The following is a 57,031-nucleotide window of genomic DNA, read 5'->3' as shown; positions in this document are numbered from 1 at the left end:
GTCGGTCGTGGTGACAGAGGAACCGTCTGGGGACGAGCTGGCCGCGGTGAAGCGTGACGAGGAGCCTCTCGTCACACAGGACACGGAGGCGCACTCGACGCCGGTGATGCTCGGCCTGGACACGGTCGCTCGGATCTGGGTCCCCCGGTCCGTGCTGCCGCTGCCCGCCATCGACGTCCGCGCGCTCGAGCACGCCGCCACGGTCTGCGCCCTCGAGGTGCTGCGGGCCCGCACGGCACTCGAGGTCGAGTGGCGCCTGTCCGGCGAGGTGGTCACGGACCTGCTCACCGGGAACCCAGCGGGGTTGGTGACGGCCGCCGAGCGGGCGGGCCGGCTCGGTCTCGACCTGACGAACCCGCATGCCGTGATCGTGGTCCACGGCGGCACGCAGCGTGCCGGGTCCGCCCGCGTCCTGTCGGTCGCGAGGTCGCTGGTGGCCACCGCTCAGCCCCGTGCGTTGGTCAGCGCGATCGCGGACGACGTCGTGTTGCTGTTGCCGGCGAAGGACCAGGCCGACGCCTTGGACCGCGCCGGTCAGCTCCAACGGCAGCTGCGCCGTATCGGCGTCGGGGCGGACACCGGGGTGGCAGTCTCGCCGCTCTGCACGACGCTCGCCGACTACCCCGCGGCCTACCGACGTGCCCGCGGTGCGGCGACGATCGCCCAGCTCCGTGGGCAGGCCGACACGGTCGCGAGCTTCGAGTCGCTGGGCGTGCACGGGCTGCTGCTGCAGCTCGAGGACGTCTCGGAGCTACGTCGCTTCGCCGCCGAGACGCTCGCCCCGATCCGCGCCCACGACGCTACGCGCGGGACTGCTCTCGAGCAGACGCTGCGCGCCTACGTCGCCCACGACCTCAACACCGCTGCCACTGCCACCACGCTGTTCGTGCACCCCAACACGGTCGGCCTGCGCATCCGCAAGGCCGAGCAGCTGCTGGGGGTGTCCACCGCGCACGTGCGGTCCCTCGCCGAACTCCAGATCGCGCTGAGTGCCGACGAGGTGGCCGACGCGCTCGGGACCCGTGGTCAGGACGGCGGCACGGCACGTGGCTGAGCACCGCTCGGGAGCACGAGCAACGGCACCAGCCACAGCATGGCGACGACGACCAGTGTCCAGGAGGCGTGCCCGTGGTCGGCTGCCCACCCCATGACCGGGGTCGCCGTGACGACGAGACCGAACGCGGCCGTGTTCATCATCCCGACGGCAGCCGCTGGTCGCTGCGGGTAGCGCGCCTGGGCGGCGCCGACCACGCTCGCGAACGGCAGTCCGCTGAACAGCCCGAGCACCACCACGGCCAGGACCGCGACCACCGGCGCGGTCGGTCGGGACAGCGCCATGGTGGCGGCCGAGCACGCGATCAGTGCGAGGACACAGATCGTCCGGCTGTGGGTGGGCCACATCGCCGCGACGTGGCCGCCGAGAGGCCGGCTCACCACGGAGAGGCCGAGCACGCCCGATCCGATCACGGCGGCCGCCGTGGACTCGAACGACCAGATGTCGACGAGCAACGTGGTGGCCCATGACGAGAGTACGAGGCCCACTCCGAGCGTGACGGCGTGGACGGCGGCGAGGCGGAACAGCTCACCGTCGCGCAACAGCGTCGACGGTGGTGATCCGGCGGTGTGGACGCCATGCGTGGGCGTCGCTCGGCGGGCTCCGTCCGGCGGTTGCCGCGCCGCCAGTACCAGCGCGAGGGCCGTCACAGCAGCTGTCGTGACCCAGGGAGCCCGCCAGTCCAGCACGAGCTCGGCGAACGGCACCACGAGCACGGCCGCTCCCGACGCGGCGAGCGCCACGCCACCGAAGATCCCCATGCCCCACGATCCGCGGCCGCTGCTGCGCGCCAGCTCGGCTCCGGAGACGAAGCAGACGGCGAATCCCGTCCCGGAGGCGATCCTGGCCGCCACCGCCAGCCAGGGCAGGGGAGCCAGCAGGGCCAGCAGGTGCGCGGCGACGACGAGGGACAGCCCGGCGACCGCCGCCGTTCGCACGCCGAGGCGGTCGACCAGGATCCCGCCGGGGAACTGGAGGGCGGCATAGGGCGCGGCCAGCGCGGCGGTGAGCAGGCCGACCCAGAGAAGGTCGGCGCCGTAGGCGGCCGCCATGGTGCTCGCTGCGGCGCCCGCGGCCGTCATCGCCCAGCCGGCCGAACCGCCGAGCAGGCAGGCAAGAAGGAGCGTCGGAGCGGGGGGCGCCGCCGTGGTCGTCACTTCAGGTGTTCTGCGGGAAGCCGAGCTGTACTCCGCCGCTCGGCGCGCCCCACCGCGACGTGACCACCTTGGCGCGGGTGAAGAACCGCACCCCCTCGGCACCGTGGGCGTGCGTGTCGCCGAACAGTGAGTTCTTCCAGCCGCCGAAGGAGTGGTGCGCCACCGGCACCGGCACCGGCACGTTGATCCCGACCATGCCGACCTGCACCTCGTTTTGGAACCGCCGGGCGGCCGGCCCGCTGGAGGTGAACAGGGCGGTGCCGTTGCCATAGGGGTTGGCGTTGATCAGGCGAAGCGCCTCGTCGAAGGATTCCGTTCGTACGACTGCGAGAACCGGGCCGAACACCTCGTCGCGGTAGACCGACATCTCGGGTGTGACATGGTCGACCAGCGTCGGCCCCAGCCAGAAGCCTGACGCCTCGCCATCCACGTCCCAGTCGCGGCCGTCGACGACGAGCTTGCCGCCCTCCGCCTCCGCCGCCTCGACGTACGAGGCAACCCGATCGCGGTGCTCGCGCGTCACGAGTGGCCCCATGTCGACGTCGCGGCGTCCGGACCCGACCGACAGGGCACGTGTCCGGTCGGCGATTCGGGTCACCAGGTCGTCCGCTACCGGTCCCACCGCGACGACAACGCTGATCGCCATGCACCGCTCGCCGGCCGAGCCGTAGCCCGCGCTGACGGCGGCGTCCGCAGCGGCGTCGAGGTCGGCGTCGGGGAGCACGACCATGTGGTTCTTGGCGCCGCCGAGGGCCTGCACGCGTTTGCCCGACACGGCCGCGGTCTCGTAGACGTGCCGCGCGACGTGCGTCGATCCTACGAACGACACCGCCTCGATCGCGGGATGTCTGAGCAGCGCGTCGACCGCTTCGGCGTCGCCCTGCACGACGTTGAACACACCGGCCGGCAGGCCTGCCTCCTCCCACAGCCGCGCCAGCCAGATTGAGGCCGACGGGGTCTTTTCGCTGGGCTTGAGCACGACGGTGTTGCCCGCCGCGATGGCCACCGGCACGAACCACAGGGGCACCATGGCCGGGAAGTTGAACGGGCTGATCACGGCGACCGGTCCCAACGGCTGGCGTACGGTCGACACGTCGACACCGGTGGCGGCGTTCTCACTCACGGCGCCGTGCAGCAGCTGGGCGATCCCGCAGGCGACTTCGACGACCTCCTGGCCGCGGCTGACCTCTGCGACGGCGTCCGCCATCACCTTGCCGTGCTCGTCGGTGATCAGCTCGGCCAGCTCCGTCTTGCGTGTGTTCAGCAGCTCGCGGAAACCGAACAGTGTCTGGGTGCGGCGGGCTAACGACGTGTCGCGCCACGCCGGGAACGCCGCGACGGCGGCGTCGACCACGCGGGCCACGTCGTGCGTGGACGCCAGTGCCACCGCGGCGGTCACCGCTCCGGTCGCTGGGTTGGTGACCGAGGCGGTACGGGTGCTCGCACCCGCGAATTCTCGCCCCATCCAGTGGTTCACACGCGCCACGTCGCCGTTCATGTACTCGCTCCTCATGCGGGGACCCTCAGGATGGGAGGTCCGGCCGTGCGGTGTACTCACGCCGGGCGTCATCCCGGCGTGCCGGGACTGACCGGCGGCGGCAGTGTCGGGCTGTCAGCCCGACTGTTGTTCTCGGTCAGCAGCCGCGCGAGCCTCAGCGCGACCTGGAGCTCGGTCCGTCGCTCCGTCAGCGGGCGGCCCAGCAGCTCTGCGGCCCTCTGCAGCCGGTTGCGTACGGTGTGCTCGTGCAGGTGGAGGTGCGCGGCGGTGGTCACATGGCTGCCCCACCGTTGGGACGCCTCGACGGTCTCGCGCAGCCGCGCGGCCAGGTCGTCGTCGGCACCGAGCTGTCCGAGTTCGGCGTGGACGAACGCACGGGCCTTGACCGGGTCGGCCATCAACAGGATCTCGAGGCTGACGTCGGGGTGGCCCAGCACCCTGGGGCTGCCCGCCGCACCCCACGCCGTGCGTACCCGTTGCACGTCCTGCACCTGGAGCCAGCCGGCCCGCACGCCCTGTACGCCGACGTGCGGGTCGCTGACCGACGCTTCGACGCCGAGGCCGCGGAGGCAGTCGGTCAGGTTGGCGATCCTCGCGGCGCGCCATCCCGGTGGCCGGGGGTGTGCCAGCCACACCACCGTGTTGGTGAGGTCGACCGCATGGACGAGGGTGTCGCGGGTGTGGCACGCCTTGCGCAGCGCGTTGAGGATCTGGCGCGCAGCGCCTTCGGGCATCGCCGGCAGCAGCACGGTGATGTGGCTGGCGTCGAGGGGATAGTCGAGCAGCACCAGGTCCGACGGTGGGAGTGGCGTGGAGTCCTCGCGCAGCAGATGCTGGACGAGGCCGTTGCGTACGTGCTCGCGCGAGCGGCTCAGCGCCTCGTCGGCCCGGGCGAAGCTGTCCGCGACCTGCGATGCCACCTGGTGCTGGTAGCCGAGCAGCAGCGCAGTCATGCTGCGTAGTGCCTCGAGGCTCTCTGCGCGCGGGACGTCGTTGCGGTCGGCCCGCTCGACCAGCCGGTCGCTCCACTCGTGCCACATGGTCAGGAAGCCCACACGGTAGGACCGCTGCAGCGCCGTCTGCGGCAACCTGAGCCGGGCCTGCATGCGGGCCAGGGCGAACGGCTCGGCGAGCGTCACCTCAGTGAGGTGGATCCGCCCGGCGATGACCTGGCGGAGATGGCGGAGGTTCTCGACCACGCTGGCCCGTAGCCGGGTCACGAACTCGTCGTTGTCGCGCAACGTGTCGAACGCCGCCGCGAGGTCCGCCTCGACGACCTGGTCCGCCAGGGCCACCAGATCCACGCCGTCGGAGGCCTCGCGTGCCCACGTCGGCAGGCGCACGTCAGCGTCTGGACGCGGTCGTGGGGCTGGTGTGGGCGTAGTCACCTGGTGGAGCGAGGCGGAGGTCATGAGGCCACGGTGCCGCCGGCCGCGGATCCGTGCCGATGTGTCGCTCACCACACTGTCGCCTCAGAAATGGGTGGCCCCACATGGTGGCGCGTCGCGTGACGCGGCGAGGCTGTGGCGCATGGGTGGTGCCGAACCTACCGCCCCCGCTCGAGGAGGACATGCCATGTCACCAGCGACGGCCGGGCCCTGTGGGCACCGGGTGTCAGCGGGCCACCCGCTGGGTGGTCGACCGCTGCACGAGGCTGGTGGCGAACAGACGCTCGCGCCCGGCGCCGATGTCGCCGCCGTGCTCGATGCGCTCCACGAGCAGTCGGGCGGCCGTCCGTGCCATCTCCGACAGGGGCTGGCGGACCGTGGTCAGCTGGAACACCTCCCAGGCTGCCATCGGAACGTCGTCGAAGCCGAGCACCGAAACGTGGCCCGGCACGTCCAGGCCAAGCGACTTCGCGGCGTCGATGGCGCCGAACGCGATCACGTCGTTGCCGCAGATCAGCGCGGTCGGGGGAGTGGCCAGCCGGAGCAGCTCTCGGGCGTTCTGGTAGCCGCACTGGTGCGAGTACGGTCCTTCGCGGACGAGACGCTCGTCGAGTGCGATCCCGGCGTCGACGATGCCGGCGTGCCTGTCTCTGCTCGTCGAGGTGTTGGCGGGGCCACGGATGACGCCGATGGTGCGGTGGCCGAAGTCCAGCAGATGGCGAGCGGCGGCGCGTCCGCCCTGGTAGTTGTCCGCAATGACGCGGTCGACGTCCATCGCGTCGACGTACCGGTTGAGAAGCACGACCGGCAGGTCCCGCCCGGCGAGGGCCTGGCCGAGCCGCGAGTCGAGGGTGGCCGTCGTGACCAGGACGCCGTCGATCGACCGGTTGAGCAGGTTGACCAGGGCCTCCTGCCCGGTCGGGATGTCGGTGCGCTCGGCGAACAGCACGACCCGGTAGCCCATAATCTGCAGCTCGTCGTGTACCGGCGTGAGCAGCGTCGGGAAGAACGGGTTGGTCAGGTCGGCGACGACAACACCGATGGTGCGTGTGCGCTGTGGCGTCGGGGGAGCCACCCACGATGGGCGGTAACCCAGCCGCTCGGCGGTCTCCTCGATGAGGCGGCGGGTGTCCTCCCGCACCCGGGGGTCGCCCCGCAGGGCGCGCGAGACCGTCGACTGGGAGACGCCGGCGGCCTGCGCCACGGTCGAGCTGTTCGTCGCCGGGCGCGCGCGTCGCCGTCGTCCCGGACCGTCGCCCGTCGTGCCCGGATTCACGCTCACAAGCCGTCTCACTTTCTTCTCGTGTCCAGGCACCGGCCCTCGATGCGGGCAGAAATGCATAATCTATGCACAACGAAGATAGGCGACCATCTCGTTGCTGTCAACTTCCCAGAACCCCGTGTACGTCCGGAAATATCGGCACGCAGGCGTGAACCCGGCGGCCGTTGAGCGCATGGTCGAGAACAGGAGCATGCATAAGTTTCCGAGAAATGCTTGACTTGCAAGATTAGTCACGGCAGTGTCAGGCGCCACATCCCCACCACTTCACCCCCACCCCCCAACCACCACCAGGCCCGTCGTAGCGCGACGCCCCTTGATCGCACCCTCGGACCGGTCGAACGACTCTGAGAGGCACGATATGAGCACTGCACGCATCTTCCGTCCCCACCGCTGGCGCCTGGTAGCCGCCGCCAGCGTCATTGCCCTGCTGGTCTCCGGCTGTGGGTCGCGTCCAGGCGCCGCCAAGGGCGGCGAGGCAAAGGACGCCGGCGGCGTCGTCAACATGGTGATGGCTCCCGACCCGGTCTGGAAGTGGATGGAGAGCCAAGGCATCAAGCAGCAGATGGAGGAGGAGGCGGGGATCCAGGTCCTCACCTCGTCCTCTTGGGACGAGTACGGGGTGTACGCCGGCGGCCACGCGGACGTCGTCTCAGCCGCGTCGTACGAGGTACCCGACCTGGAAAAGCAGACCGGCGAGAAGACAACAATCTTCGGCAAGTTCAATTCCGACAGAAGCATCCTGGCCGTGTCGGCAAAGAGCAACGCCCAGACCATCTGCGACCTCAAGGGCAAGAAGATCGTGACGCACAGCGCCGTCTCGATCACGATCATGTGGGGCGTCTACGCCCGCAAGTTCTGCAACCTCGACCTGCGCGCCGGGGGCGGCGACTTCGAGCTCGTCGTGACCGACCCGCAGAACGCCGCCGGCCTCATCGAGCGTGGTGACGCCGACGCCGGTCTGCTGCTGCCCGACTTCTCGATTCCGCAGCTGTCCAGCGGCGCGATCAAGCCGCTCTACGACTCCAAGTCGGTCTCGCAGATCTACGCCGAGAAGTTCTCCTCCGACCCGCAGAACGTCACCCACCCCCAGAACAATGTCTTCGTCGCTCGTAAGGCCTGGGTCGAGAAGAACCCCGAGGAGGCGGCCTTCCTGGTCAAGATCTGGGACCGCGGCGTGCAGGAGTGGGCCAAGAACCGCGACGCGATCGTCAAGGCCTACCCCGAGGACTTCGCCGCCGAGACGCCCGAGGAGAAGGCGTTCATCCAGGACTGGCTGGCCAACAAGTACGACTGGTTCGTCGACACGACCTACCTCGACCAGGCGTGGGTCGACAGCGAGACCAAGCTGTTCGAACTGATGAAGGAGACCGGCTACGTCGACAAGAACACGCCGGCCCCCGACTTCACCATCCTCCCGAAGTCCTGAACCTCGAGTCCCGACGCATCCAGCAGGCCCGGTGTGGCCGGGTGAGTGGGCCCGGTAGGGCCGAGTGAAGGAGAGATGATGACGGATCAGCTGGTGGGCGCGGCTCCGGCCGCGCCCCCCGCGGACCCCGACGACCGCGAGGCGAGCGCCCGCAGGATCGCCCGGCTGCGGCGCTGGCGGCGCACCGGCCTGCTCGTCATGGGCTGGATCGCGATGTTCCTGCTATGGGAGTTCGGCTCTTGGTGGTACGGATCGCGGCTGCTGCCCCGCCCGCACGAGGTCATCCAAGCGGCGGTCGAGATCGTCGAGAACGGCAACTTCGTCACCGACTTCTCGGCGAGCGTGCTGAAGACCTTCGCCGGTTTCGGGGTCGCCGCCGCCGTCGGGGCGCCGGTCGGCTATCTGATGGGCCGGTACAACTACTGGCGGGCGTTCTTCCACGATGGCGTGACCATCGCCGGCACGATCCCCGCGATCGTCTACGCGGTCATGTCGCTGATCGTGTTCGGCCTGTCGAACTTCGGGCCGATCCTCGCGGTCGCGCTCGTGTCCGCGCCCTACGTCGCGCTCAACGTCGCCGAGGGCATCCGAGGCGTCGACAAGTCCCTGGTCACCATGAGCGAGGCATTCGGGCGGGCCCCGCACCAGATCCGCCGGGAGGTGCTGCTCCCGACGATCGTGCCGTTCGTGTTCGCCGCGATCCGGATGTGCTTCGCGGTGGCCTGGAAGGTCGAGGCGCTGACCGAAGTGTTCGGAGGCCGCAACGGTGTCGGCTTCCAGATCCGCACCGAGTACCAGCTCTACGACATCGCTGCCGTGCTCGCGTGGACGTCCCTGTTCATCGTGTTCATGCTCCTCATTGAGCGCCTGGTCCTGTTCAAGGCCGAGGCACGGCTCCTCGCATGGCGTCCGGAGGAAAGGAGTTCCGCCTTATGAGCACCACGTTCCAGGCCACCGTCAACCGGCGCCGCTCGACCAGCGAGATCGAGCAGAGCACGCCGACCTGGCGCAAGCGGCTCACCTCCGACGGGGCCGCCCGGGTCGCCGCGCTGCTGTCCTTCTTCCTGTTCTGGGTCCTGATGTCGCTGCTCTTCGGCCGCGTCCCGGGCCCGGTCGAGGTGGTGCAGCGGCTCGGCGAGGAGTTCTCCCGCGGCGAGGTCTTCGGCAACTTCGGCTCGACGCTCTACCGCTTCGGCGTCGGGTTGCTGCTCGCGACCGTCGTGGGCATCGCGATCGGTGTGCTGATGGGCCTCTCCTCGCTGTCCCGGGCGTTCTTCGAGAGCCCGGTCCTGGTCGGCCTGTCGATCCCGGCGATCATCTGGTCGTTTCTCACGGTGATGTGGTTCGGCTTCGGCGACATGAGCCCGATCATCACGACGTTTCTGACCTCGGTGCCGTTCGTGGTCGTCAACGTCGCCCAAGGCGTGCGGGGCGTCTCCCGCGACCTGCGCGACATGTCGTCGACGTACAACGTGCCGGTCACCCGCCGCATCCGCGACCTCGTCCTCCCAGCCGTCACCGGGTACATCGCGGCCGGCGTGCGCTTCGCGATCATCATCGGCTGGAACGGCGTCCTGCTCGCCGAATGGTTCGGCGGCGGCGGGGGCGTCGGCTACCGTGCCCGCTTCTGGTACGACGCCAACCGGTTCGGCGGGTTCGCCGCCTGGGTCGTGCTGTTCGTCGGCTTCATCGTGCTGCTCGACCGGCTCGTGCTCGACCGCGCGATCAAGCGCGCCTTCCGCTGGCGGGATGGCTGATGACCCCGTCCGCCCCCATCCTGCACACCCCCAGCCCTAGGGAGCTCTCGTGGCAGTCCTGACCGTCAAGAACCTCGCCAAGACCTTCAACCTGGGCACTCCCCGGGCGAGCCGGGTCCTTGACGACATCTCCTTCGAGGTGAGCGGCCAGACATTCGTTTCGATCGTCGGGCCGTCGGGCTGCGGCAAGAGCACGTTGCTCAACATCATCTCGGGTGTGGAGGAGCACACCTCCGGCGAGATCAGCCTGACCAGTGACGATGGCGGCCCGGCCCGTATGGGCTACGTCTTCCAGGACCCGCGGCTGCTTCCCTGGCGCAGCGTCATGCGAAACATGATGTACGTCCAGAACGACCGGAGCGAGGCCACCGTGGCCAGGGCCAAGCGGTACCTCGAGATGGTGGGCCTGGCGAAGAACGCCAACTTCTATCCCGGTCAGCTGTCCGGCGGCATGCAGCAGCGCGTCGGCATCGCCCGTGCCTTCGCGGTCGAGCCCGACCTGCTGCTGATGGACGAACCGTTCAGCCACCTCGACGCGATCACCGCCCGAGGGCTTCGCGCGCAGCTACAGGACATCTGGGCCCAGTCGAAGAAGACCGTGGTCTTCGTGACCCACGACGTCGTCGAGGCCGTCGAGCTGTCCGACCGGATCATCGTGCTCCAGCCCGGCGGCCGGATCTACGAGGACATCACCATCGATCTGCCCCGCCCGCGCCGGCAGACCGACCCCACGGTGGCCACCCTCCAGGCCGAGGTGCTCGCGCGTCTCGAGGCCATGAAGGAAATGAGCCCCACTGCCGAGCCCGTGGCCTGACCGCACCCGCCCAGTACAGGAGCACCATGAGCACCCACCTGAAGTCCCCCACCGGCGGCGTGCCCGCCGCCCACGGCAACGACGACGTCTCCGTCGTCGTCCGCGAGGTGATCAAGGACGTTCGCGCGAACGGCGACGAGGCCGTACGCCGTTACTCCGAGAAGTTCGACAACTGGTCGCCCGAGTCGTTCAGGCTCGGGCCGGAGCAGATCGAGGAGCTCGTCGCGTCACTGACGTCCGAGGTCGTCGACGACATCCGAACCGTGCAGGCCAACGTCCGCGACTTCGCCCAACGCCAGCGCGACACCCTGCAGGACCTGGAGGTGGAGACCCAGCCGGGCGTGTTCCTGGGCCAGAAGCACCTGCCGATCGTCGCGGCCGGTGCCTACGTGCCCGGGGGCCGCTACCCGCTGACCGCCTCGGCGCACATGACCGTCGTGACGGCGAAGGTCGCCGGGGTCGAGCGAGTCACTGCCTGCACCCCGCCGCTGCGCGGAAAGATCCCAGCGGCGACCGTGGCCGCCCTGCACCTGGCCGGCGCGGACGAGATCTTCCTGCTCGGCGGTGTCCAGGCGGTCGCCGCGATGGCCATCGGCACCGAGTCGATCGGCAAGGTCGACCTGATCGCCGGCCCCGGCAACGCGTACGTCGCCGAGGCGAAGCGGCAGCTGTTCGGTGAGGTTGGCATCGACCTGTTCGCCGGACCGACCGAGATCCTCGTCGTGGCCGACGATGCGGCCGATCCGTTCGTGGTGGCCGTCGACCTGCTCAGCCAGGCCGAGCACGGGCCGGACTCCCCGGCGGTGCTCATCACCACCTCAGAGGCACTCGCCCGAGCGGTCATGGTCCACGTCGACGAGATCCTTCCGGGCATGTCGACCAACGACATGGCCGGCCCCGCGTGGCGCGACCACGGGGAGGTGCACGTCGTCGAAAACCTCGACGCGGCGTACGCGCTCGCCGACACCTACGCCAGCGAGCACGTGCAAATCCTGACCCGCAACCCGCGCGAGGCCCTGGACAAGATGCGGCACTACGGCGCGCTCTTCCTCGGCGAGGGCACCTGCGTGTCATATGGCGACAAGGTGATCGGCACCAACCACGTGCTGCCCACCCGCGGTGCCGCCCGCTACACCGGCGGGCTGTGGGTCGGGAAGTACCTGCGCACGGTGACGTACCAGGAGGTCACCGATCCCGCCGCCAGCGCCCGGCTCGGCGAGCTGTGCGGCCGCGCCGCACGCGTGGAGCTCTTCGAGGGTCACGCCCGCTCCGGCGACGTCCGGGCCGCGAAGTACGCCGGCGCGCAGCTGCCCTGGGCGCCCACGCCCGTCGGCTGAGTCCGCTTTCGCCCCACGTCCCAACGAACAGAAGGTCATCCATGCCCAGCGGATCCCACCGAACCGTCGACATCCACGCCCACGTCATCCTCCCCGACTGCCAGCCGCTCGTGGAGGGGCTGATGGCGCCGGAGATGGAGCCGTTCAGCTACTACGGCGGCGACGAGACCAACGCCTACCAGCTCGAGCACGTCCGCGAGATCATGCCGCAGGCAACCGACCCGCAGACACGGATCGCCGACATGGACCGGATGGGCATCGACGTCCAGGCCATCTCGGTGGCCCCGGCCGGCTACTTCTACTGGGCCGACCCGGAGCTCGCCCGTGAGCTCGCCCGGATGCAGAACGAGAACCTCGCCAAGATCGTCGGCGACCACCCCGATCGGTTCGTCGGGTTGGCCACCGTACCGATGCAGGACGTGCGATCGGCGGTCGAGGAACTCGAGCGGTGCGTCACGGAGTACGACTTCCGGGGCGTCGAGATCAACACCAACGTCATGGGAATGGATCTCGACGACCGCCGGTTCCGGCCGTTCTTCGCCAAGGCGGAGGAGCTCGACGTCGTCGTGATGCTGCACCCCAACGGGTTCACGGGCGGCGAACGGTTCCGGAAGTACTACCTGACCAACGTCATCGGCAACCCGCTCGACACCACGCTCGCGCTGACCCGGATCATCCATGGCGGGGTCCTCGAGGAACACCCCAACCTCAAGCTGGTCGCCGTGCACGGCGGCGGCTACCTGCCGTTCTACTCCTCCCGAATGGACCACGCCTACGAGTTGCGGCCCGAAGGCCGGCACCACATCTCACGACCGCCGAGCACCTACCTCAAGCAGATCTACGTCGACTGCCTGGTGTTCGACGCGCCGCACCTGGAGTTCCTGGTCCAGCAGATGGGGGCCGATCACGTCGTCATCGGCACCGACTATCCGTTCGACATGGGCCACTACGACCCGCTCGGCCAGATTGACGAGACCCGCGGGCTCAGCGACGACGACCGGGAGGCCATCCGCGGTCGGACGGCAGCGCGGCTGCTGAAGCTCAGCGACTGATCCGCCGACCGGGGCGCGCGCCGTCAGACCAAACCGGCGGCCGCGATCCCGGCCAGCACGCACGCCTCGTCCACGTCCGAGACGTCGCCACTTGCGCCGACGGCTCCCAGCAGGGAGCCGTCGGCGTCGCGTACCAGAACACCTCCCGCCGCGGGCGCCAGCCGACCGCCGGTCACTGCGGCGAGCGAGGCGAAGAACGTCGGCTGCCGCTCCGCCCGCTGGGCGATCTCCCGCGACGACATGCCCATACCGAGCGCGCCGAAGGCCTTGGCGGTCGCGATCTCGACGCGCAGGATGCCCGCGCCGTCCTCGCGCTTCACCACGACCACATGGCCGCCCGGGTCGAGCACCGCCACCGCGAGCGGCGCCGCCCTGACCACGCGGGCGTGTCGCAGCGTCCCGGCGGCAACCGCCTCCGCCTGCGCCAAGGTCATCCCGCTCAACCCCGCACCTCCGCCTCGACGACCTCCAGCAGCGCGGCCGCGTCGGCATCGGCCCACCCGGCGTCCACCGCCTTCGTGTACAGCGGCAGTGTCGCGTCGAGCACCGGCGTGGCGACGCCGACCGACGCGGCCAGCTCCTGCACCAATGAAACGTCCTTGACGAACATCGACACCCGCGCGGTCGCCGGCCGGTAGGCACGCTCGACCATGAGCGACCCGCGCTTGTCGAAGATGACCGACCCGCCCGCCCCCTCGCGGACCGTCTCGAAGAGGACCGCCGGGTCGAGGCCCGCGGCCACGCCGAGCGCGAACGCCTCCGCGGTCGACGCGTTGTGGATCGACACCAGCAGGTTGGCGACCAGCTTCATCGTGATGCCGTGGCCGAAGGGCCCGACGAACCGCACTGACCGCGCGAACGCGGTCATCACCGGACGGGCCTTCTCGAACGCCGCCTCGTCGCCGCTGCCGAGCACCACCAGGTCGCGGTCGCGGGCCTGCGCGCCGGTACCGCTGAGCGGGCAGTCGAGCAGCGGTACGCCGACCGCGGCGAGCAGATCGCGGCACTCCTGCTTCACGGCCAGCGACAGCGTCGACGTCTCGACGACGACGAGGTCGGCCGGCTCCGCGGCGGCGAGGCCGCGGCACACCTCCAGCGCCGCCGCGGCGGACGGAAGCGAGGTGACCACGACCGCCGACTCGCGCGCGAGGGCGGCGAGGTCGCGGGCCGGGCGGCCGCCGCGGGCGACCAGTTCGTCGACCGCGGGCCGGGCCAGGTCGGTGCCGGTCACGTCGAAGCCGGCGGTCAGCAGGTGGCCGGACATCGCCGACCCCATGATCCCGAGGCCGACCACGCCGACCGTCGTCACGTCCGTCTGGGCTGTCGTCATCCGGCCACCCTAGGGCGAGCCGGTGTGAACAGGGGTGTCAGCAAACGTCAGTGCCGGGCCGCCGGACTGCTGGGCGACAGGTGTCCCAGGCTCAGGGGCGGCGCAGCACGAGGTCGCAGGCGATGCGGACCTCGGGGCGGTCGAGCCGGAGCCCCGAAATCGCGGCTATCCGGTCGAGCCGGTGCCGGACGGTGGTGACGTGCAAGCCGAGCTCACGGGCCGTCGCCGAGGCGCTGCCGCACGCTGCGAGGAACGCGCGCAGAGTGCGCTCCAGCTCGCCGCCTTCTGGCCCGGTGCCGCGGTCGGCCGCGCGCAGCCGATCGATCCCCGACAGCCGGACACCCGCCGGCAGCGCGGCAACCACGTCCGCGACGAGCACCACGGCGTCGACGTCTGCGTACGCGACGAACGACCCGTCGTCGCCTGCCACGACTGTCGCGGCCGTCGCCTCGGCACGCAGCCGCGGCAGGACGGCGAGGCCGGCGCCGACCGAGCTCGCCGCGACCCTCATGGTGCGCAGCGGGCCGTCGCCGGCGAGCCTCAACACCTCCTGGCCGAGCCGCGCGGCCGTCTTCTCGGACTCTTCGGCGCGCAGGGCCACCAGGGCGAGCCCGCCGTCGCCGCGGGGGGTCACCACCCAGCGGCGGTGGAACGAGTCAAGACAGAGCCGCAGGTGCTCCAGCAGGCGCGTCCTCCCGGCCTCCCCGTCCTCCGTCCGTGCCCGCGCCTGTGCCGGACCGGCGACGGACAGGACCACGAAGCGCCCGTCCCGGTCGAAGCCGAGCCGGTCGGCAGCTGCAGGTGCCCCGGGCAGTCCGTCGAGCAGCGCGGAGGCGAGCCGCGACCGGTGCGCCTCCTCGGCGTCGAGCCGCTCAAGGTGCCGCAGCAGGGCGGGCGTCTCCTCGTCGACGGCGCGGCGGAAGATGCGGGCCGCCCCGTCGCCGAGCGGCTGCTCGCCCTCCGCGACCCAGGCGAACCCCAGCAGGCGGTCTCCGGCCCGGAACGCCGTGATCAGCCGGCGGTGCGCCTTCCGCGGGCCGTCGGACAGGTCGACGACGTCCGCGGTGCCGCGGAGCCGGTCGAGGCTTCCGGTCCGGGTCAGATGCTCGAGCCACACACCCGGGATCCTGCGGCCGAGGATCGCCTCGGCGCGGCCACGGTCCATCGGGCCGACGAAAGCGGAGTAACCGAGCACTCGGAACGACGGGTCCTCCAGGATGACCGGCCCGCCCACCACCTCGGCGATCCGGTCCGCGATGTCGAACGGCGACGCGGTGGTCCCGGGCCGGGGCGGTGTCGGGGCTGCCGAACCGGGGCGCCGGAGCGCTTCATCGATCGGTGCGTTCATGACCGTAAATCTACTCCGATTGGAGCGTCCGTGCCGCGCGCGGCCGCCCTAGAGTTCCGACACCCAGCCACCCCGGTCAGCGGGGCCGGCCCGACGGAAGGGAGCGTCGACGTGCAGCTCGTCGACCTGTCACAGGACATCTACCAGGGCATGCAGGTCTATCCCGGCCACCTCAAGACCGTGGTGTTCGACCACGCGTTGCACGAAGAGACGGCGCTGCGCTTCGTGGGCGGCTTCTCGTTCCAGACCAAGGGCATCATCTTCAACGACAACGGCCCGACCCACGTCGACTCGTTCTCCCACCTCGACCCCGACCCGTCGGCCCAGACCATCGACCAGATGTCGCTCGACCTGTTCTACGGCGCGGCGGTCTGCCTCGACGTCTCGCACGTCGGCGCCGGCCAGGACATCACCGCCGAGCACCTCGACGCGGCGCAGGACGCCGTCGACGTGACCGTCGAGCGCGGCGACATCCTGCTGCTGCACACCGGGACGCACGGCCGGTACGCCGGGCAGCCGCAGTACCTCACCGAATTCCCCGGTCTCGGGGAGACCGGCAGCGAATGGATTGTCGAGCACGGGGTGAAGACGTTCGGCGTGGACAGCCCGACACCCGACAACCCGACCAGCAAGTCCTACCCGTGCCACATGATGTGCCGCCGCCACCACATCACCCACTACGAGAACCTCACCAACCTCGACCAGCTGATCGGCAAGCGGTTCACGTTCATCGGCTTCCCGCTCAAGGTGCTCGGCGCCCACGGCGGCCCGACCCGCGCGGTCGCCCTGCTCGACGGTCCGGCGTGACCACCGTCGACGGGCCCGCCTTCCCGGGTGACCGGGTGGCGGGCCGTACCGCCGTCGTGACCGGTGCCGGCAGCGGGCTTGGCCGTGCGATCACGCTCGCTCTCGCGGCCCGCGGCGCCCGCGTGGTCGCGGTCGGGCGCAACCGGGAGCGGCTCGATGCAGTGGCGGCCGAGGCCAAGGCGATGTCCGGGAGCGTCCGGGTCACGGCGGCCGACGTGTCCGACCCGGCGAGCGTTGCCGCGCTCGCCGAGGAGGTGGCCGACGAGACGGTGGAGATCCTGGTCAACAACGCCGGCGTCCCTGGCCCCGTCGCGCCGCTGGTCGACATCGAGCCCGACGAGTGGGACGACGTCTTCGCGACCAACGTCCGCGGCATCTACCTGATGTGCCGGGCGTTCCTTCCGGCGATGGTCGAGCGGGGCGTCGGCGATGTGATCAACCTCGCGTCGGTGAGCGGCAAGCGCCCGCTGACCCGCCGCACGCCGTACACCGCTTCCAAAATGGCGGTGATCGGGCTGACCGCGACACTCGCGTACGAAGTGGGCCCGGCAGGCGTCTCGGTGAACTGCCTGTCGCCGGGTCCGGTCCAGGGGCCGCGGATGACCCGCAACTTCAACCTGGAGGCCGAGCGCACCGGGACGACGTACGAGGAGGCCGAGGAGGCGTTCGTGTCGCGGGCAGCGCTGCACCGGATGCTCACCGAGGACGAGGTGGCCGCGGCCGTCGTCGCGATGCTGCACATGCCCGGCCTCTGCGCGGCCGACATCGACCTGTCCGCGGGGATGGTGGCGCGCTAAGCCCCGTCCCGCTCCTGGGTGAGCAGGTAGTCGAGCACGACGGCGTGTGACGACGCGAGGTGGGCGCGGGTGAGCTCGGCGGCAGCCCGCGCTTCCTGCGCCTTCACCGCGTCGAGGATCTGCCGGTGCTCCTCCTGCAGGTGCCCGGCCTGGCCGACCACGTCGAGGTGGAAATAGATGTAGCGGTCGGTGAGCCGCCGCAGCTGCTCGACCATCGCGATCATGCGCGGCCGTCCGGCCAGCGTGTAGACCTCCGCGTGGAAAGCCGCGTTGGTCTCCACCCAGGTGCCCGGCCAGATGGCCGGGTCATCCATCACCGCGAGCAGATGGGTCATCCGCGTGATGCCGGCCCGGCCCACCCGCGGGACGGCGAGCCGGGTGGCGACGGGTTCGACCGCCTCACGTAGCTCGTAGAGTTCCTGCAGGTCGTCGATGGACAGCGGGGTCACCACCGCGGTGGCGCCGCGTAGCTCGACGAGCCCTTCGCTGGCGAGCTGCTGGAGGGCGTCGCGGACCGGGATGCGGCTAACGCCGTACTCCTCGGCCAGGCCGGCCTGCGACAGCGCGGTCCCCGGCCGGAGCTGTCCGCTGGACACACGCTCGCGCAGGCTACCCGCCACTCGCGCGGCGGCCGACTCGGTGGACACCCGAGCAGTCTGCCGTACGTCGGTTGAACCCGTCATGCCGCCACGTCAGCGCTCGCCACGGCGTAGCGACCCGACCACGAGCCGGTCGATGCTCACGTCGAGAGCGCGCTCGTCGCCAACATCGCCGAACACCCTGAGCATGTCCTTGATGTCGCCGTGCACCCGCGGGCTGCGGGCGCGCAGCTGCGCAACCATGTCGTCGACCCGCTTGGTCAGGGCGTCACGCGTGTCGACCACCTCGTTGAGCAGGCCGAGCTCCGCCGCCTGTTCGGCGGCCAGTGGCTCTCCCGTCGCGGTGAGCCAGAACGCCTTCCGGCGGCCGACCACGCGAGGCAGCCAGGCGAGGACCAGGGCCGGCGCGAGGCCGATGCCGACTTCGGGGAACCGGAAGGCCGCGTCCCGCACCGCCACCGACACGTCGAAGGCCGCCACCAGGCCGACACCGAACCCGGCCGCGTCGCCCTGCACCTCGGCGACGGTCACCAGCCTCGTCCGCTGCGCCGAGCGGGTGAGCCCGGCGAGCGCCTCGGCCTCCGCCCGCACCTCGGCCGGGGTCGAGCCGCCACGGTCGCGGCCAAGGCAGAACACGTCACCGGTTGCCCGTAGGCGCAGCACGTGCGCGCCCTCCGGCGGGTCGTCGAGTACGGCCGCCAGCTGTCCGCACAGCTCGATGCTGAACAGGTTCTTCGGGGGCCGGGACAGCTCGGCCAGGATCACGCCGTTCTCGACCGGGTGGATGGTCAGGTCGCTCATCAGTTCAGCCTTCCGGTCGCTTTGCCGCCGTACCAGTCAACGTCGTCGGGTGCCGTCCGGACGGTGACCGCACGCACCTGCGTGAAGTCGTGGAACGACTCCCAGCCGCCCTCGCGGCCAATTCCGCTCTCCTTGAGACCACCCCACGGGGAGGACGGGTCCAGGCGGTGGTGGTCGTTGATCCAGACCATCCCGGCCTCGAGCCGGGACGCCACGCGGTGGGCGCGGGCGATGTCACGGGTCCATATCGCGGAGCCGAGGGCGTACGGCGAGTCGTTGGCGATCGCGACGGCCTCGTCCTCCTCGTCGAAGGGGATCGCCACGACGACGGGCCCGAAGATCTCCTCGCGGGCCACGGTCATGTCGTTGGTGACATTGGCCAGCACGGTCGGCTGCACGAAGAAGCCGTCCTCCAGCCCGGGCACGGTCGCGGCGGCGCCACCCGTGACGACGCGGGCGCCGGACCGCACGCCCTCGGCGATGCGGCCGAGGATCCGGTCCCTGGCTCGGGCGGAGATCACCGGGCCGAGCTGTGTGGACTCGTCGCTGGGGTTGCCGATGCGAATTCCCTCGGCGACCGCGGTCAGCGCGTCGAGGAACCCGTCGTGGATGCTGCGGTGCACCAGCAGCCGGCTACCCGCGATGCAGGTCTGGCCGGCCCCGATGAAGCCGCCGAACGCGGCGCCGCGCGCGGCCACGTCGACGGGTGTGTCACCGAAGATGATGACCGGCGACTTACCGCCGAGCTCTAGTGTGGTCTTGGCGAAGCGCCTCGCGGCCGCGAGCGCGATCGACCGGCCAGGCTCGGTGCCGCCGGTGAACACCACCTTCTTTACCAACGGGTGCTCGGTGAGAGCGGCGCCCACGACCGGGCCGAGGCCGTTGACGACGTTGAGTACGCCGTCGGGAATGCCGGCCTCGTGGGCGATGTCGGCCAGCAGCATCGCGGTCAGGGGGGTCTGCTCGGACGGCTTCAGCACCACCGAGTTGCCGGTCGTCAGCGCGGGCGCGAGGGACTTCGACGCGATCATCATCGGGTGGTTGAACGACGCCAGGATCGTGACCACGCCGAGGGGCAGCCGGCTGGTGTACGAGTGGTAGGGCCCGGGCATCGGGACCACCGCGTCGCGGTCCGCGAGCAGCAGCGAGGCGTTGTAGCGGTACCACTCCGGCAGCCGGGTGATCTGCGCCTTCGTCTCGGTCAGTGGCCGGCCGTTGTTGGCGGTCTCCAGCTGGTAGAGGTCGCTCATCCGCGCCGCGATCCCGTCGGCGAACCGGTGCAGGATCCGCGACCGCTCGTGGATTGGCATCCGGCTCCACACGCCGGAGTCGAAGGCCTCCTGGGCGACCCGGACGGCCTCCTCGACGTCGGCCTGGTCGGCACTGTCGGCGACCGCGAGCACGCCGCCCGTCGCGGGATTGACGACATCGAGCCGAGGGCCCCGCCCCTCGACGACCCGGCCGCCGATGCGTAGACCGGTCGCCAGTGGTCCAGAGGGGAGCGCCACCGTCGGCTGGATGTGGGCCGTGGTCACGGTGCCGTCCGCTTGGTATACATCATGGCGTGAAGGTATACACGAGTTCCGGTCAGGTCAACGGTCCCCGCGTCTCCGTGCTCGGCACCGGGGTGATGGGCGCCAGGATGGCGCGCAACCTCGCCGCGGCCGGGCTGCCGCTCAACGTCTGGAACCGCACGCCCGAGCGGGCGGCCCCGCTGGCCAAGGCCGGCGCCCGAGTGGCCCCGACGGTCGCCGACGCTGTCCGCGACGCCGACGTCGTCCTGACGATGCTGTGGGACGCCGACACCGTCGAGGAGGTGCTCCGCGACGCGGACGGAGCGTTCGCGCAGGGCGCGGTGCTGCTGCAGACCAGCACCGTCGGCGTCGACGGCGCCGCGCGCCTGGCCGACGTGGCGGCCGAGCTCGGGTTGCGGTACGTCGACGCGCCGGTCCTCGGTACCAAACATCCCGCTGAGCAGGGAACCCTCGTCGTGCTGGCGTCCGGGCCCGCCGACACGCGGGCCGTGCTCACTCCAGTGCTCGACGCCATCGGCTCCCGGACCGTCTGGCTCGGCGAGGCCGGCACGGCCTCGCGGCTCAAGCTCGCGGCCAACGCGTTCGTGCTCAACGTGACGGCGGCCATCGCCGAGTCGATGGCGGTGGCGGGCGCGCTCGGCCTCGCCCCGACAGCGTTCCTGGACGCGATCCACGGCGGCCCGATGGAGTCGCCGTTCGTCGCGGCCAAGGGCACCCTGATGGCGGCAGGCGACTACCCGCTCTCCTTCGCAGTCGACAGCGGGATCAAGGACGCCCGATTCATCCTCGCCGCGGCCGGCGACGCCGCGCCCCTCACCGCCGTCACGCTCGAGCTGCTCGCGACCGCCTCCGCGGCAGGCCACGGCGGCGACGACATCGCGGCGCTCGCCCACGCCGTATCCCAGCCGCGGGGGGCGCGGTGAGCCGCCCAGTTGCCGTCGTCACGGGCGGCACGCGTGGCATCGGGGCTGCCACGGCCGAACTCCTCGCCGACCGCGGCCACGACCTGGTGCTGGGCTACCGGTCGCGCGACGCCGAGGCGGCCGAGCTGGCCGAACAGCTGGGCGAGCGGGGCGTAGAGGTGCGCACCGTGCGCTGCGACGTCGCAGACGAGGCTGATGTCGAGCGACTGTTCGCCGTCGCCGACGCGCTGGGTCCGCTGGCCGCGCTGGTCAACAACGCCGGGGTCCTCGAACAGCAACGGTCGATGGTCGAAATCGACATGGCTCGCTGGCGCCGGGTCTTCTCCGTCAACGTCTTCGGCGCGGCCGCGTGTTGCCGTGCCGCGGTCCGCCGCATGTCCACCCAGACCGGCGGCAAGGGCGGCGCGATCGTCAACCTGTCGTCGCGCGCCGCGCAGCTCGGCTCGCCTCAGGAGTACGTCGACTACGCCGCCAGCAAGGCCGCTGTCGACACGATGACCCGGGGACTCGCGCTGGAGGTGGCCCGGCACGGCGTGCGGGTGAACGCCGTGCGCCCCGGCATCATCGACACCGAGATTCACGCGGGGGGTGGGGATCCGGGGCGCGTGCCGCGGCTCGGCCCCGCGCAGCCGATGGGACGGCCGGGCACGGCCGTCGAGGTCGCAGAGTCCGTCGTGTGGCTGCTCTCACCAGCAGCGTCGTACATCACCGGCACCATGCTCGACGTTTCGGGCGGCCGCTGAACCGACGACGCCTGCCGGCTCCCTCGGTGCGCGGGCTGATCATCGAAGCCGGCCGCCTGCACGTCATCGCCAGCCGCATGACAGCGATGGTTCAGCGCTGGCTACCGCGGCGGCACCGTCACTGACGACTTGCGTCATTCACCGCCTGCGGATTCACAGGCCACGCCACTGCCCAGACACAGATCACGAACGAGACTGCGGATACGCGGAACAGACCGCGGGGCGACGCACAGGAAGCGAGAGCACGCCGTGAGACTGGGTTACTTCTCGATGCCGCTGCACCCACTCGGCCGGACGTGGGCCGAAACCCTCCAGGAGGACCGCGAGGCGGTCATCCTGGCGGACTCGCTGGGCTTCCACGACGCGTTCATCGGAGAACACCTCACCGACCAGCACGAGAACATCACCAACAGCCTGCTGTTCCTCGCAACGCTGATCTCCGACACGCAGCACATTCGGCTGGCGACCGGCACCACGAACCTGTCACAGCAGCACCCGGCGCTGGTAGCGGCGAACTCAGCGATGTTTGACCACCTCAGCAACGGCCGGTTCATCCTCGGCATCAGCCCGGGCGCGCTGACCTCCGACGCGGAGGCGCTCGGCATCCTGCACGAGGACCGCAATCGGATCTTCGCCGAGGCGATCGACGTGATCACGAAAATCTGGGAGCTGGACCCGCCGTACTCAATCGATCTGCCCGACAACCGGTTCAAGGTCACCACCGAGACCACCATCGACCTCGACTTCGGCGTCGGCATCATGCCGAAGCCGCTCCAGCAGCCCCGGCCCGAGATTGTCGGCACCGTCGTGGCGCCGTTCTCCAAAGGCGTCATCGCGATGGGCCAACGGGACTTCCACCCGCTGTCGGCCAACTTCCTGCTCCCGCAGTGGGTGGCCACCCATTGGCCCAACTATGTTCAGGGCAAGCAAGCCGCCGGCGAGGTGGCAGCCCCGGCCGACTGGCGCGTGGCTCGTACCGTGTTCATCGCCGACGACCCTAGCGTGGCGCAGGCCTACGGCCGCGACAACGAGGACAGCCCGTACCGGTTCTACTACTCGCAGATGCTGAAGAAGATGCGGAAACTCGGCCGCCTCGAGCTGTTCAAGACGCACCGGGACCAGCCGGACGAGGAGATCACGCTCGACTACGTTCTCGACAAGCTGGTCATCGCCGGCACGCCGGAGTCGGTTACCGAGCAGATCCTCGCCTTCCGCCAGGAGATCGGCGAGTTCGGCGAACTCGTGTACGCCGGACTGGACTGGGTCGACCCGCGGCTGGCCCGCCGCTCGATGGAGTTGATGGCGCAGAAGGTCATGCCCGACGTCAACTCGGCCCTGGGCTCCGCGGCGTGAGCGACCGCCTGCCACTGCTCTCCGACGCCGAGCTCACCCACGAGCAGCGCTCGGCCGCCGCACGGATCGCCGCCGGTCCGCGCGGCGCGGTCTTCGGGCCGTTCGTGCCACTGCTGCGCAGCCCCGAACTGATGACCCGGCTCCAACTGGTCGGCGAGTACCTGCGGTTCGACAGCGCACTCGACGACGACCTGGTGGAGCTGGTGATCCTCTACGTCGCGCGGGCTTGGGACCAGGAGTTCGAGTTCGGCTACCACCAGCCGCTGGCGTTGCAGGCAGGCCTCCCCGAGGACGTCGTCGACGCCGTCGCGCGGGGCGTGCGGCCGGCGGGTGGCCGGCCGGAGGTCGGTTATGTGTACGACCTGCTCGACGAACTGCACATCACGCGCCAGGTCTCCGACGCGACGTACGCCTCCGCTGTCGAGGCACTGGGCGAGGCGCGGGTCGTCGAGGTGGTCGGCACAGCCGGCTACTACACCACTCTGGCAATGACGATGAACACCGCCCGGACCCCCCCGCCCGCCCGGGCGCCACGACTTCCGGCCCGGGAGCGCGCATGAAGGCCCCGCTGGTCCTACTGCACCCGCTGGGTGTCGACCACCGGTTCTGGAACCCAGTGGTCGAAGCGCTGCCCGACGACGTGGGCGACGTCGTTGTGCCCGACCTGCTGGGTCACGGGTCCGCCCCGCTGCCGCCGCAGGGCGCGACAATTGATGACTTCGCCGATGCGATCGAGGCTGACATCGCCAGGCATAGCGAGGTCCATCTCGTAGGGGTGTCGCTCGGCGGCCTGGTCGCCCAGGTGCTCGCCGCTCGACGGCCCGACCTTGTGAAGCGACTCGTCGTCGCCGACGCCGTCGCGGTCTACCCCGACGCCATGCGAGCGATGTGGCGCAACCGGGCGGCCACGGTGCGGCGTGAGGGCCTCGAGGCCGCCGTCGAGCCGATGGAGGCGCTGTGGTTCTCCGAGGCGTTCCGCCGGGACGCGACCGATGCGGTCGAGCGCGTGCGCCGGATCCTGCTGGCCAGCGACCCAGAGGGGTACGCCCGCACATGTGAGGCGTTGGCGATCGCGGACACCACCGCCGTGGTGGGGTCGGTTGCGGCGTCGGTGCTCGTGGCATGCGGCAAGGACGACGCTCTGCCGTTCCGGCAAGCGACCCAATGGTTCGCCGCGACGCTTCCAGCGGTGACGGTGGCGTGGCTCCCGGGCGGGCACGCCGCGGCATACGAGCACCCGAAGCCTTTTGCGGACGTGGTGGCGGGCTTTCTCTCCTGACCGTCGGTGCGGATAAGCCGTCGCCTCGCGTTCGGCCTGGGCGAGGGAGACGTAGGAGCAGCCGTACCAGCCGGACGGCGACCTCAGGCAGGGTTCGCCGCCGCTGAAGGGAGTGGCCGAGCAGCGCCGTCTTGTGCAGCCGGTTTCGCACCGTGCGCTCGTTGCAGTCGCAGCTGCTCTGCCGCCGCTACGTAACTGCTTACCCCACCCCCATGCCCACTCGTCGTCCAGACCGTAGAGCTGGCCGAGGGGGAGGGAGACAACGCTGTTGGCGTATCCGGAACTGGCGAGGATTTGGTCGACTTTGTCGACGATCCACCGCTCGCCTGCCTTGCCGTCAGCGTAGAGCTGAGCCAGGTGGGTGAAGGCTTCCATCGCGGCGGCGCCATCTGTTCCTGGCGCGGCAACACCACATTATGCAAGCGCGGCCGGGAGCAGGGCCCGGACCCGTGCGGGTCGTCGTCGCCGTGAAGCCTGGCGAGCTCAGCGAGGGCTGGCCCGTCTTATCCCCCTGCGAGCCAGAACGCGGCCCACCGAGAAATCCACTCGGTGGGCAACATGCCCAGCGTCAGCCACGCGACAGGAGTTGGTGCGGGATCCTCGCTGCCGGAGTGTCTGGGCAAATCGTGCATTCGGTCACCGTGTCGACTCGGTGGTGATCGCGAGACGTTTCTTCGCTGGAGTGGTTAGGCGCGGACCGCTAGGGAAGCCGGCTGCTGTCGAACCACGATGCGCCTGGGGTCGTCACGACGAACCACCCACCCGTTCAACGAGCCCGCTGTGCGCCGAGCGGGTGATCGCCTCGAACGCGTCGACGTTGTACAGCATCTCCTCGTACAACACCGGGTACGGCGCTTCGCCGGCGGCGGCACGGGCGAACGCTTCGATGTTCTCGCGGACGCTCGGGTACGGCGGCAAGAACACCGTCTTCGGCTCCGCTCCCCGGTGCACGGTGGTGACATCCCAGCCGCGCGGGAGCTCGGGGTGGTTGCGATCACGGATCTCCACCCACGCCTTGGACCCGAGCACCGTCACCCGGCCGACGAACGGCGTGGTGAGGATGGCCGTGATCATCGCAGTTCGGCCGTTCTCGAAGCCCATGGTGATTGTGAGAGTGTCACCGTTTTCGAACGTCGTCGCGTGGATGGCGAGGCGGGCCCACACCTCCACCGGTCGACCGAACACCGCGATCGCCAGGTCGACCATGTGGATGCCGGTGGCCGACAGCGGGCCGACCGGCGCGGCCGCGGTGGACAGCCGCCAGTTGTCGCCCGGCAGGTCCAGGAACTTGTCCTGGCTAAAGTTGCCCTCGAACACCAGCGGGGTACCTAGCTCGCCGCTGCGGCACATCTCGCGCAGTTGCTGGACGGCCGGCTCGAAGCGGCGCTCGTGGCCGATGCCGAGCTGCACGCCCGCCGCCTGCACCGCCGCGATGGCGGCACGGGCCTCGCGGCCGTTGGTGGTCAGCGGCTTCTCGCAGAACACGTGCTTGCCAGCCCTGGCCGCGGCCACAATCTGTTCCGCGTGCAAGCGGTGCGGCGTGCAAAGGATCACCGCCTCGACGGCCTCGTCCGCGAGGGCCTCGTCCAGCGAGGTCGCCACGCGGATGCCGTGCTCGGCTCCGCGCTCACGGGCGGATTTGGCGACGTCCACGCCCAGTACGACTCGAACGTGCTCGCTGTTGGCCAGGTCGGTGACGATCTTCTGGCCCCACCATCCGAGGCCCACGACGGCTGCGTTGATCATCCGAGAAGTCAAGCCTCGGGACCGGGGAAAGCGGACTGTCCCCCGACGTGAAATTCACCCGCCGCGATGACGGAATCCGTCAGTCCCACCGGATACCTCGCCGGGTACGACGCGGAGCAGCAGCCTTCTTACGGTCCCCGGCACCCCGGCACCCGCAATCACACGGCTTGCGTGAGTGCCCACCTTCCCCCCGCTTTGTTCAATGAGCAGCACCGGGAAGAAGGACGTGACACTGTCCGCAGCCAATCCCGGCAGCGACGACGGAGGTAGTGGAATGAAGCCCGCCAGCACCAGCACGGACCGGTCGGTGGATGCGGCCAACTTCCGGCACGTCGTCGGTCACCTCGCCAGCGGGGTCACCGTCGTCACGACCGAGGCGGACGGCAAGCGTCACGGCATGACCGCGAGTTCCGTGACGTCGCTGTCGCTCGAACCGCCGATGATGCTCGCTTGCATCAACAACGCCGTCCCAACCGCACAGGCGGTGTCGATGTCCAGGCGGTACGTCGTCAACGTGCTCGGCGAGGACCAGGGCGAGCTCGCCAAGCAGTTCGCCATCGCGAGCAGTGACAAATTTCGCGGTGTCGCCCTCCGCATTGGGGCGTTCGGGCTGCCGCTGCTCAGCGACGCCCTCGCGCATATCGAGTGCGAGGTCGTCGAGTCGGTCGTCGGCGGTACCCACACGATCTTTCTGGGGCGGGTGGTGTCCGCGACCGCCGGCCAGGGGCAGCCGCTGACGTACTTCCGCGGCGGGTTCGGCCGGTTCGAGTTCGCTCGCGACGATGAGGTCTACGGACGCGCGCGCGAGCTCGTTCTGAGCCGGGTGTACCCCGCCGACCACGCGTTGCCGCTCGACGAACTGGCGACGCAACTCGACGTCGACCCGGCAGCTGCGTTCTACGCGCTGACCCGGCTGTCGTCGGATGGGCTGGTCCGCCGTGACCCGGACCGCGGCTACGTGGTCGCGCCGCTCGACGTGCGCACCTCCGACGAGACCTTCGACGCCCGGCTCGCGATCGAACTCGGCGTTATCGCGCTATCGATGCATCGGGTGACCGATGACGAGGTGGCCGAGCTGCGTCGCCGTTTCGACACGATGGCCGCGCTGCTCGTCGACGACCGGTTCGTGGACTTTCACGGCTATCTCGCCGCCAACTACGCGTTTCACGAGCACCTCGTGTCCCTCGCCTGCAATCCGCTGCTCACGTCGACGTTCGGTCGTCTCAGCATCAAGAGCGTGATGACCCGCTCATTCGGGTCGACGCCGGAAACGTCACAGAAGTTCGTGAAGGTTCAAGGGCGCCTGGTGGAAGCGTTCGAGCGGCGTGACGCACGTGCCGCGAAGCAGGCCGCCGTCGACTACTGCGAGCTCGCAAAGAAGCGGGTCCGCGAGATCCTGGCGTTCACCGGCGGACGGCTCTAGATGCGCCTGCTTACAGTCGGCTGATCGGGGATCCGCCGGGCGCGCTGTGCGGTTCGGCTCAGTTCCGCGTGAGCTTCCTCGATCGCCGCAAGGGTGGCCTGCAGGTGCTGGAGGGTCAGGCGCACGGCGGCCTGTTCGTCCCGCCGCTGGTAGATGTTAAGAAGCTCCTTGTGCTCGGCGTTCGCCTCGGGCGACGGAACATTTGGAGCATAACGGTTGCAATTGCAGGGCCCGGATGTCCGCCCATCGTGGTGACCCCTTCCTGACTTTCGGTCAAGGACCTGAACGGCCCTTAAAGAAAGGCCGAGGTAAGGTCCGATCACGGTTTACCAAGTCAGGCGCGAGGGGTAGCCTCCTGGAAAACTCTCAGTCCATGAGTCGACGAACGACATGCCACGAGACAGGCCTCCGGTATAACCCATTCCGATTAATCGTGTTGGTCCACGCTCATTGGCCTCTGTCGAGGCCGTCCGATTCGGAGGTGTTTGATGAGGCCGGACGAAGGTGTTCCAATCCGATGGATCACTTGGCCAGCTGGCGTAATCGCCGCGCTCGCCTGGGGGGCTGGTCGCCTTACGTCGATCGCGTTTCTTGACCTCATCTTCGTCGCCGCTGTCGCTTGGTTAGGCGGTTGGTTATTGAGCGACTTTACTTGCCGCTACCTCACCCGGCGTGGGGAGCTCGCACCGCGGGAGGGCGAAGTCGAGTGGGCGGTCGACGAGCCGAGACCGCGCCCACAGTGACGGAGCCGCCATTTCCTCGAAATGCTCGCCGACATGCGGCCGGTCGCTGTCGATCGTGCTCACCCTGGTGGGGGAGACGTGACCGGGCGGAGGGACGCCCAGATCGCCCCCGGGATCGAAAACCCCACTGCGTCGGACTCGCCCTGCAGAGGCCGCCAGGACGCGCTCGATGCCTTCGTTGCCGGCCTGTGCGGGCAGGATCGCGCGTCATTCGACCGGGTGGCCCTCACCGTGGTCGCCATCGAGAGCTCGACCGCCGACGGCGAACGGGCAGGGCGGGCGGGAGGGCGAGAACCAGCCTGGTCAAGCTGCTCGCCATGTACGCGCCGCACACTCTGAGGTTCTTCGACGGCGAGTTCATCTCGGAAAGTTTCCGGGCGCCTGCTTCTCGGCCCTCTCCGCCGGGTTCGACCCAAAGATCAAGAGCGCCACCCCTTGCGAAGATCAAGGCGCAGCACGGTGCCGACGAACGAAGATCGCGGCCGCCTATCAGACGGTGCTGAAACCGGTCCTGGATGCGGCCGGACGCCCCACCGGCGTCGACTTCGCGCCGGGATAACCGCGGCTCGGCAACCCTGAATCCGAGGGTGAGTTACTCCTGTCAACTCGTACGCCGATTGCGGTATCTGGCAGCTGCGGCCACCAGAGCGAGCACGACCGGAACGACGATGGCAACCGGCAGCGAGCCCGCTGCGGTCAGGGTCCGCTTTCCGGCCACTGTCACGTGTACCGGCTGGCTCACCACCAGCGGGCCCGTACCCGCCGTGGAGTCGCCTGCGGGCATGAGCACGACGTAGACGTCGAAACTGCCGGTGTTGACGGCCTGACTCTGCCAGGACAGTGACGTGCTGCTGCCTGGCGCCACCGGCGGAACTTCCCGGGTCACGTCCGCCGACCAGTCCTCGAGGTCGACGTAGACGCCGTCCAGGCTCGCGACGTTGAGGTGGGCCACCAGCCGGTCGGTCGGCACGGAACCCGAGTTGACCACGCGGGACTCAAGCGTCAACCGCTCACCAACGACCGTGTTGAGTCGGCTCTGCTCTAGTACGACCTCGACGACGCCCGGCAGTGGCGGCGGAGCGGCTGCCGCCGAAGCGGTCAGGCCGACGGGAGCCGTCAGCGCCACCAACAGCCCTGCGAGGGCCAGCCCTGTCTTCATGCTCCGCTCACCCCTCCATGCAGCCTGACGATCCGGGTGCCGGCGGCAACCAGGACGCCGCCGGCCAGTACCGCGGTGAGTAGCGGAGACATCAGGTAGGACAGGTCCCGCGTCCAGCCGTGCCCGTTGACGAGCGCAGCCGTCAGGTAGTGCAGCGCCGCGCCGACCGGATTGAGCCGGACGAGAAGATCACCGAACCAGCCCTTCGGCGCGCCGCCGGGCAACTGGGTCGGTGCGAAGAGCGCCACCAGCAGGAACAGGCTCACCGCGAGGCTGACTTTGTTGGAGCTCGACACGGCGCTGATCAGCAGACCGAGCGCGGCGAGCGCGACCGCCAGCAGCGTGCCGACGAGCAGGCCCAGCAGCAACGCCTGCCCGACGATGGACACTCCGCGTCCGAGTACCCACAGATACGGCACGCTCACGACGAAGGCCGCGAGCCAAAGTGACATGGCAGCTGCCATCTTCCCCAGCACGATCGCCCGGCGGGAGACGGGTGCGAGCAGCAGGCTCTCCAACGTGCCCCGTTCCCGCTCCCCGCTGATCGCGTCGGCGCTGACCACCAGCGTGACGAGGACGCCGACCGCCACCGCAACCTGCAGGGTGAGGTTCACCGCTTCCCGCTGCTCGAGGAAGTTGAGCACCTGACTGGTACCGGCAAGGTAGGTCATGACGCTCAGGACGACGCTGAACGCGAAGACCAACACCGGGCCGCGCCCGCTCACCCACAGATCGCGGCACTCCTGTTCGGCGACGACCCGCCAACCCGGGCCATCGCCGCGAACCCCGCCCGCGCTGGATTCGCCGAACCGGACCCGCCCCCGCAGACCCGTCGTCATCGGACACCCTCCCCGGTCATAGCAAGGAACGCGTCGCTGAGCCGCGCGCGTTCGGCCTCGAAGGACAGGACCGGCACGTCGGCGCTCAGCACGGCCCGCAGTGCTGCGTTCATCCCGGTACCCGTGCCGCTCTTGTCTGCGCCCGGCGATCCGTTCAGGGAGATCCTGAGGATGTCGGGACGTTCGTCGGCGGGCTCTGTCATCAGGCCGGCGACGCCCGCGAGCGCTTGCCGGGCCCGACCGACCAACTCGATCGGTACGCGCATCTGCGCGTACTGCTGGGTGGGGACAGCGCGGGTGACCTCGCCGAAGGTGCCGGAGACGAGGACCTTTCCCTTGTGAAGGATCAGCACGCTCGTGCAGATCTCCTCGACGTCCGGAAGGGTGTGGGTGCTGAGGATGACCGTCGCTCCTCTGACCACCGCGATCTCGCGGACGATCGCCAGCATCTGACGTTGCCCGGCCGGGTCGAGCCCGAGCGTCGGCTCGTCGAGGAACACGACAGCGGGATCGTTGACCAGCGCCCGTGCGATGCCCAGGCGCTGCCGCATGCCGCGGCTGTACGTGGAGATCCGCGACGAGCCACGCTCGGCCAGGCCTACCTCCGCCAGTAGCCGCTCGGCGACCCGCGCGGCGTCCGGACGGGCGTTGCCGAACAGCCGCGCGTGGTAGCGCAGGTACTCCTCGCCCGTCTGGTGTCCGGGATAGCCGCTGCTTTCCGGCAACACGCCGATCCGCCGTCGAATCTCGCCCGGCCGGGTGCAGGGAACACCAGCCACCGAGAACTCCCCGCTCGTCGGTGCGAGCACCGTGGTGAGCAATCGGATGGTGGTCGTCTTGCCCGACCCGTTCGGCCCGAGCAGTCCCACGACCTCGCCTTGTCGTGCAGTGAAGCTCAAGCCGTCAACCGCCGTACGGTCCCCGAACCGCTTGGTGAGCCGCACCGCCTCGAGCTGCACGCTGGCCATGAGCGTCCCCCTCTCGCCGTGCGAGGTGGCGGCGCGCCACCCGCGGTCCGTTCGACCAGGACGTCATGGCGACTGTACGGCGGGTTGGCTGAAGACCGGCTGAACGCGGACGAAGCCGGAGGTCTGCGTCGGCGGCTTCAGCGGGCAGTAAGCCGGCGAGTGGCACACTTGGGGAGTGCGCATCCTCGTGGTCGAGGACGACAAGCATCTCGCCCGGTCAATCAAGCGTGGACTGGAGGCCGAGGGGTTCGCTGCTGAGGTCGCACTCGACGGCATCGACGGCCTCTGGCGGGCCACGGACGGCGACTTCGACGTCATCGTTCTCGACATCATGCTTCCCGGCAAGAACGGCTTCCAGGTGTGCGCCGAGTTGCGTGAGGCCGGCAACTGGACCCCGATTCTCATGCTCACGGCCAAGGACGGCGAGCTCGACGAGGCGGAAGCTCTCGATACCGGAGCCGATGACTACCTGTCCAAGCCGTTCTCCTATGTCGTCCTGGTCGCCAGAATTCGGGCGCTGCTGCGCCGGGGTTCGCGGGAGCGCCCGGCCACGCTGAATGTCGGCGACCTGCGGCTCGACCCCGCCGCCCACAGGGTCTGGCGTGGGGAAACGGAGGTCTCACTCACTCCGCGCCAGTTCGCCCTCCTCGAGTTCCTCATGCGGCGTCCGGGCGAAGTGCTTTCCAAGGGCACCATCCTCGACCACGTCTGGGACTTCGCGTTCGACGGCGACCCCAACATCGTCGAGGTCTACGTCCGGCACCTACGCAGGAAGATCGACGAGCCGTTCGGTCGATCCGCGATCCAGACCGTCCGTCTCGTCGGCTACCGACTGGACCCCGATGGTGGCTGAAAACCCCCGGCCTCGGGCACGCCTCACGACGGTGCGCGCCCGCACCACCGTGGCCGCCACGATCGTCGTTGGTGTCGCCCTCGTGGTCACCGCCGTGGGCCTGGTGGTGTTTCTGCGTCGTTCGCTGGTCGAACGCGTCGACGACATGGCGAGGGTACGTGCGCACGACGTCGCCACTCTGGCTCGCCAGGGCACGCTCCCCACGGAGCTGGCCGTCGAGGGTGACGACGGAAGCATCGCCCAGGTCGTGGACGGCGCCGGCCGGGTGGTGGCCGCCACCGCCGGACTTCGGCGCGATCAGTCTCTCGCCCGGTTCGGCTCCCCCGGGGCGGGGTCCGAGGTGCGCTCAGTGGACGGCCTTCCTTTCGGCGAGGCCGGCAGCTACCGGGTCATCGCGCTGTCCACGGCTACGCCCGAGGGACCGGTGACCGTCTACGTTGCGGCGAGTCTTTCCCCGGTCGATGACGTCGTCGACGTTCTCCAGGGCGCCCTTGCCACCGGTGCTCCACTGCTGCTGGCACTCGTCGCCGTCACGACCTGGACGGTCGCGGGTCGCACCCTGCGGCCGGTGGACGCTATCCGGGCCGAGGTCGCCGACATCTCCGAACGCTCCCTCGACCGGCGCGTGTCCGTGCCGACCACGGACGACGAGATCAGTCGGCTCGCGGGCACGATGAACATGATGCTCGACCGGTTGGATGCCGCCGCCGAGCGTCAACGTCGCTTCGTGGCGGACGCCTCGCACGAGTTGCAGACCCCACTCGCCGCGGCGCGCACCGACCTGGAGGTCGCACTCGCTCACCCCGACGGCACCAATTGGAACGACACGGCAGCCGACCTGCTCGCGGCGAACCGTCGTATGGAGCGCCTGGTCCGGGACCTGCTGTTCCTCGCCCGGGCGGACGCCGGCACCCCTCGCGCGGCGACCCGTCCGGTGGACCTTGACGACATCGTCCTGGCCGAGGCGGCCCGGATCCGTGGTGGCGGCCACCTGCGGGTCGACACCGGCGCGGTCTCGGCGGCTGCCGTCGACGGCCGTCGCGACGACCTGACCAGGGCCGTACGCAACCTGTTCGACAATGCCGAGCACTATGCCTCGTCATCGGTCAGCGTCGAGCTCGGCAGCGACGACCGCCGGGTCACGTTGATCGTCCACGACGACGGGCCGGGGATTCCGTGCGCGGACCGGAAGCGCGTCTTCGAGCGGTTTACGCGCCTCGACGATGACCGGAGCCGTCGCACGGGCGGCACCGGTCTCGGTCTGGCCATCGCGAGAGAGATCATCGACGCACACGGAGGGTCGATAGACGTCGAGGACGCACCTCGGGGTGCACGGTTCGTCATCTGCCTACCTGCGCGCTGACCGAGGGCCTCGCTCGGGAAGATCCGACGATTTCTCACCAAATTGCAAAGGCCGTGCGGAGCGCGTTCAGTCATTTGCGGAAATCCCCAGCGATCCAGCGAACCTCTTGACCAGCCAATCAGCTGAGTTGCAACATAGTATTACAAAGTAGAATTAAACTTGACGGTCCCGCGTAGATCGTATTACAGCCGAGTTTACACCCGTTCAGGCGCGTTGACTCCGCTAACCACGTGCGGCTCGTGCCGGCGGAATACGGGAAGTGACAATCGGCCGATCAGCCTGATCATCACGAGCGTCCATGGCGCGGTTCCGTGACCCTGCGCAGCGAGGCGGAGGAGGTGCAGACGCATCAGGGGGGTGTGGGGTTGTGGAGTTCCGGCTCTTGGGAGCAGTGGAGGCATGGGCGGGGGATCGACAAGTCGATCTCGGGCCACGCCAACAGCGGCTTATGCTGGCGATCCTCGCGCTGAACGTGAATCAGATTGTGCCGCTCGACCGCCTCGTTGACCTGACATGGCCTGAATCGCCGCCACAGACCGCACGTCATGCCATCCACGTCCGCGTCTCGCAACTGCGCCTTGTCCTGACCATGGCCGGTGCGGACCGTGAAGGCGTGGAGATCACCACGCGCGGCCCGACGTATCTCCTGCGGGCTGACCCGATGAGCGTGGACGCCCACCGCTTCCGCGCCCTCCTCGCCGCGGCTCGCCGTGAGACGGACGACCTGAAGAAGGCGGCGATGCTGCGGCGCGCGCTCGATCTGTGGCACGGACCCGCGCTGGCCGACGTGGCGACCCGGCGAGTCGAACATCTGTGCCGGGGACTGGAGGAAGCGCGGTTGACCGCTGTGGAGGAGTGGCTGGACGCGCAGTTGCGGCTCGGCCGGCACGAGGCCGTGTTGGATGACCTCGCCGAGTACGCCGGGCAGTATCCGTACCGCCAACGATTGCTCGCGCAGCTCATGTTGGCCCTGTACCGCGCCGGCCGTGCCGCCGATGCGCTGGTCGCCTACCGGCTTGCGCGGAGCCGGCTCGTCGACGAACTCGGACTCGATCCAGCGCCGCAGCTGCAGCAGCTGGAGAGAGCGATACTTCGCGGCGATCCTGGGCTTGACCTGCCGTGACCCAGCGGCCCAGCGGACCCGTCGGCAACCACGGCGACTCGTTCTGGCTGGGATGAGGGTCCGCCGGTCAGGCATGGGCCGCTCCACGCCGCCGGGCTGCTGGCCACACGCGCGTTCCGAGCCGAGATCTGTGAGGCGTGGACGAATGCTCGTGTCGTCCGAAGCGCAGATAGAGGGACGGGAGGACGAACAGGTTCAGCAGCGTCGATGTGACCAGGCCACCCAGAATCACGACCGCCATCGGGTGTTCTATCTCGTGACCGGGAAGGCTGCCGGCGATGACCAGGGGAACGAGGGCGAGCCCGGTCGCCAATGAGGTCATGAGGATCGGCGAAAGTCGCTCCTTCGCACCGCGGAGGACGAGACCTCGGCCGAACTGTTCAGATTCCTCCCTTTCCAGGTGCTGGAAATGATTGATCATCAGGATGCCGTTGCGGGCGGCGATGCCCAGCACGGTGAAGAATCCCACGAGCGAGCCGAGCGAGAGGATGCCGCCACCGAGGTATGCCGCGAGGACCCCGCCCACCAGAGCCATGGGCAGCGTGAGGAGGACGAGGAACGCCAGCCGCCAGCTGTTGAAGGCGGTGGTCAGCAGGAAGAGAATCCCGATCACCGCGACGCCGGCGAAGAGCAGCAGCCGATCCTGGGCGCTCGTGGCCTCCTTGTACTCACCGAGCAGCTGGGGATGGTACCCCGGCGGGAAGTCCACCGTCGCCAGGCGGCGCTCGACCTCGGCCGCGACGTCACCCAGGGCCTTCCCCGCGGCCACGTTGGCCCCCACATTGATGTACCTCGACCCGTTTTCCCGCAGAATCTGGTTGGGCGTGGGCACCATCGTGACCTCGGCCAGTTCACCAACGGGGACCTTGCGCCCGTCCGCTGCGTCCATCAGCAGGTTGCGGACGCTCTCGATGCTGTACCGCGCACTCGGCACGCTCCACACGTGCACCTCGGTGTTCTTTCCGTTCCGCCAGATGTCGCCCGCCTCCTCGCTGGCGATGAACGTGGCGGCCGTCCGGCGTACGTCGCCCGGCTTGATCCCGTACCGTGCCGCCTTGGCCAGGTCGACCTGGACATCCACCTGAGGAACGTTGGTCTGCAGCGTCACGTGTTCGTCGATGATGCCGTCGACACCGGCGATGAGCTCCTTGACCTCGTTGGCCTTGTCTCGGAGGACGTCGAGGTCGTCACCGACGATCCGGATGGTGATGGCCTCGCTGGATCCCGTGAGCACCTCCTTGGTGCGTTCCTTCAGGTAGGTTTGCACATCGCGCTGCAGTCCGGGGTAGCCGTCGACCACCTGCTGCACGGCGGCGAGAGTCTTGTCGTAGTCGACTTTCGGGTCGATGCTGATCCAGTTCTCGGTGAAATTCATGCCGACGACCTCGTCGGCCAACGTGCCCTGCCCGATGTGCGCGCCGAAGTTCCGGACCCCGGGGATCGCCCTCAGCTCCTTGCTGACCTGTTCCGTGATGCGGACGCTCTCCTCACGCGAGGTGCCGGGCTGGGCCACCCAGTGCATCAGGAAATCCCGCTCCTTGAACGCGGGGAACAGGTTCTGCCCCAGCATCGGTACCACCATGACACCGCCCGCCAGGACGAGCCCTACGGTCGCGTAGGCGACGGCGGGACGCGGGATGATGCGTGCCAGCATCGCGGTGTAGCCGCGCTGGAGCCAGCGCACCAGCGGCGATTCTCGCCGCTCGATCGGCGACCTGGCCAGCAGCAGCAGGGCGAGCGCCGGGATGACCGTCAAGGCCACCAGCAGCGATGCCAGGACCGCCAGCCCGTAGGCGAACGCCATGGGCCGGAAGAACGAGCCGGTGAGCCCGGTGAGCAGGAAGATCGGGACCGTGCTGACCAGGATGATCATCGTGGCCTGGACGATCGGACCCCGCACCTCCACCGACGCGTCGAGGATGATCGCCGCGGTCGACTTCGTGCTGCCCGCTCGTCGATGCTCGCGGATGCGGCGCACGATGTTCTCGACATCGATGATGGCGTCGTCGACGAGCACGCCGAGGGCAATCACGAGCCCCGCCAGGATCATGGTGTTTATCGTGGCGCCGGACCAGTAGAGCACCAGTCCCGCCGCGACGAGGGAGAGCGGGATCGAGATCGCGCTGATCAGCGCCACGCGCCACTCGAAGAGGAAGAAGACGAGGATCAGGACCACGAGTCCGAAGCCGATGACCAGCGCCCGGCCGAGGTTCTCGACTGAGGTCTCGATGAAGGTCGCCGGCCGGAAGATCTCCGTATCCACGTTCAAGCCCTGCATGCCCGGCGCGAAGTCCTTCAGCGCCGCCTCGACCCCGCGCGTCACCTCGAGCGTGTTGCCCCACGGCAGCTTCTCGACGATGAGCATGAGGCCGGGGCCGTCGTTGATGACCGCGTCCCCCGTGAGCAGTGACGGCGGCATGATGTCGTCGGTGATGTAGGCGACGTCCTTGAGGTAGACCGGCTTGGCGCCCTTCGGCACCTCGATGGGAATCTCGGCCAGTTGCTGCCCGGTCAGGGCGGGCAGTTGGTGCTGCACCTGGAGACGCTGGTTGGCGGTGTCGACCCACCCGCCGGTGCCGATCTCGAACCCGCCGTTGAACTTCAGCTGACCCACGTCCACCGCGTCTCCGGCGGCCTCCATGACCTGGGCCAGCGTGACGTTGTGCCGCTTCATGAGCTCGGGATCGACGAGGGCCTGCTTGACGTGCCACCGATCGCCCCAGATGGCCACATTCGCCACCCCGGGTACGCGCATCAGGCGGGGCCGGACCGTCCAATAGGCCTGCAGCGCCATCTCGACGTGAGCCGCATCCGACTTGTCCGCCTGGGATATTCCGATCTTCATCACCCGGCTGGTTGACGAGAGCGGTTGGATCATGAAGGGCGCGTTGGCCCAGCGGGGCAGTCTCGGTGTGATGGCGGTGAGGCGCTCCTGGATCAACAGGCGGGCCGCCATGAGGTCGGTCCCGGGCTTGAAGATCAGGATGATCGAGGAAAGCTGGGAGACCGACTTGGAGCGCATCACGTCCAGGCCCTCGATCCCGGTGAGCCCCTGCTCAAGCGGGACGGAGACAAGCTCCTCGACATCCTGCGCGGACAGCCCGATGCAGATCGTCTGTATCTCCACCCGGGGCGGCGCGAACTCGGGGAAAGCGTCGACGGGCATGTCGCGAATCTGCACGACGCCGAAGAACATCATCATCGAGGCCCCGACAACCACCAGGAACCGGAGCTTCAGACTGGTTCCAATGATCCAACGCATCATGGTCTGGGGTCCCTACCCTCGTACCGACTGGATGGACTACTTACCGACCCCGAGCTCGGCGCCCCAAAGCTCGATGACGCCGATCGTCACGATCGCCGTCCCCGCCGGCGGTGCCTGGGCAAGAAACGCGTCGGTCCCGCCTGCCCCGCCCACGGTCGCGACCACGACCTTCTCGCGGACGTACGTCAAGGGCTGGGGAACCGTGTAGACCCAGGCCAGGCCGGTCGGGTCGTAGAGCACCGCCGAGTACGGCACCACGGTCGCCGGCGGGCCCGGCGACGGGGTCGGCCCGCCCGGCGGTGCGGTCTGCGCCGCGCCGATCGTGACCGTCCTGATGTCCACCCGGCGCGCCGCCTGCTCGGTCAACGTCACCTTCTTCACGTCTTTTCCCGGGATTGCCTCGACCATGGCCGGACTCTCCTTGTGGCCACCCGAGGTGTTCGAGGCGGGCGTCGTGCAGGCCGCTAAGCCCAGCGTCATCAGGATCGCTGCCGTCCACCGACCGCTGTGTCGCATGTGGTCGCCTCCTTGTCTGTGCATGGGACTCTCCTGGTTCCGATCAGGCTGGAGCTGGGCTTGATGTGGGTTCCTTGCCCGCCGCACCGGGTTCTGGCCTGGGCGGAGGTATCGATCCGGCCCGAGGCTCCGACCGAGCCACCGATGGAGACCGGACGGCGAACCGCAGATACAGCACGGGCAGGACGAGCAGGTTCAGCAGCGCGGTCGTGATCAGACCACCAAGGATGATCAGGGCGAGCGGACTCACGATCTCGAGGCCGGAGACGCTGCCGTAGATCACCATGGGAAGCAGAGCCAGCCCCGCCGCCAGGATGCCCGTCACGGCGGGGATGAACTGCTGCCGTGACCCGAGCTCGACCAGTTCGGCACCCTGCGCGTGGCCTTCGTCCGCCAGCCGCTGGTACCGCCTGATCTGCAGTGTGCCGCCCCGAACGGCCATGGCCAGCACGGTGAGCAGCCCTAGCAGCGCGACCACCGAGACGGCCGGCCGGTCGATGGCCGCCAGCAGTAGCCCGCCTGACAGCGCCGTCGGCAGGAGCAGGAAGTACAGCGACGCCACCCGCCAGCTACCGAAGCCGGCCTGCAGCAGGAAGAAGATCAGGATCACGGCACCGACCACGAAGGTCCACACCCGGAGATCCGAGCTCGCCTGTGCCTGTCCCTCTCCGAGCACCTCGAGGTGGTGCTCACGGGGGAAGGTCACCTGCTGCAGGCGGTCCTTGGCCTCGCTGGTGACGGCGCCCAGACCCCGCCCGCGCACGTTCGCGACGACGTCCATGCTGCGGGAGACCTGGTCGTGCGTGATGACCTCCGGCTTCGCCACGACTCTGACCTCGGCGACGTCGGCCAGGCGCACCTGGGCCGGGCCGCCGCCCGGGCGGCCGACCGGTGCGTCGATCAGCAGGTTCTGGATGGTGGACAGGTTCTGGCGCACCTCGGGGACGCCCCACACCACGACCTCGAACACCTTCTGGTCGTCGAAGAGGTTGCCCGCGACGGTGGACGAGATGAGGGTGGCGGCCGCCCGGCGCACGTCGCCCGGCTTGAGGCCGTACTTCGCGGCCTTCGCGACGGACACCTCGATTTCTACCGTCGGCGCGAACTCCGCGGTCCGAACCCGTGGTTCGGTGACGCCGTCGATGGCGGAGATGATGCCGAGGACCTCCTGGGCCTTCTCGTTGAGCACCCCGTAGTCGTTGCCGTAGATGCGCACGATGAGGTCTTCCGCCGCCCCACGGGTCACCACTTCCCGGATCCGCTTGTCCGAGTAGGTGATCACATCGCTCTGCACACCGGGATAGCCATCCACCACCTGCTGCACGGCGGCCAGGGTCCGGCCGTAGTCGGCCCCCGGGTCGACACTGAGCCACACCTCGCCCGAGTTCATGTTGACGACCTGGTCCGACGCCAGTGCCCGCCCGGTGTGGGCGCCGACGTTGCGTACTCCCTGGACGGCCCGCAGTTCGGCACTGAGCGCACCCGTGATCCGGTTCATCTCCGGTCGGGACGTGCCGGGCGGCGCCTCCCAGGTGATCATCAGGTCGCGCTCCTGAAGCGTCGGGGACAGCGGCCGCGAGCCGAGGAACGGCAGGGCGGCCAGGCCCGCTACGACGAGGAATCCGACCAGGGCATAGGACCAGACGGGCCGGTGGAGCAGCCGGGGCAGCAGCGCGCCGTACGCCCGTCCCAGAGCTCGGGCGAGCGGCGACTGGCCGTGCTGCAGCGACGACCGGGTGAGCAGGAGCGTGGCCAGCACGGGGGCCAGCGTCAGCGCGACCACCAGTGAGACCACCGTGGCGGCCAGGAAGCCCTGGGCGACCGGGGTGAGGAACGCCCCGCGCACCCCGTCGAGGATGAAGAGGGGCACCACCGAGACCGCGGCGATGAGGGCCGCGACGAAGAGCGGGCCGCGTACGTCGAGGATGGCTCCCCGGATGGTGTCGGAGACGGGCTCGTCGGAGCCGTCCTCGCGGCGCTGCCGCAGCCGTTGCCTGACGTTGTCGACGGCGACCACCGCGTCGTCCACGACGATGGCGAGGGCCATCACTAGCCCCGCCAGGGACATCATGTTGAGAGGTACGCCGAACCAGGACAGCACGAGCACCGTCACCGCCACGGAGGCCCCGATGGTCAGCAGGCTGACCAGCGCGGTGCGCCAGCTGAACAGGAAGGCGCCAAGCACCAGCAGCAGGAGGATGGCGCCGAGGATCAGCGTCGTGGTGAGGTGGTCGACCATCTTTTCGACGAAGGTGGCCGGCCGGTACACCGTCGTGTCGATCTCGACGTTCGGCATGGCCGGTCGAAGCTCGTCGAGCGCGGCCTCCACGTCCCGGGTCACGTCCGCGACCTTGGTGCCCGGGAACCTCTCCACCACGAGCATGAGGCTCGGGGTGTCCTTGACGACCGCGTCGCCGATGAGGAGTTGGTGATCCTCGACGATCTTGGTGACATCGCCCAGCAGCACTCCGCGGTCCTCGGCGCCCTGAACGGTGACCTTGCCGAGATCCGCCGCGGTCTTGATCGGCTGGTTGTGCTGAATCTCGATCCGTTGGTTGGCGGTGTCGATGAAACCGCCGAGTCCGGGGGTCGAAGCCTCCACGAAGGTCAGTGGCGAGACCCACAGCGCGTTCGCCGACGTGCGCAGCACCTGGTCCAGCGTGACGCCGTGCTGCACCAGCTTGGCGGGATCGACCTGCACCTGCAGTTGACGGTCACGGAACCCCCAGATGGCCACATTGGCGACGCCAGGGACGCTCAGCAGGCGGGGCACTATCGTCCAGCGCGACAGCAGCGACATATCGATCAGTGACTGATTCTGGGACGAGAGACCGATGTTCATGAGCCGACCGGTCGACGAGAGGGGCTGCACCACCAGCGGTGGCCTCGACGAGGCGGCCGGCAGCATGGCGACCATGGTCAGCCGCTCCTGCACGACCTGCCTGGCCCGGATCGGGTCCGTGCCGGGCTCGAACGTCATCTCCATCGACGACAGTCCCGGGAGGGTGCGGGATTCGAGCTTCATCAGCCACGGGATCCCGTTGAAGAACTCGTTCTCCATCGGGTTGGTGATCAGATTCTCCACCTCTTCGGCGGAGAGCCCGAGCGCCTCGACCTGCACGTCCACCCGTACCGGCCCGAACTCTGGCAGGGCCTCGACCGACGAGTTGCGAAGCTGTACGAAGCCGACGGCCATCAGGGCGACGGCGATGGCGAGCACCAGCCGTTGGTATTTGACGCTTGACCCGACGATCCACCGCATCATGGCCCGAGACCTCTCAGTTGGAGTTCATCGGTCTACCGACCAGGGTCAAGATGACGCCGACCGCTCACGCTTTGCTCACAGTGGGCTCACAGTGGGCTCACAGCGGACGCACGCAGGTCCTCTCGGATGGACAAACTGGGAACCGGACTGCTTCGCTGTCGAGCCCGAGGCGGGCATCTCCGGCAGGTGCTGCACCGCGCCGCCGGGACCGGGCTGCCGCTGTACGTCACGGAGAACGGCATCGCCCTGCGGACCCACCTCGCCGCCGTCGCGGCGGCTCTGACCGAGGGCGTCGACGTCCGCGGCTGCCTGCACTAGTCGGCGTTCGACAACTTCGAGTGGAGCGAGGGCTACCGCCCAAAGTTCGGCCTCGTCGTCGTCGACCACGACGACGGCTTCGCCCGGGTCCCGAAGCCGAGCGCGTACGCGTTCGCCAAGGTGGCGCAGAGGGGCCGTCTGCCGTAGGGCTGGTCAGCGCCGGGGCTGCTCACTGGAGCGGCGGACGACCAGTTCCGGCTGGAAGACGACGTGCCGGTGCCGGTGTCCCTCACCGGCCTCGGCCTCTTCGAGCAGCAGTTGGGCCGCCGTTCGCCCAGTTGCTCCCGCGTTGGCGGACCGACGACAGCGGGACAGCGGCTGCCCCGGCGAACTCGATGTCGCCGTAGCCGACGATCGCCACGTCGTCCGGCACCCGCAGCCCGCGTCCGGTCAGCTCCTGCAGCACATCGAGTGCGATCAGGTCGTTGGTGCAGCGGCGGGCCTGACAGCTTAGGTTCAAGGAGTCGTTGCAACACCAGCTCGTTGCGGCGATCTTAGGTGTTCTTCCAGGGCTTCTGCTGGCGTTCGCCAACCCAGTGACTTACGGGGCCGGGTGTTGAGCGTGGCGGCGATGGCGTTTAGGTCGGTGACGCTGTGTCGTGATAGGTCAGTGCCTTTCGGGAAATACCCGCGCCTGTACCGTGCCAGAAATAGACGGATGGGCTGTGAGCTGGGGTTTCGCTTGACTGCTGCACGATCGGTTCGTGACGGTTCGGTTGCTGTATCTGATCATGGTTCGGGTGTTCGGCTGGATCGCGCTCCTCGCCAGAACTGACGCCGAGAAGACGGCGGAGTTGCTGGTGCTTCGGCACGAAGTCGCCGTGTTGCGCCGGCAGGTCGGGCGGGTTCGGCCGTCCTGGCCGGACCGGGCCGTGTTATCCGCGCTGACAAGAGTGCTGCCCCGTCGGCTGCGTGCGCACCGGATTGTCACCCCGGCCACGCTGCTGGCCTGGCATCGGCGTTTGGTCAAGCGGCATTGGACGTATCCGAACCGGGCAGGTCGTCCGCCGGTCAGCGACGAAATTCGGGATCTCGTCGTGCGGTTGGCCCGAGACAATCCGGGCTGGGGACACCGCCGAATTCAAGGTGAGCTGGTGGGACTCGGCCACAAGGTCGGTGCCGGCACGATCCGCCGGATCCTCGCCGCCACCAGGATCGGTCCGGCGCCACGCGGGGTCGACACCTCCTGGCGGACTTTCCTGCGCGCTCAAGCATCCGGGCTACTGGCCATCGACTTCTTCCACCTCGACACCGTCACCCTCCGGCGGCTATACGCGCTGGTCGTGGTGGAGGTCGCCACCCGCCGGCTGCACATCCTCGGGGTCACCGCGCACCCTACCGCTGCCTGGACCACCCAGCAGGCCCGCAATCTGGTGACGGACCTCGGCGACCGGATCACATCATTCCGGTTCCTCATCCGTGACCGGGACACCAAGTTCGCCGCGTCCTTCGACGCGGTGTTCGCCGCCGAAGGGCGTCGAGGTGGTCAAGACTCCGCCACGGACGCCTCGGGCGAACTGTTACGCGGAGCGGTTCGTCCGCAGCGTCCGTTCCGAGTGCACGGACCAGATCCTGATCTACAACGAACGCCACGCCCGCGCTGTGCTCGACGAGTACGCCGCCCACTTCAACCGGCACCGTCCACACCAGAGCCTCGCCCAACGGCCACCGAACCACGATCCCAGCGTCGTCATCCCGATCAACGCGCCGATACGGCGACGACGGATCCTCGGCGGCGTGATCAACGAGTATCACCGAGCGGCCTGACCGGATCAACCAAGCCGCAGGTCAGCCCCGCGCAGCGAGTTTTGGCACGGTACAGGTTCCAAAATCCCCTTGCGAGGGCTGAGCTGGCCTTTTACGCCGCTCGCTTGTACTCGTTGATCAAGCCACCGAGGTCTTCGGCGGCTCGCGCCCGCCGGCTCACCCCCGGGCACCGAGATACGGCGGACAGGCCGGGCGGGCCGCACCGGAGCCCGCCCTGTCTGGGAGTCAGCCCCCTGTCGTGATCTGGGACCGACGCTCCGGCGCCATGACCTGGAGCACGCGCTTGCCGCGCACGTGCCGTGTGGCCAAGTCGTGGTACGCCTCGCGCACCCGCTCCAGCGGATAGGCCTGCATGATTGGCAGCACCAGCTTGCCGTCCGCGGCCAGCCGTGCCAGTTCCGACCAAATCGCCGGGCTGTTGGCCTGCTCCTGTGCCTCGTGCTGCACCTGGTACCGCTGCACCGCGCGGCCGTCGGCGATCGTGTTGATCCGCGACGGGTGCACGCCCAGGAGGATCGCGACGTCCATATTGCTTGCGCCGTACGTGTCCACGTAGGCGTCCACGCCCTCGGGCGCGGCGGCCCGAATCCGCTCATGCAGACCGGGCCCATAGCGCACGGGTGTTACGCCGAGCGAGGAGAGGAACTCGTGGTTGCCTTCGCCCGCGGTGCGGATGACCCGGGCCCCGCGCAGCAACGCCAGCTGCGCCGCGACCACCCCGACACCGCGGACACCACCACGGTGTCGCCGGCCCGCGGGGTGACGGCCTCCACCGACGCCCAGGCGGTGGCCCCGGCCCCGGGGGTGGTCGCAGCCTCGTCCCAGCCCAGGCCGTCGGGCTTGGCCGCGACCACCGACACGTCTGCGGCGACGAACTCGGCTTGCGCCGCGCGTGGCGTGAAGCCGATGACGGCCTGTCCGGGGGCGAAACCGGCGACCTTCGGTCCCACCTCGGCGACCACCCCCGAAAAGTCGTTACCCTGCCCCTCCGGGAAGGTCGCCGGCCTGATGTCGGCGAAGATGCCCTCCCGGATACCGATCTCCCCAGGGTTGAGCGCCGCGGTGACGACCTCGACAACCACCTGCCTCGGTCCCGCCGACGGCCGCGGCACTTCCAGGACCTCCAGCACCTCCGGACCGCCGTACCGTCGGAATCGCACCGCTCGCATTCCATCCTCCTTCTCGGCCGCTCGTCTGCGTATCGGGCCTCGGTCGCGCACGTGGCATGCCGAGCGCCGCGGCCGTCGTCCGAAGGTCGCGACGTACCAGGGTCAGCAGGGAGGGCATCGCCACGCTCGGTGTTGCCCTGCGCCGACTTGCCTGAACCGTTGACGCGGACTTCCCGGTCAGCTCGGGTAGCCCGTCCCCCGCGCCGGGGACTGCCAGCGCGTCGCGTCTGACTGCCAGGGCTCGTTCGTGGAATGGCTGCGCGGCGAATCGGTCCAGCGTGAACCGCCGGCCATCGCCGGCGCCGGTTCGTCGGACTTGCCCGGCTTCGTCGGATCCTCACCCTGCTTCGTCGAGCCGAGCCCGTCCGCGCCGAGCGGGCGGTCCTGTTCCGATACCGGCGGAATGATCGTGTCCGGGACAACGATCGTCGGCTCATCGGCGTCCGACTGCGGCCAGCGCCGCCACCGCTGGACACTGGCGACCCCGACCAGGAGCAGCGAGCCCAGCAGCAGCGTCGTCCCGGTCCGTACGGGGGTGAGCACGTCAATCTGGTAACCCGCCACGCTCAGCTTGTGACTGAGTAGGTCCAGCAACCGTGCCGGGCTGAACAACAGGCCTGCGTAGCTGACCGTGTACGCAAGTCCGGTCAGCACCGAGCCGATCGGGGAGATCCGGACGGTGGCGATGAGCCCGAGGAGAAGGCCAGCAGCCGCCAGTACCAGCAACGGCTTCAGCAGAGCGTTAGGGTCGAGCGCATCACCACTGTCCTGCGCATCCGCGAACACCCGCAGGGACCGGCCTTGTCCAGCGGCGAGCAGGACCCAGGCCAGCGGACCCACGATGAGCGCGGCGATTACGGTCTTGATGTGTCGCATTCGAGCAAGGTACCGAGCTTTCCTCGTTGATCGACAACCCGATAAGCAAAACTTAAGTTGCCGTCAGGCAACGTCGTCCGGCTAGCTGACTGCGTCGAAGGTGGGCTGTCAGCGTGCGTAGCGCTCGGTGAGTTCCGCGCCGATCCGGGCGAGTTCCCGGCGACTGCTGGCGGGTAGCCGCTGGGCGTGCGCGACGAGTGCCACCACGATCCCCTCCACGCCCAGGGTCCGCGGCCGGGTTACCAGCGCGTCCAGGAATTCGCCGAGTGCCGCGCGGTCCTCGATCTGGCAGGGAACCTCCTGCAGTACGGGGAGGTGCCTGAGGCCCTGGAGTACCGGCAGAGCATCTGCGGCGAGCGCTGACCGACCAGCTTCCGTCCGGCCCGCCTGGCGCGGGCCGGTGCGGTGGTTGATCGACCGGCAACCACGACCGGAAAGGAGCCGGCCGGACCAGCCGGGGCTGGGGCGAGGTCCCGCCGGAGCGGCACGGCCTGCTCGGTGTCGACGGTGACCTGCGGCCGTCCCAGGATGGTCTTCACCTGCGGTGCTCAGCGCGAGTTCGCTGAGCAGCTCGTTCACGTCGCCCACGAGTGGCTGAAGCCGATGACCGGACCGCTGCAGACCCTCGACCCCCTGGCCGCGCGGCTGGACGGTTTCGTCGGCAGCATGTTCGTTCAGATGAGGGGCGACGGCGGCCTCGACTGGCATCAGGTTTGAACAGGGTGGTCGACCTGCTCGGCCAGCTCGCCGACTCCGGCGGGGCGTCGGCTGACCTGCGGTCCACCGGCCGGCAGGCGATCGACGCGTTCAACCGGAGGGTGCTGGCCGACCACGCGGCCGCCTGATTCATCATTCGGGCAGGTGGCGACGGTGAATAGACGCATTGGACAGTCGCCACGACGGCACTGAATGCCCGAAGGTGCCGTTGCGCCTCGTGAGACGCCCCCGGATCATGGCCGTGGCACATCGTTACGCACGGGCCATTCTTCGGGGGAAACCGCCGTGGCGGAGATCAATCACTTTGAGTACGGGTGGATCACGCCCGCGTTGAGCTACGCGCTATCGGTGCTCGGCTCGTTCCTGGGCCTGATCTGTGCCACCCGCATCCGCATCGCGAGCAGCGCAGGCCAGCGGGTCTGGTGGGGCGGGTTGGCCGCCCTGGCGATCGGCGGCACCGCCATCTGGACCATGCACTTCATGGCGATGCTCGGCTTCGCCGTCGAAGGTACCCGGATCCGGTACGACCTGCCGATCACCGCGGCCAGCGCGGTCTTCGCCGTGGTGGCGGTCGGCATCGGACTGGCCATTGCCGGCACCGGGCGGGTGTCCGTACTGCGCATCGTCGGCGGCGGCCTCTTCACCGGCGCCGGGGTCGCGGCAATGCACTACACCGGCATGGCGGCGATGCGGCTCGACGGACGGCTCAGCTACGACCGGACCCGGGTGGTGCTCTCGATTGTCATCGCGGTGGTCGCCGCCACGGTGGCGCTCTGGCTGGCGGTGACCGTCCGCCGAGGCCTGGCGATTTTCGGCTCCGCGCTGGTGATGGGCGTTGCGGTCAACGGCATGCATTTCACCGGGATGAGTGCCCTCTCTGCGCACCTGCATCCGGGCGGGGGCGAGGTCACCGGTGCGGACGTGAGTACCCTGCTGGTGCCGATCATCCTGGCGGTGATCTTCGTGGTGGTCGGCCTGGTCTACGCGCTGCTTGCGGCCCCCACGGACGAGGACCGGGCCGCAGCGGCGTACCTGAACGGCCGGCTCACCGCCGAGCCCGCCGACCGATCGGGCGAAGTGACTGCGGACCCGGTAGGGCTCCGCGCCCGGCCGACCCTGGGGCGGCCGGGCACGCCGTTCCCGTCCCGTCCGGACCGCGCCCCCCTCTGACGGGCTCTGTTGCGTTGAGGGTTGGCATGATCGAGGCAGGCTTGAGCAGTGAAGTCATCGACCCGCTCTCGCCCCTGGCTGCCTGCGAAGTCGGCGTTCGCCGGGTTCCGGTTCCCGCCGGAGGTGATCGTGGTCGCGGTCCGCTGGTACCTGCGGTTCAACCTCTCGTATCGGGACGTCGAGGAGTTTCTGGTCGAACGCGGAGTCGAGGTCGATCACGTCACCGTCTACCGGTGGGTGCAGCGGTTCACGCCGCTGTTGGCTGACGCCGCTCGGTTCTGTCGCCATTCACCTGGCGATAGGTGGCATGTTGATGAGACGTACGTGAAGGTCAACGGGGTGTGGCGGTACGTGTACCGGGCGGTCGACCAGGACGGGCAGGTCATCGACGTGCTGGTCTCGGCCCGCCGGGATGCCGACGCGGCCCGGCGGTTCTTCCGCCGGGCGCTGTCGACGTTGAAGGTGACGCCCAGCGAGGTCGTCACCGACGCCGCGCCGGTCTACCCCGGCGTGCTGGATGAGCTGATCCCGCAGGCGTGGCACCACGTCGAACGGCACGCGAACAATCCGATCGAGGCTGATCACAGCCAGCTGAAACACCGGTTGCGACCGATGCGCGGACTACGAACCGACAAGACAGCACAGGTGGTCATCGCCGGGCACGCGTTCATGCAGAACCTTCGACGTGGATACTACGAACTCGCGGTCGACGCCCCGCCGGCCACGCGGGTCGCCGCCGGGTTTACCGACCTCGCCCAAGCGATCTGACCGCGGACCCGACACGCGTTCAACGCGTCCGTCGGTCCCACAACGCAACAGCGCCCTCCGGGCCGAGGCGCTGGCGTGAACACCGCGCTGCGCGACGCCGCCCTGCTCTGCCGTCAACTCAAGCTGGCCGCAGCCGGCGGCGGAACGGTGGTCCAGGCGATGGCCGATTGCGAGGCCGCCATACTGCCCTGCGCGTTCGCCCGGGTCGCCGACTCGCTTCGGGACGGCACCAGCGGCGACGATCGCCTCTACCGGCCGGTGATCGGGCGACTCTCGCTGACGGCGGCGCGCGGCTACTTCGCCCTGACCGGCCGGGTCCCCCGGCTGCGCAAAGTTCGTCGATGGCCTCAGCTACCGGGGCGCCGAGGGCTGACGTATGCGCCACGCTTCGGCGCGTAGCCGCCAGACGCCCCGGATGATCACGGCAACTCGTCGGGGCGGTTTCAGAGGTTATGCCACATTCCTGCTGATCGCGTGGCTAGCGTCGCTTGTGACGTCCATTTCAGCAAGGAGAGGCGGGGTCTCATGACGGGGGTACGGCACTTCAGCGCGTCGGCGATCGTTCTTGACGATGACGACAGGGTGTAGCTCGTGCACGACGGCGAGTGTGGACGGTGGTCGCTGCCCGGTGGCCATATTCGGGCGGACGAGGATCCGGCGCAGGCCGTGTTGCGCCTGGTCGAGACTCAGACCGGTGTGACCGTTCAGATCGTGGAGAGCGAGACGTTCACGCTCCCGGCGGCCCGGATGCTTGCCGCGCCGTTCGCCGTTATCGAGACGGAAGCGGACGATACCGAGGTCGGCGCGCATCGTCACATAGACATGCCCTATGTCTGCCGGCCGGTGGACACAGCCGAGGTAGCCGCTTCGCGGTCGCATGACTACCGGTGGGCTCCCATCGCGAGCCTCGATGCCATCACCACGAGCAGTGGCCTGTCCGCACTCGTGGCGGTGGCGGCGCGCCGGGCGTCGCTCGACCCGCAGCCTGTCGCCGGCGCGGTGGTCGCCTAGTGTCCTGCGCCGGAATCGATGGCACCAAGATCCCTGCGAACGCGTCGATCGACGCGAACCGGGGACAGGACTGGTTCGACCAGCAGGCTACGCAGATCGTCACGAGCATCGTCGCAGAAGCAGCGGGCGTCGATGCCTGCGAGAACGCGCAAGCGCCTCGCGACGGCGGCGAGTCCAACGGTGACCGTGTCCCCAGAGCGTTGGCTGACCGGTCGGGCCGGGCGGAGCGTATTCGGCGCGCGGGCGGCGGAACTGGCTGAGCAGCAGCAGCGTCTGGAGGCCGACAATGACGCGAGGAACATGGCAGCCCAGGCTCGACTGCAGGCATCACGAGCTGGTCAGCCGGTGCGCGGCCGGATCCCGGATGGGCCATTGCGGCTTGCTGAGGCGAGGGCGCATCTGGAGCGCGAACTGCGCGACCATCAAGCGAAGCTCGACCGCAGGGCCGCGTTGATCGCTGCGGGGAAGAAGCCGATGGGTGCGCCGCCTGTCCCGACCGAAGAACACACCCGGATCGTGAGAGCCCGCCGGGTCGTCGCTGCAGCCGAAACCGCGGCGACCGCGGCTGGCAATCACCAGGCTCCCGCAAAATCTCTGCCGAAGACCGTTGCGAACATCACCGATCCGGACTCGCGGGTGATGCCTACCCGTCGCGGGTTCCTCCAGGGTTACAACGCGCAGGTCGCGGTCACCAGCGACCACGTCATCGCTGCTGTCGATGTGAACCGCAACCCCAACGACATGGGATCGTTCGTGCCGATGATGACCGCCGCGGTCGCCGCTGCCGCTGCGGTGCACCAGGCAACCGGGTTGCCCGATCATCAGATCGGAGTCGTACTGGCCGACGCCGGCTACTGCAGCAACAGCAACCTCAATGCGCCCGGACCAGACCGGCTCATCGCCCTGGGCAAGAGCCGCGAGCAGGCCACGGCGGCGTCGCGTTCACCTACCGATGGTCCGCCGCCTGTTGGCGCGACTACACGAGAGGCGATGGCTCACCGACTCAGGACCCCTGGAGGCGCCAAGGCTTACAAGAGACGCGGCGCGACCGTCGAACCCAGCATCGGAACCCTCAAGACCATCCTGGACAGATTCTCCCGACGAGGAATCGCGGCCGCCCGAAGCGAACTGAACCTCGCAGCCGCCGCTTACAACATCCGCAAAATCCACACCGCAGCAGCCTGACGCGCCAGCCCCGGGGGCCAGCCCAGCCGACGGCGCGATCAAGCCAGCCTGCTCCGCCCAGCCATCGCCATTCTGCGACAGGCTCTTCGACGCCGAGATCCGCACCGTCGTGTGCTCCACCAACGCCATCGAGTCCGTCAACGCCCGGATCCGCCGAGCCGTGCGGGCCCGCGGACACTTCCCCAACGAGGCCGCCGCCCTCAAGTGCGTCTACCTCGCCGTGATGAGCCTGGACCCGACCGGGCAGGGCCGCCGGCGGTGGACCATGCGCTGGAAACCCGCCCTGAACGCCTTCGAGATGGCCTTCGAAGGACGCCTGTCCGCAGGTCGAAAGTAACCCTCAACAAGCCGGGTTACACCGTTCGTTTGACAGACCCGGGGCGGTTCCGGCGTCGGCGGTAATTCACTATGTCGTCGGTGTCAGGAGGGGCCAGACGGCTCGCAGAGTGAGGACGGTGCCGACGACAAGGACGAGGGTGGCGGTGACGATGGGTGTGAGGGTGGCGAGTCGGCCGGTCCAGCTTCCGATCCGCGGGGAGATGTTGCGATGCAGTCGTTGGTGTAGTCCGACTAGTAGGAGCCCGGCGAGGGTCAGGGTAGCGGCCATACCCAGGCCGTAGGCGAGGACCAGGACGACACCGAACCAGGTTCGGCCCAGTGCGACCGCGCCGAGCAGGACGATGAGCGCGGAGGGGCTGGGCACGATGCCGCCGGCAATGCCCACGCCGAGTAGGCCCGCCCTGCCACCGGCACGGTGATGGTGGTGGAGTCCATGGTGATGTTCGGGTCCATGGTGGTGGTCGTGACCGTGGCTGACACCGTGATAGTGATGGGACGCCGCGACGTCGGACTTGGCGGTGACCAGGGCATCGGGTGCAGGCCCCGCGAGGACGAGTGTTTGCCGCTGTGCGAGCTGGTGCTTCCTCCGCGCGGGGATCGCTGAGCGGAGCAGGCTCACGCCGATGCCGGTAATGAGTAGGCCGCTGAGGACGCCCAGCCAGCCGAGGAGGGATTCACCGGCCAGGGTCGACGCGGTGGTGAGCAGTAGACCTGCGGTCAGGACGCCGGCGGTGTGGGTGGCGGTGACAGTGGCGCCGACGGTGAAGGCGTCGCGGTAGGTGCCGCGCCGGCCAGCGATGTAGGCGGCCATGACCGTCTTGCCGTGCCCGGGCAACATCGCGTGGGCGCCGCCGAGCAGCAGCGCCAGGAGGGTCGCCAGTACGCCGGCCAGCGGCGTGAGCCGGTCCCTCCCGCTGATCCTGTTGAGTCGGTCGCCCAGGGCGGTCATCGACCGGGTGATCGGGCCGGCGCCGGGAATCACGACCTGGCGCTCTCCGCTGGATGCCGTGCCCGCGCCCAGAGTCTGGATCCGCGCCGAGCGGTGGCTGAGCGGTGACGACAGCGGGTCGTTGGGGTAGGTGCGTAGCTCGTCGGTGACGCTCGTTCTCGGCAGCGGTGAGTCGCGCAGTCCGATGCCGTGGCCGACGGCGGTGGCCTCGTGCCAGCCGACGCGGTCGGTTCGGAAGGTGTCATCGAAGCTGATCGTGGTAGCCCGCCGCAGGTCGGCTGCGGCGGTAAGGTGACATTCGGTGCGCCCGGTAACCAGGTTCGCCGCCCCGGGGCGGTAGGTGAGGTTGCTGGCTCGAACTGTCCACGTCAGGGCCCGCCCGGCTGCCTCGGTGTGTAGGGCGCCTGCCATCGCCGCGCAGGTGGTGGCAGCGTGGGCTGCCGCCTCGGCCGCTTCGATGCTGCCGTTAGCGTCCTGGTCGACCGCGGGTTTTTGCTGCGCGGTGGGTATCTCCGCCTCGTCGAGGACGGCCAGGTCCTCGATCCGGTCGGGATGCAACTGCAGACCGTGATAGTGATTGACGGAAAAGTTTCCCAGCGGGTGGGCGGCGGCCGGAATCGCCGGTGCCAGGGCAAACGCGACCACGATGAAGGTCACAATCGCCGCGCCGCTGGCCTTTCGGCGCCTCATCCGCCGCCACCGAGACTGACGAGCAGGCGACGCGCGATCGGCGCTTGCACGACGTCGAAGTGCGGGTTGATCCTCATCGCGAGGCTGAGGTCGTCGCGAGCCTGCTCCCGGTCGCCGAGGGCGTGCCGGATCACCGCGCGGTGGTAGTAGAAGGTGGCGTTTCGCCAGCCGAGGCGGGTGGCCTGCAGGGAGTAGTCCAACGCCTCGGCGTCACGTCCGTTGCGGTGCAGCGCCCACGCCAGGGCGTCAGCGGTCAGGACGGTGCGGCGGGTGGACCATTCCGCTTGTGCCTCGGTCAGCGCTTCGGCGGGTTGGCCGTGGTCGGCGAGGTAGGTCGCCTGGGTGAGGTGATCGGAGATGCCGTTGACGGCGGACAGTTGCCGGGCCGCGGCGACCAGGTCGTACTGCTGGCGTGCCTGGGCGGGTTTGCCGGCGGCGGTGAGGAGGTCACCGTACTCGATCAACAGTTCGGGCAACGGGAGCGCCTGCACGGCACGGGCGTAGTCGGCAAGGGCTTCGGCGCTCTGGCCGAGCGCGGCGCGCGCCTTACCGCGCCCCGCGTAGAGGTGCTGGTAGGTCGGATCGGCGGTAAGGCCGGCGTCGTATTCCCGCAGGGCTAACTGTGGGTCGCCGTTGTGGAACGCCAACTCGCCGAGATAGTAGCGGCAGAAGGCCCGGTCAGCGGGGCTGCTCGCCTGAGCCAGGGCACGGTTCAGCGCATCGCGGGCGGCCGCGACCAGCCCGCGCTGTTCGAAGTCGTACGAGGCGCGGGTGAACGCCGCGACCCCTGGTTCGACGTCCAGCATGCGCTGCAACTGGATGCGCGCGCCGTCGTAGTCGCCGAGTTCGGTGAGCGCGTCGACCAGCACGCCGTGGACGCTGCCGGAGTGGGGGTTGAGGGCCTCTGCGCGGCGTCCCCAGTCCCGGCCGGCGGTGAAGTCGTGGCGAGCGTTTGCCAACGCCGCCGTGCCGACCATCGCCTTCCAGTTCGTGGTGCTCTGCAACTCCAGCGAGCGCCGCAACGCGCCGTCGGCCTTCGAGTAGTACGACGGGTCACCGGTGATCCGACCCTGTTGCACATAGGCAGAGCCAAGTTCGGCCCACGTCGACCAGTCCTTCGGCACATCAACGAGCCGCCGCTGGGCCCTGGCGATGGCGGATTCCAGGGCGGCCGCACCCGCCTGCGGTCCGGTCCGTTCGGGCGGGGCCACGGTCGGGTTACGGCGCTGACCCGGCAGCTGATTCGTGACGATCGGGGTGCCGATCAACAGCACGACGCCGGCCAGCAGCAGCACCACGGGCAGGCGGGTGAGACCCCGGGACACGACGGACAGCCGACGCCGCAGACCGCTCATGAGCCACCGCCGACAAGGGCGGCGTAGGCGACGAGGTTGTCCCGGTAGCTGCCCGCCCGCCGGTCGAACACCCCGGTGCAGGTGATCAACCGCAGCTCCGCCCGGTCGCTGGGGGCGTAGACCGCACCAGCGGGAAACGTGTCCTTCGGATACTCGTCGAGCCGATACACCCGGAAGCTCAGGACCGACCCGGCGATGTCACGGACCTGAACCTCACTGCCCACCGCCAGGTCCCGCAGCCGGTAGAAGACTGCCGGCCCGGTGTGGGAGTCCACGTGACCGACAATCACCGCCGGTGGGCCTCCTTGCTCCCCCGGCATCGGTCCGCCCGCATACCAGCCGGCCATCTGATAGTCGTCGGGTGCGGGCAGCGCGCCGTCCGGTTGACGGGCCAGATCGACCAGGGGGGAACGCACCCCGATCGACGGAATCGACAGGTCCGCCGGCTGCGCGGGCGAGTCCGAGCCGCTATGGCCCGGACGCGGATCCAGCGGTGCAGCCGGCGCGCCCAGCGGCGCTGCGGCCGTCGCCCCGGGCGCTTCCGTCAACGGTCGCTCGAACGCCGACAGCGCGACGGTCATCAGCACGATGAGCCCTCCAACGATCACGAGCAGGGCGCTCGGGGATAGCCGCGGCGGCAGTGCGGCCAGCCGGACACCGCTGAGCAGACGTGTGGGATTCATGGAACGTTCTCCCGCCTCAGGTCGGCTGATGACGGTCCGGCCCCAAACGGGGTCGCCGACGGCTTCCGCCCGACCGGTCTTCGACGCCAGGGAGTGGCGCGGCCGACTGGCCGCGCCACACCCCTGGATCAACTGCTGACCGGGCGCGAGACGGTCAGCCGGTGACGGCGGCGGCTGACCAGCAGACCAGCGCCGAAGCAGGCCGCCGCGGCGATGCCGCCGGCGACCCTGACCCAGACGACGCCCGTCGAGGCGGTGCCGCCGGCGCCGCTGGGCACGCCGCCGGAGGGCATCCCGTCGGCGTCGATCTGGTTCACCGCCACGTTGCTGGGCAGCGCCAGATAGGGGAACGTGTTCCCGAACGGCACGTTGTTCGTGTTGACCTTGTCCCCGGCGGCGAGCGCGGGCACCAGCTGCCCGGTCTGCGCCGCGCCCTCGAAGGCCTGCAACTCGATGTCCAGCACGTCGTCGGTGAGCCGGCGTCCGTTCGGGAAGCCCTGCAGGTCACCGCCGAGCACACCCAGCCGGTTCGGGTTGGCCGTCACCGGCACGCTCATGTTCAGCCGCAACTCCTCCGCCGGCACGAACGCCTTGGCGTCCACGTCCGCGTTGAGGATCTGCGAGTTCAGATCCGCCTGGATCGGCGGCGTCGACCCGTCCAGAGTCGGCGCGTTCTTCGCGATGCCGGTCAGGAAGATCTCCGCGAGGTCGTTGCGCGGTGTGGCCGGCGCCGGAATGTTGTAGATCTGCTCAATCACCCGCGGCAGCTCCGGGTCGAGGACTCGGTCGATCAGTTTCTGGTTCTTGCTGTCGTCCGCCGGCGTGCTGGCGTTGAAGCCATCCTTCTGGTTAGCCGCCGGCACCAGCTCGTTGACCAGCGGGTTACCCAGCCGCGACACCTGCACTTGATCCCCGCCGGCCTGGGGATCCTTGACCTGCATCCCGGGCTGCGAGGTGGCGCTCCACACGCCGATCACCGGGGTTGCGGGTGTCGTCAGCGTTGAGCGCCAGCGCCGACTTGGGCACCTGCAACGCGACGGTCTGCACGTTGTAGCCGGCCAGGGTGTCCTGTCTCCGCTCGGACAGATTCGCGCCGTAGATCAGGTCGAACACCCGCAAGTCAAGGAAGAACGGATCCTCGGCCTGGCCCGCGTACGTCTGACCGCCGCCCTCGACCGACGTCACCGCCTGCTGCCGCAGCCGTCCGTAGTCCGGCATCGACGCCGGCCCCACATTCGACGGCGCGACGATCCCGTCGCGCACCAGCACCCGCGACTGACCACCCTTGACCTCGCTGAGGGTGTAGGTCTGCTTGAACAGCAACGTCGGATCGTTCAGGTTGTTGACCACACCGTTGTTGTAGAGAAACGTGGTGCCATCGCGCTTGTCATCGTTGGCGAACACCCACCGATAAGTGACGTCCGCCCGGGCGTCACCGTTGTTGTCGATGTTGATGTCATACTGGGCGCCCGGCTTGAAAAAGTAGAAGTTCGGCCCCCCGTTGGGCTCCTGAAACGGCAGCCAGTTCGCGATCAGCGTGACCGTGTCATGCTTGTCGGGACTCACGAACGCATACACATCCGTGTTGTCCACCTGCGGATCACCCGCGATCAACGGCGCCTCCCGGTGACTCGACGCATCGGCCACCTCCGACACCAGCCCCGCGCCACCAGTACCGGCGACCAACGCCAGCGCCGCGGCGCCGGCATACCACGCCAAGGCACGCCGCCCCGGACTTGTGAATACCGCACCACGCACGTCCCCGCCCCCATCCCCCTGTGTGATCAAAAGGAACTTGACCAGCGCTTATCCCATCCTCGATTCAACAGGGGCCGACGGTGGACGGGAGGCGAAACCTAAAACCCCGGCAAGCACACGCACGTCGCTCGTCGCGGAACGGTTCGTCGCGGCGACGCCTCAGCCGCTGGGGAAGCGCACGGCCAGCACGCCATCACTGCGATGCCGGAGCTGGCGACGTCGATGACGACGATCCCAGTCGTGGTGCTCACCCAGACGCGAGAGTTCCCGCCGACACGTGTACGTGGCCACCACGCAACACGGCATGTGACGCGTTTGCCTCGGTACGCGTCACCACCGGCCAGGGGCGACGGTGTGGATCGGACCCACCGGCAAGGCAGGCGAGCTGCGCCAGCGGCGTCAACAGACGCCAGCGGCCCGACGGCAGGCCGAGATCGACCACGGCGACCCGGCGGGAGTGTGGATCTAACGGCACCTCTCTGTGTCAAGGCGTAGGGAGCAGAGAGGTCTCTGTCAAGCCCCGGGTTTGATGGAGAGTTGGTTAGCTGGTTTTCAGGGGTGCGGTGACCGGGTGGGTCATCGCGTGTAGTGCTTCGTGTTCGGCGGGTGGTACGTGCCCGAGTTCGCCGTGTAGGCGTCGGTTGTTGTACCAGTCGATGTACTCGACGGTGGCCATCTCGAGGTCGTCGAGTCCGCGCCAGGGTCCCTTGTTGCGGACGAGTTCGGCCTTGTA

53 protein-coding genes and 4 pseudogenes (1 of these 57 cut by a window edge) are annotated in these 57,031 nt (G+C 69.1%); 29 read left to right on the top strand and 28 right to left on the bottom strand.

Annotated features, from left to right (window positions below):
• A protein-coding gene (locus ACWD6N_RS19890) for a helix-turn-helix domain-containing protein (protein WP_387328938.1) crosses the window boundary here: on the top strand, nt 1-1,054 show its 3' portion. 713 nt of this gene lie to the left of the window's left edge; 1,054 of the gene's 1,767 nt are visible here — the last part of the coding sequence; its start codon lies off the left edge, out of view; it ends in the stop codon at nt 1,052-1,054.
• Here ACWD6N_RS19890 and ACWD6N_RS19885 read toward each other — a convergent pair.
• From ACWD6N_RS19885 to ACWD6N_RS19870, 4 genes are all read right to left on the bottom strand, one after another.
• Entirely contained in the window at nt 1,027-2,211 is a 1,185-nt protein-coding gene (locus tag ACWD6N_RS19885; protein ID WP_354968021.1) for an MFS transporter, read from the bottom strand. The two genes, ACWD6N_RS19890 and ACWD6N_RS19885, sit on opposite strands and share 28 nt — an antisense overlap.
• 1 nt (nt 2,212) lies before the next feature.
• A complete protein-coding gene (locus ACWD6N_RS19880; RefSeq protein WP_387328996.1) occupies nt 2,213-3,676 on the bottom strand; it encodes a CoA-acylating methylmalonate-semialdehyde dehydrogenase in 1,464 nt (487 codons plus the stop codon).
• Nucleotides 3,677-3,777: 101 nt separating this feature from the next.
• Nucleotides 3,778-5,052, bottom strand: a complete 1,275-nt coding sequence (locus ACWD6N_RS19875; protein ID WP_387328934.1) for a PucR family transcriptional regulator — start codon at nt 5,050-5,052, stop codon at nt 3,778-3,780.
• A gap of 271 nt (nt 5,053-5,323) precedes the next feature.
• Nucleotides 5,324-6,301: a LacI family DNA-binding transcriptional regulator gene (locus ACWD6N_RS19870; RefSeq protein WP_450005027.1), complete on the bottom strand. Its 978-nt coding sequence runs from the start codon at nt 6,299-6,301 to the stop codon at nt 5,324-5,326.
• Between the two features lie 436 nt (nt 6,302-6,737).
• Here ACWD6N_RS19870 and ACWD6N_RS19865 point away from each other — a divergent pair, with 436 nt between their 5' ends.
• The 6 genes from ACWD6N_RS19865 to ACWD6N_RS19840 all read left to right on the top strand — a co-directional run bounded on the left by ACWD6N_RS19865 (nt 6,738) and on the right by ACWD6N_RS19840 (nt 12,765).
• Nucleotides 6,738-7,805 carry an ABC transporter substrate-binding protein gene (locus tag ACWD6N_RS19865; protein WP_354968024.1) on the top strand — a complete coding sequence of 356 codons (1,068 nt, stop codon included), beginning with the start codon at nt 6,738-6,740 and terminating at the stop codon, nt 7,803-7,805.
• A 78-nt stretch (nt 7,806-7,883) separates the two neighbouring features.
• Nucleotides 7,884-8,741 (top strand): ABC transporter permease, encoded by an 858-nt coding sequence (locus ACWD6N_RS19860; RefSeq protein ID WP_354968025.1) that lies wholly within the window; start codon nt 7,884-7,886, stop codon nt 8,739-8,741.
• Entirely contained in the window at nt 8,738-9,562 is an 825-nt protein-coding gene (locus tag ACWD6N_RS19855) for an ABC transporter permease (RefSeq protein WP_354968026.1), read from the top strand. The genes ACWD6N_RS19860 and ACWD6N_RS19855 overlap by 4 nt, the downstream gene beginning before the upstream one ends.
• A 49-nt stretch (nt 9,563-9,611) precedes the next feature.
• Complete coding sequence (locus ACWD6N_RS19850; protein WP_354968027.1) at nt 9,612-10,376, top strand: ABC transporter ATP-binding protein; 765 nt, start codon at nt 9,612-9,614, stop codon at nt 10,374-10,376.
• Between the two features lie 26 nt (nt 10,377-10,402).
• Entirely contained in the window at nt 10,403-11,713 is a 1,311-nt protein-coding gene (gene hisD, locus ACWD6N_RS19845) for a histidinol dehydrogenase (RefSeq protein ID WP_354968028.1), read from the top strand.
• Nucleotides 11,714-11,754: 41 nt separating this feature from the next.
• Nucleotides 11,755-12,765, top strand: a complete 1,011-nt coding sequence (locus ACWD6N_RS19840; RefSeq protein ID WP_450005026.1) for an amidohydrolase family protein — start codon at nt 11,755-11,757, stop codon at nt 12,763-12,765.
• Nucleotides 12,766-12,788: 23 nt separating this feature from the next.
• Here the strand turns inward: ACWD6N_RS19840 and ACWD6N_RS19835 are convergent, their stop codons facing one another.
• The 3 genes from ACWD6N_RS19835 to ACWD6N_RS19825 all read right to left on the bottom strand — a co-directional run bounded on the left by ACWD6N_RS19835 (nt 12,789) and on the right by ACWD6N_RS19825 (nt 15,443).
• Nucleotides 12,789-13,199: a GlcG/HbpS family heme-binding protein gene (locus tag ACWD6N_RS19835; protein ID WP_354968062.1), complete on the bottom strand. Its 411-nt coding sequence runs from the start codon at nt 13,197-13,199 to the stop codon at nt 12,789-12,791.
• Between the two features lie 5 nt (nt 13,200-13,204).
• On the bottom strand, nt 13,205-14,095 hold the full coding sequence (locus ACWD6N_RS19830) for an NAD(P)-dependent oxidoreductase (protein WP_354968030.1): 891 nt from the start codon (nt 14,093-14,095) through the stop codon (nt 13,205-13,207).
• A gap of 91 nt (nt 14,096-14,186) precedes the next feature.
• Nucleotides 14,187-15,443, bottom strand: a complete 1,257-nt coding sequence (locus ACWD6N_RS19825; RefSeq protein ID WP_450005025.1) for a PucR family transcriptional regulator — start codon at nt 15,441-15,443, stop codon at nt 14,187-14,189.
• 111 nt (nt 15,444-15,554) lie between these two features.
• Between ACWD6N_RS19825 and ACWD6N_RS19820 the strand changes: the two genes are divergently transcribed.
• On the top strand, nt 15,555-16,250 hold the full coding sequence (locus ACWD6N_RS19820) for a cyclase family protein (RefSeq protein WP_354968032.1): 696 nt from the start codon (nt 15,555-15,557) through the stop codon (nt 16,248-16,250).
• On the top strand, nt 16,247-17,047 hold the full coding sequence (locus ACWD6N_RS19815; RefSeq protein ID WP_450005024.1) for an SDR family NAD(P)-dependent oxidoreductase: 801 nt from the start codon (nt 16,247-16,249) through the stop codon (nt 17,045-17,047). The genes ACWD6N_RS19820 and ACWD6N_RS19815 overlap by 4 nt, the downstream gene beginning before the upstream one ends.
• Here the strand turns inward: ACWD6N_RS19815 and ACWD6N_RS19810 are convergent.
• Genes ACWD6N_RS19810 through ACWD6N_RS19800 form a run of 3 tightly spaced genes read right to left on the bottom strand, consistent with a single transcriptional unit; the run spans nt 17,044 to nt 19,982 of the window.
• Nucleotides 17,044-17,694: a GntR family transcriptional regulator gene (locus ACWD6N_RS19810; protein WP_354968034.1), complete on the bottom strand. Its 651-nt coding sequence runs from the start codon at nt 17,692-17,694 to the stop codon at nt 17,044-17,046. The two genes, ACWD6N_RS19815 and ACWD6N_RS19810, sit on opposite strands and share 4 nt — an antisense overlap.
• Before the next feature lie 45 nt (nt 17,695-17,739).
• Nucleotides 17,740-18,447, bottom strand: a complete 708-nt coding sequence (locus ACWD6N_RS19805) for an enoyl-CoA hydratase/isomerase family protein (protein WP_450005023.1) — start codon at nt 18,445-18,447, stop codon at nt 17,740-17,742.
• Complete coding sequence (locus tag ACWD6N_RS19800; protein ID WP_450005022.1) at nt 18,447-19,982, bottom strand: aldehyde dehydrogenase; 1,536 nt, start codon at nt 19,980-19,982, stop codon at nt 18,447-18,449. The genes ACWD6N_RS19805 and ACWD6N_RS19800 overlap by 1 nt, the downstream gene beginning before the upstream one ends.
• Before the next feature lie 29 nt (nt 19,983-20,011).
• On the opposite strand from ACWD6N_RS19800, the gene ACWD6N_RS19795 reads away from it, so the two are divergent.
• From ACWD6N_RS19795 to ACWD6N_RS19775, 5 genes are all read left to right on the top strand, one after another.
• Nucleotides 20,012-20,905 (top strand): NAD(P)-dependent oxidoreductase, encoded by an 894-nt coding sequence (locus ACWD6N_RS19795; protein ID WP_450005021.1) that lies wholly within the window; start codon nt 20,012-20,014, stop codon nt 20,903-20,905.
• Nucleotides 20,902-21,648, top strand: coding sequence for an SDR family oxidoreductase (locus ACWD6N_RS19790; RefSeq protein ID WP_354968038.1), 747 nt, complete (start codon nt 20,902-20,904; stop codon nt 21,646-21,648). Before ACWD6N_RS19795 ends, ACWD6N_RS19790 begins: the two co-directional genes overlap by 4 nt.
• A gap of 249 nt (nt 21,649-21,897) precedes the next feature.
• On the top strand, nt 21,898-23,001 hold the full coding sequence (locus ACWD6N_RS19785) for an LLM class flavin-dependent oxidoreductase (RefSeq protein ID WP_354968039.1): 1,104 nt from the start codon (nt 21,898-21,900) through the stop codon (nt 22,999-23,001).
• Nucleotides 22,998-23,561, top strand: a complete 564-nt coding sequence (locus ACWD6N_RS19780; RefSeq protein ID WP_354968040.1) for a carboxymuconolactone decarboxylase family protein — start codon at nt 22,998-23,000, stop codon at nt 23,559-23,561. Before ACWD6N_RS19785 ends, ACWD6N_RS19780 begins: the two co-directional genes overlap by 4 nt.
• Nucleotides 23,558-24,280 (top strand): alpha/beta fold hydrolase, encoded by a 723-nt coding sequence (locus tag ACWD6N_RS19775; protein ID WP_354968041.1) that lies wholly within the window; start codon nt 23,558-23,560, stop codon nt 24,278-24,280. Before ACWD6N_RS19780 ends, ACWD6N_RS19775 begins: the two co-directional genes overlap by 4 nt.
• 744 nt (nt 24,281-25,024) lie before the next feature.
• On the opposite strand, the gene ACWD6N_RS19770 is transcribed toward ACWD6N_RS19775, so the two are convergent.
• A complete protein-coding gene (locus ACWD6N_RS19770; RefSeq protein WP_450005020.1) occupies nt 25,025-26,026 on the bottom strand; it encodes a Gfo/Idh/MocA family protein in 1,002 nt (333 codons plus the stop codon).
• 202 nt (nt 26,027-26,228) lie between these two features.
• Here ACWD6N_RS19770 and ACWD6N_RS19765 point away from each other — a divergent pair, with 202 nt between their 5' ends.
• Nucleotides 26,229-27,449: a flavin reductase gene (locus tag ACWD6N_RS19765; protein WP_450005019.1), complete on the top strand. Its 1,221-nt coding sequence runs from the start codon at nt 26,229-26,231 to the stop codon at nt 27,447-27,449.
• 1,344 nt (nt 27,450-28,793) lie between these two features.
• Here ACWD6N_RS19765 and ACWD6N_RS19760 read toward each other — a convergent pair.
• From ACWD6N_RS19760 to ACWD6N_RS19750, 3 genes are read right to left on the bottom strand one after another with little or no spacing between them, the layout of a single operon-like run.
• Complete coding sequence (locus tag ACWD6N_RS19760) at nt 28,794-29,351, bottom strand: hypothetical protein (protein WP_354968044.1); 558 nt, start codon at nt 29,349-29,351, stop codon at nt 28,794-28,796.
• Nucleotides 29,348-30,190, bottom strand: coding sequence for an ABC transporter permease (locus ACWD6N_RS19755; protein ID WP_354968045.1), 843 nt, complete (start codon nt 30,188-30,190; stop codon nt 29,348-29,350). Before ACWD6N_RS19755 ends, ACWD6N_RS19760 begins: the two co-directional genes overlap by 4 nt.
• Entirely contained in the window at nt 30,187-31,158 is a 972-nt protein-coding gene (locus ACWD6N_RS19750; protein ID WP_354968046.1) for an ABC transporter ATP-binding protein, read from the bottom strand. Before ACWD6N_RS19750 ends, ACWD6N_RS19755 begins: the two co-directional genes overlap by 4 nt.
• Before the next feature lie 175 nt (nt 31,159-31,333).
• Between ACWD6N_RS19750 and ACWD6N_RS19745 the strand changes: the two genes are divergently transcribed.
• The 3 genes from ACWD6N_RS19745 to ACWD6N_RS19735 all read left to right on the top strand — a co-directional run bounded on the left by ACWD6N_RS19745 (nt 31,334) and on the right by ACWD6N_RS19735 (nt 34,497).
• Nucleotides 31,334-32,011 (top strand): response regulator transcription factor, encoded by a 678-nt coding sequence (locus ACWD6N_RS19745; RefSeq protein WP_354968047.1) that lies wholly within the window; start codon nt 31,334-31,336, stop codon nt 32,009-32,011.
• Between the two features lie 31 nt (nt 32,012-32,042).
• Nucleotides 32,043-33,374 (top strand): sensor histidine kinase, encoded by a 1,332-nt coding sequence (locus ACWD6N_RS19740; protein WP_354968048.1) that lies wholly within the window; start codon nt 32,043-32,045, stop codon nt 33,372-33,374.
• A gap of 298 nt (nt 33,375-33,672) precedes the next feature.
• Nucleotides 33,673-34,497, top strand: coding sequence for an AfsR/SARP family transcriptional regulator (locus ACWD6N_RS19735; protein WP_387328904.1), 825 nt, complete (start codon nt 33,673-33,675; stop codon nt 34,495-34,497).
• 67 nt (nt 34,498-34,564) lie between these two features.
• Here ACWD6N_RS19735 and ACWD6N_RS19730 read toward each other — a convergent pair whose 3' ends face one another.
• Genes ACWD6N_RS19730 through ACWD6N_RS19720 form a run of 3 tightly spaced genes read right to left on the bottom strand, consistent with a single transcriptional unit; the run spans nt 34,565 to nt 41,498 of the window.
• Nucleotides 34,565-37,762: an efflux RND transporter permease subunit gene (locus tag ACWD6N_RS19730; protein ID WP_450005018.1), complete on the bottom strand. Its 3,198-nt coding sequence runs from the start codon at nt 37,760-37,762 to the stop codon at nt 34,565-34,567.
• A 36-nt stretch (nt 37,763-37,798) separates the two neighbouring features.
• Nucleotides 37,799-38,278, bottom strand: a complete 480-nt coding sequence (locus ACWD6N_RS19725; protein ID WP_450005017.1) for a hypothetical protein — start codon at nt 38,276-38,278, stop codon at nt 37,799-37,801.
• 43 nt (nt 38,279-38,321) lie between these two features.
• Nucleotides 38,322-41,498, bottom strand: a complete 3,177-nt coding sequence (locus tag ACWD6N_RS19720) for an efflux RND transporter permease subunit (protein ID WP_450005016.1) — start codon at nt 41,496-41,498, stop codon at nt 38,322-38,324.
• Between the two features lie 171 nt (nt 41,499-41,669).
• Here ACWD6N_RS19720 and ACWD6N_RS19715 point away from each other — a divergent pair, with 171 nt between their 5' ends.
• Both ACWD6N_RS19715 and ACWD6N_RS19710 read left to right on the top strand, forming a co-directional pair.
• Entirely contained in the window at nt 41,670-41,861 is a 192-nt protein-coding gene (locus ACWD6N_RS19715; protein WP_450005015.1) for a hypothetical protein, read from the top strand.
• Nucleotides 41,862-41,873: 12 nt separating this feature from the next.
• Nucleotides 41,874-42,008, top strand: a pseudogene (locus tag ACWD6N_RS19710) (family 1 glycosylhydrolase); the annotation flags it as partial.
• Between the two features lie 82 nt (nt 42,009-42,090).
• Here ACWD6N_RS19710 and ACWD6N_RS19705 read toward each other — a convergent pair.
• Both ACWD6N_RS19705 and ACWD6N_RS19700 read right to left on the bottom strand, forming a co-directional pair.
• On the bottom strand, nt 42,091-42,321 hold the full coding sequence (locus ACWD6N_RS19705; protein WP_354968054.1) for a substrate-binding domain-containing protein: 231 nt from the start codon (nt 42,319-42,321) through the stop codon (nt 42,091-42,093).
• Nucleotides 42,318-42,494 (bottom strand): annotated as a pseudogene (locus ACWD6N_RS19700) (IS30 family transposase); the annotation flags it as partial. The gene ACWD6N_RS19705 and the pseudogene ACWD6N_RS19700, both read right to left, overlap by 4 nt.
• A gap of 83 nt (nt 42,495-42,577) precedes the next feature.
• On the opposite strand from ACWD6N_RS19700, the gene ACWD6N_RS19695 reads away from it, so the two are divergent.
• Nucleotides 42,578-43,870 carry a hypothetical protein gene (locus ACWD6N_RS19695; RefSeq protein WP_450005014.1) on the top strand — a complete coding sequence of 431 codons (1,293 nt, stop codon included), beginning with the start codon at nt 42,578-42,580 and terminating at the stop codon, nt 43,868-43,870.
• Here ACWD6N_RS19695 and ACWD6N_RS19690 read toward each other — a convergent pair.
• The 3 genes from ACWD6N_RS19690 to ACWD6N_RS19680 all read right to left on the bottom strand — a co-directional run bounded on the left by ACWD6N_RS19690 (nt 43,854) and on the right by ACWD6N_RS19680 (nt 45,637).
• Entirely contained in the window at nt 43,854-44,246 is a 393-nt protein-coding gene (locus ACWD6N_RS19690; RefSeq protein ID WP_450005013.1) for a zinc-binding dehydrogenase, read from the bottom strand. The two genes, ACWD6N_RS19695 and ACWD6N_RS19690, sit on opposite strands and share 17 nt — an antisense overlap.
• A gap of 5 nt (nt 44,247-44,251) precedes the next feature.
• Nucleotides 44,252-44,797, bottom strand: coding sequence for an alcohol dehydrogenase catalytic domain-containing protein (locus ACWD6N_RS19685; RefSeq protein ID WP_387328897.1), 546 nt, complete (start codon nt 44,795-44,797; stop codon nt 44,252-44,254).
• 177 nt (nt 44,798-44,974) lie between these two features.
• Nucleotides 44,975-45,637, bottom strand: coding sequence for a hypothetical protein (locus tag ACWD6N_RS19680; protein WP_354968058.1), 663 nt, complete (start codon nt 45,635-45,637; stop codon nt 44,975-44,977).
• A gap of 534 nt (nt 45,638-46,171) precedes the next feature.
• On the opposite strand from ACWD6N_RS19680, the gene ACWD6N_RS19675 reads away from it, so the two are divergent.
• The 8 genes and pseudogenes from ACWD6N_RS19675 to ACWD6N_RS19640 all read left to right on the top strand — a co-directional run.
• The gene (locus ACWD6N_RS19675; protein WP_354968059.1) at nt 46,172-46,390 is read left to right on the top strand and encodes a hypothetical protein; all 219 of its coding nucleotides are present in this window, start codon (nt 46,172-46,174) and stop codon (nt 46,388-46,390) included.
• Nucleotides 46,391-46,395: 5 nt separating this feature from the next.
• Complete coding sequence (locus tag ACWD6N_RS19670; RefSeq protein ID WP_450005035.1) at nt 46,396-46,518, top strand: hypothetical protein; 123 nt, start codon at nt 46,396-46,398, stop codon at nt 46,516-46,518.
• A gap of 157 nt (nt 46,519-46,675) precedes the next feature.
• Nucleotides 46,676-47,560 carry an MHYT domain-containing protein gene (locus tag ACWD6N_RS19665; RefSeq protein ID WP_450005012.1) on the top strand — a complete coding sequence of 295 codons (885 nt, stop codon included), beginning with the start codon at nt 46,676-46,678 and terminating at the stop codon, nt 47,558-47,560.
• Nucleotides 47,561-47,638: 78 nt separating this feature from the next.
• Entirely contained in the window at nt 47,639-48,328 is a 690-nt protein-coding gene (locus tag ACWD6N_RS19660; RefSeq protein ID WP_354968856.1) for an IS6 family transposase, read from the top strand.
• Between the two features lie 54 nt (nt 48,329-48,382).
• Nucleotides 48,383-48,701, top strand: a pseudogene (locus ACWD6N_RS19655) (FAD-dependent monooxygenase); the annotation flags it as partial.
• 218 nt (nt 48,702-48,919) lie between these two features.
• A complete protein-coding gene (locus tag ACWD6N_RS19650) occupies nt 48,920-49,339 on the top strand; it encodes an NUDIX domain-containing protein (protein WP_354968854.1) in 420 nt (139 codons plus the stop codon).
• Between the two features lie 180 nt (nt 49,340-49,519).
• Nucleotides 49,520-50,524 carry a transposase gene (locus ACWD6N_RS19645; protein WP_450005011.1) on the top strand — a complete coding sequence of 335 codons (1,005 nt, stop codon included), beginning with the start codon at nt 49,520-49,522 and terminating at the stop codon, nt 50,522-50,524.
• Nucleotides 50,525-50,591: 67 nt separating this feature from the next.
• Nucleotides 50,592-50,861 (top strand): annotated as a pseudogene (locus ACWD6N_RS19640) (transposase); the annotation flags it as partial.
• A gap of 69 nt (nt 50,862-50,930) precedes the next feature.
• Here ACWD6N_RS19640 and ACWD6N_RS19635 read toward each other — a convergent pair.
• The 6 genes from ACWD6N_RS19635 to ACWD6N_RS19610 all read right to left on the bottom strand — a co-directional run.
• Nucleotides 50,931-52,502, bottom strand: a complete 1,572-nt coding sequence (locus ACWD6N_RS19635) for a sulfite exporter TauE/SafE family protein (protein WP_354968786.1) — start codon at nt 52,500-52,502, stop codon at nt 50,931-50,933.
• Nucleotides 52,499-53,857 carry a tetratricopeptide repeat protein gene (locus ACWD6N_RS19630; RefSeq protein ID WP_354968785.1) on the bottom strand — a complete coding sequence of 453 codons (1,359 nt, stop codon included), beginning with the start codon at nt 53,855-53,857 and terminating at the stop codon, nt 52,499-52,501. Before ACWD6N_RS19630 ends, ACWD6N_RS19635 begins: the two co-directional genes overlap by 4 nt.
• Nucleotides 53,854-54,540 carry a class F sortase gene (locus ACWD6N_RS19625; protein WP_354968784.1) on the bottom strand — a complete coding sequence of 229 codons (687 nt, stop codon included), beginning with the start codon at nt 54,538-54,540 and terminating at the stop codon, nt 53,854-53,856. The genes ACWD6N_RS19630 and ACWD6N_RS19625 overlap by 4 nt, the downstream gene beginning before the upstream one ends.
• A gap of 128 nt (nt 54,541-54,668) precedes the next feature.
• Nucleotides 54,669-55,481, bottom strand: a complete 813-nt coding sequence (locus ACWD6N_RS19620; protein ID WP_450005034.1) for a DUF4331 family protein — start codon at nt 55,479-55,481, stop codon at nt 54,669-54,671.
• Nucleotides 55,423-56,259 carry a DUF4331 domain-containing protein gene (locus ACWD6N_RS19615; RefSeq protein WP_450005010.1) on the bottom strand — a complete coding sequence of 279 codons (837 nt, stop codon included), beginning with the start codon at nt 56,257-56,259 and terminating at the stop codon, nt 55,423-55,425. The genes ACWD6N_RS19620 and ACWD6N_RS19615 overlap by 59 nt, the downstream gene beginning before the upstream one ends.
• Nucleotides 56,260-56,839: 580 nt before the next feature.
• Nucleotides 56,840-57,031: IS3 family transposase (locus ACWD6N_RS19610; RefSeq protein WP_450005009.1), on the bottom strand; the 192-nt coding region annotated here is incomplete at its 5' end.

The sequence above is a fragment of the Micromonospora sp. NPDC005163 genome (assembly GCF_053599835.1).
This window is presented reverse-complemented; position numbering and strand designations above follow the sequence as displayed.

Excerpts from the sequence above, each read along its gene's own strand:
- ACWD6N_RS19880 (WP_387328996.1), bottom strand. The coding sequence starts at position 3,676 with ATGGGGCGAGAATTCGCGGGTGCGAGCACCCGTACCGCCTCGGTCACC.
- ACWD6N_RS19865 (WP_354968024.1), top strand. The coding sequence starts at position 6,738 with ATGAGCACTGCACGCATCTTCCGTCCCCACCGCTGGCGCCTGGTAGCC.
- ACWD6N_RS19860 (WP_354968025.1), top strand. The coding sequence starts at position 7,884 with ATGACGGATCAGCTGGTGGGCGCGGCTCCGGCCGCGCCCCCCGCGGAC.
- ACWD6N_RS19855 (WP_354968026.1), top strand. The coding sequence starts at position 8,738 with ATGAGCACCACGTTCCAGGCCACCGTCAACCGGCGCCGCTCGACCAGC.
- hisD (WP_354968028.1), top strand. The coding sequence starts at position 10,403 with ATGAGCACCCACCTGAAGTCCCCCACCGGCGGCGTGCCCGCCGCCCAC.
- ACWD6N_RS19840 (WP_450005026.1), top strand. The coding sequence starts at position 11,755 with ATGCCCAGCGGATCCCACCGAACCGTCGACATCCACGCCCACGTCATC.
- ACWD6N_RS19835 (WP_354968062.1), bottom strand. The coding sequence starts at position 13,199 with ATGACCTTGGCGCAGGCGGAGGCGGTTGCCGCCGGGACGCTGCGACAC.
- ACWD6N_RS19830 (WP_354968030.1), bottom strand. The coding sequence starts at position 14,095 with ATGACGACAGCCCAGACGGACGTGACGACGGTCGGCGTGGTCGGCCTC.
- ACWD6N_RS19825 (WP_450005025.1), bottom strand. The coding sequence starts at position 15,443 with ATGAACGCACCGATCGATGAAGCGCTCCGGCGCCCCGGTTCGGCAGCC.
- ACWD6N_RS19805 (WP_450005023.1), bottom strand. The coding sequence starts at position 18,447 with ATGAGCGACCTGACCATCCACCCGGTCGAGAACGGCGTGATCCTGGCC.
- ACWD6N_RS19775 (WP_354968041.1), top strand. The coding sequence starts at position 23,558 with ATGAAGGCCCCGCTGGTCCTACTGCACCCGCTGGGTGTCGACCACCGG.
- ACWD6N_RS19770 (WP_450005020.1), bottom strand. The coding sequence starts at position 26,026 with ATGATCAACGCAGCCGTCGTGGGCCTCGGATGGTGGGGCCAGAAGATC.
- ACWD6N_RS19765 (WP_450005019.1), top strand. The coding sequence starts at position 26,229 with ATGAGCAGCACCGGGAAGAAGGACGTGACACTGTCCGCAGCCAATCCC.
- ACWD6N_RS19760 (WP_354968044.1), bottom strand. The coding sequence starts at position 29,351 with ATGAAGACAGGGCTGGCCCTCGCAGGGCTGTTGGTGGCGCTGACGGCT.
- ACWD6N_RS19755 (WP_354968045.1), bottom strand. The coding sequence starts at position 30,190 with ATGACGACGGGTCTGCGGGGGCGGGTCCGGTTCGGCGAATCCAGCGCG.
- ACWD6N_RS19750 (WP_354968046.1), bottom strand. The coding sequence starts at position 31,158 with ATGGCCAGCGTGCAGCTCGAGGCGGTGCGGCTCACCAAGCGGTTCGGG.
- ACWD6N_RS19735 (WP_387328904.1), top strand. The coding sequence starts at position 33,673 with ATGGCGCGGTTCCGTGACCCTGCGCAGCGAGGCGGAGGAGGTGCAGAC.
- ACWD6N_RS19730 (WP_450005018.1), bottom strand. The coding sequence starts at position 37,762 with ATGATGCGTTGGATCATTGGAACCAGTCTGAAGCTCCGGTTCCTGGTG.
- ACWD6N_RS19725 (WP_450005017.1), bottom strand. The coding sequence starts at position 38,278 with ATGCGACACAGCGGTCGGTGGACGGCAGCGATCCTGATGACGCTGGGC.
- ACWD6N_RS19715 (WP_450005015.1), top strand. The coding sequence starts at position 41,670 with ATGGACAAACTGGGAACCGGACTGCTTCGCTGTCGAGCCCGAGGCGGG.
- ACWD6N_RS19685 (WP_387328897.1), bottom strand. The coding sequence starts at position 44,797 with ATGCGAGCGGTGCGATTCCGACGGTACGGCGGTCCGGAGGTGCTGGAG.
- ACWD6N_RS19635 (WP_354968786.1), bottom strand. The coding sequence starts at position 52,502 with ATGAGGCGCCGAAAGGCCAGCGGCGCGGCGATTGTGACCTTCATCGTG.
- ACWD6N_RS19630 (WP_354968785.1), bottom strand. The coding sequence starts at position 53,857 with ATGAGCGGTCTGCGGCGTCGGCTGTCCGTCGTGTCCCGGGGTCTCACC.
- ACWD6N_RS19625 (WP_354968784.1), bottom strand. The coding sequence starts at position 54,540 with ATGAATCCCACACGTCTGCTCAGCGGTGTCCGGCTGGCCGCACTGCCG.
- ACWD6N_RS19620 (WP_450005034.1), bottom strand. The coding sequence starts at position 55,481 with ATGCAGGTCAAGGATCCCCAGGCCGGCGGGGATCAAGTGCAGGTGTCG.